Genomic DNA, 57,671 nt, shown 5'->3' on the forward strand with positions numbered 1-57,671 from the left:
TCTTCTCGACACTGGTAAGCAAAAGTGTTAACCTGTCGGAAATTGAATCAGCCTTAACCTGGGAGTTTAACGAAGTTCTTACCCGGGAATCTGCTTACTTAACAAACCCCGTTTTCAATACGCACCATTCCGAGCACGAAATGTTGCGTTATCTGAAATCGCTGGAAAATAAAGACTTATCGCTGGTACACTCCATGATCTCACTGGGATCATGTACCATGAAGCTCAACGCCACAACCGAAATGATTCCGGTAACCTGGCCTGAGTTTGGTAAACTTCACCCCTTTGCTCCTAAAGCTCAGGCGGCGGGTTACCAGCAGTTATTTAAAAACCTCAACGACTGGCTTTGTGAAATCACAGGTTTTGCGGCCATGTCTCTGCAACCTAACTCAGGTGCCCAGGGTGAATACGCGGGTCTGATGGTGATTCGGGCGTATCACGAAGCTCAGGGTAATAGCCATCGCAACATCGCTCTGATTCCCGCTTCGGCTCATGGAACCAACCCTGCCTCAGCCGTTATGGCGGGTATGAAGGTAGTCGTTACCAAAACCGACGAGAATGGGAACATCGACCTGGCTGATTTGAAAGCCAAAGCCGAGCAGTACAGTGAAAACCTGTCCTGTCTGATGGTTACCTACCCTTCGACGCACGGCGTATTCGAAGAGTCGATCATCGAAATTTGTAATCTGATTCACCAGCACGGTGGTCAGGTATATATGGATGGAGCGAACATGAACGCTCAGGTAGGACTTACCTCTCCTGGTACGATTGGAGCAGACGTTTGCCACCTGAACCTGCATAAAACGTTCTGTATTCCTCACGGTGGTGGCGGTCCTGGTATGGGTCCCATCGGTGTAGCGGCTCACCTGGCTCCCTTCCTGCCCGGTCACGCTGTGGTAGAAGGCGTGGGTGGCGAACAGGCTATCTCAGCCGTTTCGGCAGCTCCGTATGGTTCAGCGAGCATCCTGACGATTTCTTACGCTTACATCGCGATGATGGGCGGCGAAGGTCTGACGCACGCGACAGAAACGGCCATTCTGAACGCCAACTACATCAAGGCTCGTCTGGAATCACACTTCCCCGTGCTGTACGTAGGTTCGCAAGGCCGCTGTGCTCACGAGATGATTCTCGACTGTCGTCCGTTCAAGCAATCAGTAGGTATTGAAGCCGAAGACATCGCTAAACGTTTAATGGATTACGGTTTCCACGCTCCTACCCTTTCGTTCCCCGTAGCCGGAACGCTGATGGTGGAGCCTACCGAATCAGAGTCAAAAGCAGAACTGGATCGTTTCTGTGATGCCATGATTGCCATCCGTAACGAAATCAGAGAAATTGAAGAAGGCGAAGCGGATAAAACGGTTAACGTTTTGAAAATGGCTCCTCACACTCAGTTTGTGGTTCTTTCAGATGCCTGGAATCGTCCTTACTCGCGTGAAAAAGCGGTATTCCCGCTGCCTTACGTAAAAGCCAGCAAATTCTGGCCTACGGTAAGCCGCATCGATTCAGCCTACGGAGATCGTAACCTGATCTGTGCCTGTCCTCCTTTGGAAGAATATGCTACGGCTGAATAAGTCATAGCTGGTATTAATAGTAAAGCCCGCCGCAAAGTTTTGCGGCGGGCTTTTTGTTTATTGAATTACTTTCGTTTTCCGTATCTTGTTTTGTCTGGCAGAGTTGGGCAACTGCGGGAAAATCTAAAAAGCTAACGCGTGTATTCCAGCGTACTTGTGAGGGTTGCCAAATTGCCTTTATCAAAGGCAGTCAGTGCTTTTTTATTCCATTCGGCCATATAACCTTCTGCAAATTGGTTTCCCTGTGCAGGATTAGAAAAGAATTCTGGTTTTAGATGACTCACAAGTTCTTTAAGTAAGGCTTTTTGTTCAGCAGTAGCGTCTGAAAGAGATGCATAGTGATTAAACTTCCGAACCCAGAAATAATAGCGTTCTCCCGAGTTCAAGGTATTTATATAGAAGCTCTTTTTAGCAGGAAGGCTTTTCAACGCTAGCATCTGGTCTAGTTTCGATTCGTCAATACTATTTCTCAGCTGATTCAAATACTGCTCTGATGTTTTTTCCTGAAGAGTATTCCTAAATGAGCTTTCATAATTATTTTCAGAGCATCCTGACAATAATAACGTGAGTGAAGCGAGGGTAATATAAAAGCCTTTTTTCATAAGCGTAATTAACATTAATGATGTGATTTGGGATATATAATAATACGAATTTATTTAATAATTTTCCATAGTTGCTTAGCTATTGCCGAATAGCTAACTAAAGTTAAATAAATTTTAACTATTATTAAATTTCAAAATAACCATTCATCAATATTTTAATGTAGACTTTAAATTCTAAATTACCTTTAATGAAAAATCATATAATCTATGCTTTTTCATTGTCTTAATTGCTACCAACCTATATATCGCATTTTATCTACCTCTACTTTTATAAACTGTAAGTACTGTCAACATGTACATATGGTAGTCAACAACAAATTAAAATCCTTCTATCAAAACAAGGTATATAACGTAAACTATAAATCAACTGAGCCTATAGAACCCGGAGAAAACATAATTATCGATAATCAAAATTATTCACTTCTGAATCGAAGTATCTGGGTGTGTAACTATTGGCAACGTCATCATTTGAAGGATGAAGGAATATCTGTTCACTATTTTTATGAATGTGTAAAGACGGAAATATTTGAATTAGTGAATTCTAAAGGCGGAAAAGTATGGATTGAAAAAAAGTATGATAAAATGTATTTAGTAAAAGAATACAATGCATTTTATAAAATTTTGCAAGTTTAGGGGTAAGATATTCTGGATTTGGTTTCCTGAAAAAGAATATGATTATGTAACTATGCAAAATTTCGACAATGATAAAATAATAGTAGCCTTTCAGGACGGAACTTACCATTTTCACTATTTTGAGGGGGAAACCACAAAGGAATGGAGTGATAACTCTTACGTTCGATTTTCAAGTTATGAAAACAATAATTCTTTGTTCTTTATTATCAATCAAGATGGTAAAGAAGATATTGGTAACTCAACAACTTATTGTAAGTTTCTTATTAAGCGTACTAGCAATAAATCATATAAGACTAAAAGCTTTTTATCTAGATTATTTTCTTCAATGAATTAATTGACATTCCCCAATCAATCAACAGAGCTGATTGATTGAGAATTGGGAGCCATAATAACGATTACTTCTTCAAATCTCCAATCTCTCCCAAATGCGTATATCCAAAACCCGTATCAAACTTCAATCCATATCCAAACATCCGATCCATCGAAGAATGACCGAATAAGATAATACCTGCCAATAATACATATTCATTACCAAGATAGAAACCCAGGACTCCGATCAAAATAGCTACTGCTTTGTGATGAAATACATTATAAATAAAAGCTCCTGTTTTACTATTAAAGACGTAACCCACCATACTTACATCAGGAACTAATAGTAAAACCGGAAACAACCACCAGGCAAACGGTAACTGGGCAAATAAGACAAGGGAAAGAATAACTTGAGCAGCTTCTTCAATCTTTATGAGCGTTTTCATAATACCAGTATTTGTTGTGGTTTTTGATTCGCTACAAAGGTCCGATGGAGAACAGGGTAAAATTCTTTACATAAGTTAATAAATCAGGAAGTGGCAATCCGGCGGCGAATGCGACTTAGTGAAACGGGAGTTATCCCCAGGTAAGAAGCGATATACTGCTGAGGAATGCGTTCGAGAATCTTACGTTTAATTGACGTGTTGATGAATTTCAGATAACGTTCTTCTGGAGTTAGGGTTAGTAACTCGGCTAGTCGTATGTCCAGCCCCATGAATAAATACTCCGCCAGCTTACGCCCGAAAATCTGATAGACGGGGAATTGCTCATATAGCTTGGTTAGGGTTTCATACTTAAAATACATCAGCTCGCAATCTTCCAGGGCCTGAATATTGATCGTACTCGGCTGACTTGTTAAGCAACCCAAGTAGTCGCCAACCAGGTTATTTTCAAAAAAGAAGTAAGTCGTTTTTTCGTCACCGTCTTTTTCGTAATAAAGCCGGGCAGAACCACTGATGAGGAAGCAAATCTCTTTAGCCGTTTGTCCCTGCTTAATCAAAAAATGTTTTTTAGGTAACGTTCGTATCGTTAGGTCTTTCTCAAAAGCATCCCACTCCTGATCGGTTAATTCCACAAAACGCTTAAGATATATGCGAAATTGATTAGCAATAGATGACATTATAAAAATGGTTGCGGCAATCGTTACTAGTAGATAGTTTTTCTAAGAACAATACGAAGATATGTGAACTAATTCATTAGCTGTTAAATCGGTTTTTTAATAAAATAGCATTTTATAATTTCATTTATACTAGAATATTGAATATTCCCCTAATAGAAAGACCCTGAATAAATGGCAAAATAAAGTTAATCTAGAGGGGGGAGAATTTGCTCCCTTTTATTGCATTTGTTACCGCTCCCTAATTTTTAAAGCTAGTCAATGCATGAACCTACTTTTCCTTACATGCCTATCAGCTACACATATTGGCTATAGCTCGATTCATATTGTACTCGTTTTTTTGGTCTTGGAGGAGTCTGCCACTATTGAAGCTAGTGTGGCATTTGGTAAAAAAACGCAACGTAGGCCATTAAAATGCTGAATATTCAGAAATTATTACCTAAAAATTAGATTCCCTTAACTGGCGTGACCGTAGATAACAAACAAAGCCTTGACGTTCAGATTATTAGCGATTGGACTCAGAAAAATAGGGTTCTTATGCTCGTTGTTTATTGCTAAGTAAGTCTGCGGCCACCGCTACAATATAACTCATACCTATACTTTCTCTGGAGCTTGAATTCCGTTGGGAACATTCAAACTATCAACAAGTATAAAAGCTACATAAAAATTACCAATGAAAAATCGGATGGAGTTGCAGTAGTGGATGCTGTTCAGTTTAGACAGATCGGCCAGCAGGTATTTTTATACAATAAAAGGATAAAATCTAAAAACAATTAGTCTCAGATTTTATCCTTCCTAGTAATTATCTACTAGTTATTGGCTAGTTACTTCCATTACATTGGGTAGTAATGTTAATAGTTTCTGTTTTACTGGTGCAACCAGATTTAGAAGCCGTTAGCGTATAAGTATAAGTACCATTTGAAACTGGACTTAAAATGTTGACTGTTGCTCCTGTATCATTAGCACCATTTCCTGTCCAAGCATAACTTACCCCACTACAATCATTGCCTACACATGTAGCTTGAAATTGAACTAAAGTATTACAGTTCACAATTGTATTTCCAGAAACGGTGGCTCCAATGTTAAAATTACAGTTACTGGCACTGCTCCCAATAGTGAAGGTGTTATAGCCATGCCGAGAGTTACCCGAATCTCCCGTATCCCCTACGTACAAGCGATACACCGTTCCCGAAACCAGATTATACGAAGCCAGATCCACATCAAACACGCCCGTACTGCTAGAGATGTCCGTGCCGTAACCGATGTACTGCATATCCGAATCACGGTAGATGTACCACAGATACGTCCGATTGCCCGAGTAAGGATTCGATATCGTTACCCGCTTCTTGGTACTAGCCTGACCCGTAATGCCACTAATCGCTACCTGTAACCGATTGCCCACCGTAACGGTCACCCCACTCGAAGCCGGGCTGCTACAACTGCCCACCGTACAGGTCGCTGTATACGTAGTCGTTGCCGTAGGACTCACCTGAATGCTACTCCCACTTTGTCCACTGCTCCAGCTCACCGTCCCCGAACAATTACTCGCCGTCAACGTGGACGACTGCCCTGAGTTGATGCTCGTCGCACTCGCACTCACATTCGGGGCCGCCGGAGTACTACACCCCCCAGGACAGCTTTCACCCGGCTGCTTGAAACAGACCGGAATCTCATCCGATGTCAAAGGTGTCACCCCCGAAGCCCAGCCATTGTTATTGCGAAGCATATATAACCAGTCCAGTGGATAAGCCTCACCGCCTGGTGTATGGGTCACGTACTTGCAGTTGCCCACCACTTTCACATACAGAGCCTGACCAGCATTGACCCCATTGGCATGGCCCAAGAGCTGATTGTTCGTGTAATTACACGTTCCCGTTGCTCCGCAGCTCACCGTCAAGGTTACCTGCTTCTGCTGGGAAGTACACCCACTCTTACTCGCCGTTACCGTGTAGGTGTAGCTGCCCGCTGTGCCAGGGGCCGTCAGACTCACCGAACTGCCCGAGCCCGTGAAGTTATTGGGGCCACTCCAGCTGTAGCTCACCCCCGAACAATCATTGCCCGAACAGCTTGCCGATAAGCTTACCGTTGCCCCACAACTCGCCGAAGCCGTCGAAGGCGTACTCACTGTAAAGGCACAACTGCTCGTTGATGAACAGCCTTCACTCGGCTGCTTGAAACAGACCGGAATCTCATCCGATGTCAAAGGTGTCACCCCCGAAGCCCAGCCATTGTTATTGCGAAGCATGTACAGCCAGTCCAGTGGATAAGCCTCACCGCCTGGTGTATGGGTCACGTACTTGCAGTTGCCCACCACTTTCACATACAGAGCCTGACCAGCATTGACCCCATTGGCATGACCCAAAAGCTGATTATTCGTGTAATTACACGTTCCCGTTGCTCCGCAGCTCACCGTCAAGGTCACCTGCTTCTGCTGAGTAGTACACCCACTCTTACTCGCCGTTACCGTGTAGGTGTAGCTGCCCGCTGTGCCAGGGGCCGTCAGACTCACCGAACTGCCCGAGCCCGTGAAGTTATTGGGGCCACTCCAGCTGTAGCTCACCCCCGAACAATCATTACCCGAGCAGCTTGCCGATAAACTCACCGTTCCCCCACAACTCGCCGAAACCGTCGAAGGCGTACTCACTGTAAAATTGCAGTTACTGGCACTGCTCCCAATAGTGAAGGTGTTATAGCCATGCCGAGAGTTACCCGAATCTCCCGTATCCCCTACGTACAAGCGATACACCGTTCCCGAAACCAGATTATACGAAGCCAGATCCACATCAAACACGCCCGTACTGCTAGAGATGTCCGTGCCGTAACCGATGTACTGCATATCCGAATCACGGTAGATGTACCACAGATACGTCCGATTGCCCGAGTAAGGATTCGATATCGTTACCCGCTTCTTGGTACTAGCCTGACCCGTAATGCCACTAATCGCTACCTGTAACCGATTGCCCACCGTAACGGTCACCCCACTCGAAGCCGGGCTGCTACAACTGCCCACCGTACAGGTCGCTGTATACGTAGTCGTTGCCGTAGGACTCACCTGAATGCTACTCCCACTTTGTCCACTGCTCCAGGTTACCGTCCCCGAACAATTACTCGCCGTCAACGTGGACGACTGCCCTGAGTTGATGCTCGTCGCACTCGCACTCACATTCGGGGCCGCCGGAGTACTACACCCCCCAGGACAGCTTTCACCCGGCTGCTTGAAACAGACCGGAATCTCATCCGATGTCAAAGGTGTCACCCCCGAAGCCCAGCCATTGTTATTGCGAAGCATATATAACCAGTCCAGTGGATAAGCCTCACCGCCTGGTGTATGGGTCACGTACTTGCAGTTACCCACCACTTTCACATACAGAGCCTGACCAGCATTGACCCCATTGGCATGACCCAAGAGCTGATTGTTCGTGTAGTTACACGTTCCCGTTCCTCCTGTCAAGGTAGGATCTGTAATTGGGCTAATAGTAGGATTTACATTAATTAGAACTCCTGAAGTTGTACACCCATTACTTGAAGAACCATATTTATAAGCATAACTTTTCAACAAATTACCCGATGAACTTCCTTCTCTTACCTCTAGCAAACGATTGAAACTATCATAGTTATAAAAGATACTTCGTCCATTAGGATCAGTTTCTCTAGTAAGCCCTACTAACGCTTTATAATCATAACTACTAGCATGAGATATGGTAGACCCATAACCCGTGTTTTTACTTTCTAACAAATCCTTCTTCCCCGCAGAAGTATACCAATTGTATCGAGTTATAATTCCATTACGCTCCCTAACTTGTAAAGGATTACCCCTTCCATCATAATCTTCGATAGTAGATTCTACGTATGGGTTACCCGATCCTAATTTAGTAATTACCTGGGTAGGTAAATACAGGTTATTAATTTTTCCGTATTCTGTTCTTTTAAAATGGGTATTTGCACCACCCACCTTTTCTTGTTGCTCAATAATGGGGTTAATTATATAGGCAGCTAACATTTCATTATAGGGAAATTGATTTGAAAAATCATGAGGATATTTGTAAGATATTTCTACATTTTTATTACGACTGTCTATTGAATTTTTCCTAGTTAATTGGATATTTATTGGGTTTTCATAGTAGAAATTATCAGTTGTTTTAACAAACTTATTAGAGTCATTTTCATCATATTGATAAGTTTCTTTTTTAGACAGATATTGCCAGCGTGAATCAATAGAAAATCCTTGTACATTAAAGAGTCCTGCATAGTCATAATTATAATCACCTGTTATATTATAGTTTCCTGCATATTCCCACATTTTACCTATTGCAAATCCATTATAGCTATAGGAGTTATTAATGTCAATTTGATAGGTATTTACTTCACGCAATAAAAGCTTACCAGTTCCAGAGCTAATCTTTTTTTCTAATAATAACCCTCCTTGCCAACTATTATCAGTTGGAGGCGGGAAAGGGTATGTATAAGTTCCTATGTTAATACCCTCAGAAAAAATATATTCCGTTTTTCCATTTTGATTGATAGAATTATTAAACTCCGTTACATGAGGATAAATAATGTGCTGTCCATCGCCCCTCAAAGATTGATTTTTAGAAGTTCTTACCATGTAATTACAAGTCTCACTTCCTCTTGTCGTAGGATAATAATCTAAGCTAGGTTCATTCATTAAAAATGCCTCATCATATTGATAATCTTTCTGGAAGGAATTATTAGCAACAGGATCAGTATGAATAACTCGCTTAATTCTTATACCTCCTATAGGCCGATCTGAACCGTCATCATTTTTTACTCGATGTGCTTCATATATGAAAGTGGTTTTACCACCCGTAGGATAAGATATAGACTCTAAAGAACCTGCCTGAGAAAGAACGCCGGTAGGGTCTGGGCTTCGATCAGCCCCCTCATAAATCAAACCCCCATAATTTAATTTTGGATATAAATAAGTAGAAGACTTCCCATTATTATAACCCCAATAATCTTGAGAATGCGAATACAGCCCAGGCTCTCCTCCATAGTAATTAAAAATGTGTGCAGGTAAGGCACAATCACTACTGTTTACTTCTGAAAGACTCTCCAACTTTAATCTATCATTTGGACCAGTATATGTTAAATTATACTTTTTAATCAAATTTGATGAGGCATCTCTTACTTCTATCTTATCTAATTTAGACTCCTTATAGGTATTTGTATATCCCATATCATTTACCGTGTATTCATAGGGAGATATGAAGAATTCTACATACCCATTAGATGAACTTATTTTTTTTAATTTTTTAGCATTTTGGATTTGTACGACTGAAAAAAATACACTAATCTCAGGACCATTCATAGAACAGGATTGATACGGTAATGGGTCCTTTCTAGAATGATTAAGTTTAGTATTGTACTTAACTAATTGATCAGGATAATATTCATAAGATATTGTATAGCCATTTTTCGATCGTATAGAACTTAAATACCAGCTAGAAATATATCCTTGAGAATCGCCGCCATTAGGAAAATCAACCGAGGATGTAATTTCTGTCACGTTAAATGTATATAGCGTACCATCGGGGGTAGTGATTGTGAAACCCTGAACAGAGTTAGAAGGCGAATGTAATATTGGAGTTACTTTGATATCTCTGTGCGGCGTAAGTACGACTCCTCCCCCAGGTTTTAAATACATTTTTCCAGAGTACCCCGGAATAGAATAAAAGAACACGTCAGGCTGAGAATCTAAAGAACCATCAGCATAAGTTGTTAGTTTACCATATCCTCCGTTGTTTAAATCTACCTGTTTAAAAGCAATACTTTGAACTTCTTGAAAGCAGCGTAAGAAACCATTACCCTGATCATCTGGCTTGCCTCTCATCGTACGTGTAATTATTCCACCAGTCTCTAGGGCCCAGCTAACTCCAACTAATCCAGGTAAATCATCTACTTTCAGGCCTCCTGAATGATAATTTAAGCTAATTGGAATCTTTAATTCTCGCTCTTGCACTTCAGCAATTGGGATAGAAATCTGTGTCTGTCCACTATAGTACGATACCGGTACATCAATGAATCTTCCCAATGATGAAGCCGTTGGAGAAGGAGGCACAACTCTAGAAGCACGATCTGCAAGCGACTGATTAGAATCTCCATCCGTTTGAGCAAGTCCATTGCTCAATGCTATGGTAAAAAAACCGATGAAAAGGTATATATATTTCATTTAGATACTTAGGTATTGGTAATAATAAAAGGCGTGAGTTATTCTTTAGTAAAGCTGCTCGTACGAATAACTTCTTTTTCCTGGATGCTTAGTAAGTACATACCTTTCGGTAAATGTTGTGGTTTTATTGAAACGTAATAACTGTCATTCTTACTTTGAATTTCTGTTTGCAACAAAACTTGCCCCTGCAGTGACATGACCGTTAACTTAGCTTTCTCACTTCGGGCCTTCAAGCGAACATTGACTTGATCAACAACAGGATTGGGATATACCACAAAATCCTGATCGGATTTAATAGGCTCATATGATCCAATGGCAGGAGTCATAAAAGCCTGCTGTTGATAACAGCCCTTTTCATCCATCACCCGTAGTACATAGGCTTTGTTAGCTGTGGCTCCGTGATTGGTAAAAATGAGGCCATTCTCCGGTACCAGCTTTGCTTGTTCTACATCCCCACTTCCCGTAAACTCCTCTCCTTCACTCCACTCGTAGCGATGAGTACTTTCAAAAGAAGAAAGCAATAGGTGACTCTCTCCACTTTTCTTATCCGCTACCCAGCGGCTGGTAAAACTAGGTTTGCTCGTACACAGAAAGCCTAGATCATAATGGAAACTACTTTCTCCTACGCCTTTGGTCTCTAGCCTGATAACGGCGTATCCATTTTCTTCCACGCCATCGTTATCTAATTCTTCCTGGCTCGTAGCTTTGGTTTTGCTGAGCTTGAGTGATTGCTGAGCTAAAGCCACCCGTATTTCATAAGCCGTCTGAGCTTTCAATCCCGTGAAAGAATACAGCCCTTCAGCATCTGATCTCGTGCTGCTTACCTTCTGCCCTTCGCGGTACAGTTCTACCTCAACATTAGCTAGAGGCATTTCATTGACATCCTGAACACCATCACCATTGGCATCAATCCACAAGCGATCCCCCACCGTAATGGGAGCCGCTTCCCCCACCAAGGCTAATCCCCCCACACCATTGGCTTTACCAAACGTACCTAGCTCCCCATTGCTATATAAATCCCAACCCCGGGTAGCTTTCCCTTCCCGGTTGGAAAGAGCTTTAATGCCACTGGTATTAAACTGTTGAGCCGGCTCGTGAGCAGTCATAAGTACTTCATCAGTGTTGGCCAGAGTAAGCACGGCTCCGGCTCCCGTTTCTTCGTGTAGGGCTTCATCGCCCAAGCCCTTAAAGCCATCTTCAAAATAGAATTCGCCTCCTTTGGGTCCTTGAGCGTTGGCTATTCCCTCACTTTGCCATTGGCCGGCCCGGGCATTGGCTTCAAGCTGATAGTTTACTTTACTCTTTTCAGGATTTTTAGCGTATACTTTTAATACATCACCCGCTGCTACCGCTGAATAGCTAGAAAGTCCTTTGGGATCAGGTTGACCTGTTCCCGACTGGTGACCAAAGCGGTCCATGAACCCTAGAATGAGATTGCCTTCCTGGTCAAAAGCCAGACTTGATAAAATGGGTTGGGGACGAGCAGCGGTAGAAGGAAGTGACGTATGCAAAGCCTTAGAAAAGTCATCAGCCCAGCCATACCATGTTTTTACGTTTAAACCTTTTACAGCTTCGCCCCGCTGGTAATCCAGCGGTAGATTCAATACCTCTTTAAAAGAGCTTTTCCCAATGTCCAGAGCATAGACGAAGGCTTTAAGATTAGAAGTAAGCTGAGAAGTAGAAGCATCGCAGACCACGCCCACGTAAATCTTCCCCTGATGAGCCTTAACGGCAAAGGGGCGGGCGATGCCTCCCGTGCAGCCGGAATTAGGAACGGGATAAGCCGTTACGTCCGAAGCCGTAGGGGCTTGGCTCACATCTTTTGGCAACGTGATGGCGTACAGCGTCTGATTGGACAGATTCATTACGTAGAGCTTGCCTTCAAAAACTTCGATTCCCCCTATGCTCATTGTGCCGACATCGGCCATCAAGCCGGCATCCAGACTCTTGGCTAGTAGATCAGCCGTCAAGCTGTCGTGATGATCATTGCCGACGGGAATGCCTAGACTCGCTAAATCAATAAAGGGAACAGTTTTCCTGGTTTTCCAATCGGTTCGGTAAATGCCACCGGGCCCCAGCGGACCATAGCCCACGTGGCGTTTGGCAAAGGCCGATGAATAGAGCTGCTGGGAGCTGGCCTCAAATGCTACCCCCCAAAGCGATCCGACCTGAGCAGCCGTAGCTAAAGAAATGGGAGAGCCACCTGCTAAGGGCTGAGCTACCAGAGCAGAAGCGGTGGTATTGCCGCTACCCTGAATGTAAATGGGAGAAGCGATATAGGCTGAATCGGGTACGTAGTGCTCGGGATCGCCTACATTAAAGTTCACATTTGACTGGGGACTTTTTACAAAACGGGTAGAAGCACTACTTGCCTGCCTAGACGCATCTCCAATAATAAGGCGGACTTTCTCTCCCGATAATACGCAAGGTGAATAGTTGCCCAAAGCATCTGAACTAATCGCTTTGACGCTAACCCCTGGTTTTCCGTTCAAAGATTTAAGCACATGAGTTGAACTTAATTCTTTAAACACATTCTCATTAAGTCGAAAAAAACCTAAGTAATTGATTAAACTTAGTATTACAACAAAAATATATTTCCCCATGTTAATAATTTTATTACAAAAAAAGAGCATTTAAAGCGAAAAAAATAAAACTTATATATAATACAGTTATATTCATATTAAATTATATGAATATGTTAACTACTACTATTTTAATAGTATTATTTTTTTTTAAATAAATAGTATATCGCCATCCAAAAAACAACCAACACTAATGTTTGTAGTATCCCAATTAATAATAAAGATTTTTCAACCATAACTAGCCCAAATAAGAGTATATTTACTGGAAGAGTAATTATTACTAGAGGTATCCATAAAGGATGATTATAATCAAACCCCATAAATTTATATTTCGGAAAAATAACCATAACGCTTAATGTTCCCAACGCCACGTAAAATAAACTTATTAAAAAAGTAATTAGTAACTTTTTTTTATTTCCCATAGCTTCAAAAGGTTGGAGGAGTAAGTAAGTTGGGTGGAGTGATGGCTTGTTTTATAACGTTTTTTATAGTCGGTATCATTTGCTTAGGCTGTGCAGCCACATTAATAAATTCCCTTAAAAATACTGCTTTTAGCATCATATTTCTTTCTCCTGATTCCTGATATTTTTTCACTAGCTTATCCATACTTTCTACGAATTTCCTATCAGCACTTGCAGTTTTTGCGTCTAAAAAAAGACCCTTAGCTCCTACTGCTTTTAATTCATCATAATCTTTATCATGAACATATGCAGGTTTTTCAATTTCTGTAGGAGGCACTGAATAATCTGATTCACCATTGTATTTTCTTGGATTCCAAGGCCCTGGATAGTTATAGCCAAATGGGTTTTGATTTAATGTTTCAGGATTTAATTGATTTATATTAACTTTCCCATCCTTTTTAGTTGCATATAAAGTTTCAGCTGCAGATTTACTTACATCCGCATCTTTATAATTATCATTCAAATGCTTTCGTAACGTTGCTGCATTATCTCCCGCATCTTCAGCCAGATTACCATTACCATCTTCATGCCATACTGGAACCATTCCATCTGGGTCAATAAACCTTAAAGGATTATCAAAGGCATAATTAAATGGTGACCATCGTCTCATCTTTTCACTTAAAGGATCGATATTAAACCAACGTCCTAGGGCCGGGTCATACTGCCGAACTCCATAATCCAGATAGTTAGTTTCGGGCTGTTTTTTCTTTTTCATTGTAGAGATATTTATTAGGACCCACAGTCTTAGCAATCGATAAGCCAAAGGCAAAATACTCGGTTTCCTGAATTATCGTTCCTCCTTCGTTCATTACCATCCGCACATTACCTAGATGATCCTTGAGGTAATACTGCACCTCATAGGTATTCCCATTGCCGCTAACGTTAATCTGTCCTTCTTCCGTAGCAATCCGGGTCAGATAATTACTTTCATTATATTCAAAAGCTCCGGCGTATTTAGTATTTGAGGTACCATTGTTGAGTCGAAGTTTAGTCCCCGATCCATCATATACATACTGTAAACTTTTGTTATTAACACTAACCTGACGAACCAAATTTAGAATATTGTATTCAATATTATTGACTCCCTTGTTGAGGTCTTTCGTGGCATTGCCATTGCCATCATAAGCATAATCATCCGTGCTATTATTGCCATTGACAAAGCCATCCGTGCTCCAACTATCTTCTACCCTCATCAAGCGATTGCCATTATAGCTGTAGCTAAGATTATCCCAGTTTCCGCCATTGCCAATTCGCTGCAAACCTCTAATGTTGCCATTTTTATCATAGGGAGGATCTTGTCCTACCGCAACGATACTTTCCCGGTAATTATAGTTGTTGATACCTTCGCTACTGAGCAGGCGGTTAACGCCATCATAAGTGAACTTGTAACCCACCCAATTACCGTTGCCCTGTCGCCAGAGCATCTCGGCAATGTTTCCATTATACTGAGCATTGCCGTTGGCCGGATCATTATACTTTAATTCAAACCCAAAATTTACACCTGTACTATTTTGCCCCGTCACCTTCTTGAGCCAGCTTCGAGGTGTAAAGCAATAATCTAGACGTTCTTTGAAGCTACTTCCTCCGTCTACGGAATGAAGATATTTAGCTTTAGCTTGTCCAATACCATCATACCGCTGAGCAGAAAGGAATACATCCTTTTTAGTAGTACCCTCTTTCTTGATTACCAGTCGTGTACTCAGCAGCCGATCGGCGTGATCGTAAGTGAAATATTTTTCAATCTGCTGTATGCCTGTTCCGGTCGCCTGAGTAGTTTGTTGCTTTTCCACCCTGCCGTCAAAACGAACCTGACTAGTTACCCGTTCTCTTGAACTTGATCCAAGATCGTATTTTTCAGATATGGTTTGTAAAGGAATATAACGCTCATTATAATACGTTTTCGCGTATAACCAATCTCCATAACTTCCATCAGTATTAATAATTCGGCTGGTAGTAATGGTCACTTGCCCTTTTACGCTACTCTGATAAGAAGAAGCAAAGCCATTTCCTAAACTAGAAAAATCTAGCGTAGTTCTACCAGCAGGGTTCGCATCAAAAGGAGGAGAGTAATTATCATAATGCGTGCGAACAAGTGCCTGCTCACTTCCGCTTGACTTATCCCCAGTCTCTATAATACGGTTTAAGTCATCGTATTTAATATAGGAGGTTTTCCCTCGTCCATCCACACTTTCGACTAAAAGGTCCTTTCCATTGTAATTCATGGAAATGGTTCCTGCTCCAGGAACATATTTAGTTGATACTAATCCTCGATCATTATACGTATACTTAAACGCATATTTGGTTTGATTGGCTTCATCTTGATACTTAGGCTGCAAAACAAAACAGAGCTGACCGAGATCATTATAAACATAATAAGTATCTAACTGCTCAGATCCGTTGTAAGCCCGCTTTAAAATAGTTTGTCCGGCTTTGTTGGTATATTCTCGGCTACGGTTTCCATTTTCATCTTTTACTTCCTTGTAGGTAAGGGTTCCACCTATATAATAACTATCATGACCTATAAGATTACCATTATTTACATCATACTGCTTAACCTCATTTCCATCATTTACTCCATAATAGAACTCAACTGCCTTATTACTTCCTCCTGCGTACTGCTTTTTAACCCGATTTAAGGGTGATAACTCATATTCTGTCTGACTATATCCTCTTTCATTGTTATTACAAAAGGCACTACTGTTGTAATAGTTATTGGCTGTCGAAGAAGCTCCTGACTGGTAAGCTCCATTACCTAAAGAGGGATAGGGTAAATAATTTTTAAGAGGTCTACCAAATGAATCATATTCTGTATGGGAGATTAAATCATAAGGAGTGCCTTCATTTATCTGGGGACTTTGATGAACCAAAACACTTTGTAATGGTCTACCTAACCCATCTATGTATTGAACTTGTTGGGTTGCATCTTGAATACGCCCACTACCACCAGAGTTTGTCGTCTCTTTTTTGTAAGTCCTAGTAATAACATAATTACGATTGGAGCTCTGTGCAAAAGTATTGAAGTAGGCTGAACACAACAGAAATACAACGTATATAAATATACGCCAATAGGTTTTAAAATCCATGGACGGTGGAATATAAAATCAAATGATAAAATAATTAGACAACTACTACTATTAGAGCGTTACCGCATCTTAACAATACTAGCTAACTAAAATATTGAGAGGGCTAAATCGGAACAGAAAGCAAGAATCAAGTAGTTTATTCATAGGAATTTCAGGATAGGCGATATAGGTTTTACAATTATAAACAATATTCTTTTAAAAAAAGAATATTCATAAAAAATATAAATTTTATAAATACTTACCTAATAGATGCTATGTAATTACATAAAAAAATTAGTAAAAAAATTATAATTTCTAAAATTCAATTTTTCAAATACAAAACCTAGTTTATTTTAAAAAATTGAAGTTATTATATATGGACTAGTCTCATATAAACGTTCAATTCTATCAATAAATTAGTTCAATTCTATCAATAAATTAACACAAGAGTCTTATCAGAGAAAGCCCATTAGGTTTAGCGGCTATTGATACGGTACGGTTATAGGGGTTATATAGATTAATACGAGTATAGTTAAAATAGGTAATCTACCTCCTATTCTTAAGCTAACTCATTAAACGTAAATATTCTATACTACATAATAACCATCCTCTTCTTCATTGACTGTGAGTCTGTAAGCGAAGTATAAGCATAGAGAAATCAACACATCATAAAATACATGACTTATAAGGTCATCAGAAAGCAATAATAAGATTTTTCGTAGTAAAAAGTTTTGAACATATTAAGCTTTTTGATTATATAAAATCCCTTAACAATCGTTTGATATATCCACAAAAACAGCCTGCCCCCATGTAAACAGGAAGCAGGCCGTTTTAAGTAATCCTGATTTCTACTGATTAATAAGCCTATTATTTACAATTTCACTGTTAGAGATTGGCCAGATATAGTTCTCAGCAGCCGGAGATACTGCATTAGCACTTACAGTAGGGCCTGTTTTTGCTGGAATAGTTTGCAATCTACGTAGCAAATCATTGGAGCGGAAGCCTTCTCCCAACAGTTCAATTCTTCTTTCCACAAGAATTGAACTGATTAGAGCGTCTTTCGTAACTGTTGCAGAGGCCGGAAAGGTGTAGGAAGCATCTGAACGAGCATGGACAGCTTTAAGTAAATTCGTGGCCAAGGTTAAATCTCCCGTTTCTGCTGCTGCTTCAGCGTAATTTAGCAGTACCTCGGAATAACGAATCAAAGGCATGTAAATTAGGTAAGGGGCAGTACGGCCAAATTTAGAAAGATAATTAGTAGAGCCACTCGTTCTCAGAAAGCCTCTTCTGGCATCGGTAGTAGGCCACTGAGAAGAACCTAAAATCCCCGTTGGGTTCAGATAGTACTCAGCTACGTTATTATAGATATATCCAATAGCCGACTGACCACTATACATATCAAGTGTGCTAAAGGGAGCTGAAAGGATGGATTCAGTAGTTGTATAATCTGTAGTAATCACAGAAACAATATTAGACTGTAAAGCATGCTTCACTCCAGTAGTAGCGGAGAAAGGAGCTACTGTTTGAGGCACAATTTTCTTAGCTTCTTCTACCACTTTTGCGTAATTCCCCATATTTAAATACACCCGTGTTTTCAGTGCTATGGCTGTATTTCGGTGAGCTCTGGTAACTTTTAGGGTTAGAGCCGTTGAGCCGGTGTAATCTGTCGGTAAACCTGCTTCGGCATCATTCAAATCTTTTAAGACCTGGGCATACACTTCCGCTACCGTACTGCGGGCTAAATCGTTATTCTCCATTGTCGTTTCAGGCTGTAACCGTAAGGGTACTCCCGGCGACGTTCCATTATTTTTATTGTAAGGCTGGCCAAATACCGTTACAATGCTATAATAAGATAAGGCCCGTAAAAACTTAGCTTCAGCGATGTATTGATTCCCTAACTCATCTGAAACAATCCCTGGATTTTTAGGAATACCATCAATGATGATGTTAGCCTGGTTAATGGTAGCATAGGCTGCCGTCCACAGGTTATTAATATCATTTGAGCCCGAGTTATAGCGGTTTGCCCAGCTATCGTAACCCGTAAAACTGTTACCCGTAGTATTAATAAAATCCTCTCCACGGACATCCAGATAGAGCTGAAAACGTCCACCGAAGTAGTTGGCATCCTTCAAAGATTTATAGGTTCCGTTGACTAGCCCAAGTATACGACTCGGGGTGTCAAAGATATCGTTAGCGTTTACCTGAGTAGGAGGAATGGTATCCAGATATTTGGATTCATTACAGGAAGATACCATTAGTAAAAGCCCTCCCGTAATTAAGTAAGTTACGGTAGATAATATTTTATTTTTCATGCCAAGATTGCTTAATCCATTCAGAAGATCATTTCTAGAAGCTAAGATTCACACCAAACGTGATGGTACGGCCATTCCCCAAAGAGTTATATTCAATACCTGGTGAAGTATTAGTATTGCCATTTACAGAAGATTCAGGTTCTACGCCTGAGTACTTCGTAAGAAGAAATACATTAGAGGCCTGGGCATACACACGAAGCGAGCTAATACCCGATTGTCCAAATACAGCAGCAGGTAGTTTGTAGCCTAACACCAGGTTTTGCAACCGAAGGAAATCTCCTTTCTCTACATAAGCTGAAATGTTTGGAATATTAGCCGCAGCAAAGTTGTCTCCATAAACCAGACGAGGTACATCCGTAACTTGACCCGGAGTTGTCCAGCGATTGAGTACTTTTTTGGAGTTATTAAACATCCGTTGATCCAGCCAGGTACCCGTATTCCCGTTTAAAATGTAGTTACCACCAGAGTAGGTAAAGTTTACATTCAGATCAAAGTTCTTATAACGGAACGTATTATTAAATCCACCATACCATTTAGGCAAAGCATTACCCATAGGTTTGTAGTCATTAGCTGTAATAGCAGGGGCAGCTCTCCCATCCAGATATGTCCAGGAATTTCCATCAGTAGGAACTGCCAAACTATACTGCACCCGCTCTCCAGCAGCGTTAATGAAAATACGCTGTCCGTTTTCAGGGTTAATGCCGTCGGTAATAGCACCGTAGAGCGTCCCTACCGACGAACCTACCTGTGTGATATTGAAGATATTAGCTGAACTGGCAGTAGTGCTTAAAATAGGCTTCCCATCACTAGCCAAAGAGGTCACTTTGTTACTCAGACGGGAATAGTTGAAGCTGATATTCCAGGAGAAGTCCGATTTACGAATTACCGTCGAGTTAATGCCTAATTCAAGTCCTTTGTTAGATAAGGATCCTACGTTAGATAAAATAGCGTTATTAGGGATTCCCTTGGATGGGGCTTGTGGAACATTCAGAATCAAGCCATCAACGTTATTATTAAAATACGTTAATTCTACCTGAAGCTTACCATTCCAGAAATCCAGGTCAGCTCCTACGTTGGTCTGTTGCGAAGTCTCCCAACCTAAATTGGCATTGCCCGCCTGATTATAAGCCCAGGTAGGCACCGTTCCGTAAAGCGATGAAGAATATAGGTTTAAAGAAGCATATGGGCTGTTAAGGTTCCCATTTCCTACCCGTCCCCAGCTAGCTCTCAGCTTAGCACTGGTCATGACCTTGCTCAGCGAAGAAGCTTTGTAGAATTCTTCTTCGGACAAAGACCAGCCACCAGAGATACCTCCGAAGTTACCCCACTTCTTATCTGATCCTAAAGAAGAATTACCATCCCTTCTAAAGTTTATCGTAAAAAAGTAACGGTCATTAAAGTCATACGTTACCCGTGAGAACATCGACAGGAAGGATCGATTAAAGAGGCTGTTTCCTGAAGGCGTAATATTACCCCATGTTCCCTGGTAATCATCAAAGTAAGGGTCAGCCGCCTGAGTTACGTTCACTCCCCATATGTTAGTATCAAATACCTGAGCATCATAACCTAGCAATGCAGTCAGGTGGCTTTTTCCAAAACGAGTGTCGTAATTAAGGGTATTCGTAAAGTTCCAGTTGTTGCGAAGACCCGTTATGTTTGTAACCGAACCATTAGTAGTAGAACTACTCCCCCGGACAGCACTTAATGAGGTAATATTCTCATTTCTTAGACGGTCAATAGAGTAATTAGTTGTAAAACTAAGCCCTTTCAGAAGACTAAAAGTCGCACCGATATTAGCCAGGATACGATCATTTTCAGAAGTATAACTCGCCAGCTTAAAAAGTGCGACAGGGTTAAAATAAACACTAACCACTTTGTTCCCATCATTATTGATAGGTCCTCCGTCATTGATAGATCCTGCGTTTACATCCCTGATGTTAGGGGTACCATCCTCTTTATAAGCTGCTACGTTAGGTGCCAACGTATAGGCCATCCGGGCAGCCCCCACGATAAGTTGTGCATTACCCTCCAGTGAGCCAGAATTGGGTGACTTGTTAAAAGAGTTAGTATAATTAATACTTCCTCTTAGCTTCAGCCATTTATTAACCTGATGATCCAGATTCAAACGGATACCTTTACGCTTGAAATTATTGGTTCTCAGGATACCATTCTGATCTGAATAGTTTGTCGAAAAGAAGTAACTCGTTGTTTTACTTCCCCCACTTACATTAACGGCGTGATTCTGTGATACGCCATTCTGAAAGATATAATCATACCAGTTAGTGTTAGTATTAATAATAGAGCCATCTGAGCGACGAGCCTGAAAAAATAATTCCGAGGGTACATTTGGATCATTAGCTCTACCTTCTAAAATCTTCCTGTTGTTAACGGCCTCGTTTTTAATCATCATGTACTCATCAGCGTTGAGCAGTTTAGGCAAACGCACGGGACTCGTAACACCGACCCAGCCGTCGTAACCCACTTTCACCCGTCCTTCTTTCCCTCTTTTTGTGGTGATTAACAACACCCCAGCTGCCGCCCGCGAACCGTAAATGGCCGTGGAAGCAGCATCTTTCAACACATCAATGGACTCAATATCCGAAGGGTTAATATCCCCCAGCGGGTTATTAGGGACGTTACCGTTACCCACACTACCAGTGGTTAAAGGGATACCATCCACTACAATTAATGGATAGGAACTTAGAGAAATCGAGTTGATCCCCCGAATCCGAATTACGGGAGCATTGTTAAGTACGCCATTGGCTACGGCAATATTCACCCCGGCTGCCCGGCCCGCCAGAGCCTGGTCAAAACTTTGCACGGGAATTTCTTTGAGTTTCTCACTATTGATACTTGCTGCCGAACCCGTAAACTCTTTCTTGGTTTGCGTACCGTAGCCCACCACTAATACTTCCGTTAAGTCTTTTGAATTAGTGGCTAATTCAACGTCCAGTGTAGTTTGTGAAGAAATGGGTTGTTCAATTGGCGTGTAGCCCACGAACGAAAACACCACTACACTTTGCTGGTCGGGAACGCTCAGTTTGTATCTTCCCTGAGCATCCGTCGTAGTACCGATGCTGGTTCCTTTGACCTGAACCGACACACCCGGTAACCCTTCTTTTGATTCCTTGTCTGTTACCTTTCCTGTAATCACACGATCAACAGGGGCACTGATAGTCAGACTGGTAGGCACTTTTACTTTTTCGGACAAGTTTACCCCGGAAACAATCGGGCTTAATCCCAGGACCAGTGCGGGGAGAATTAATTTACTCTTAAAATTCCTTTGCCCAGCCACCTCCAGGAGAGTGTGGTACTTTTTTTTCATACTTTTGCTTTGTTTTGGTACATGTAAACAGACACATGGAAATCAAAACCGGAGTTTCGTCGAGTGATTGGCGTTACAGACGAAATTTCCAGTACTTGAAATCGGTGACCCTGGCAGGTCACCGATTTCTGTTATATAAGGATAATGAATGTTTCTATACCGGGCGGAGATTGTAAACGGATAATGGGCAACTATTACTTAAATCCAATTTCTTTATAAGACTACCTTCAACCTCAAAATGGACCTAAACTGACCGTTTACTAAAAATCTGGAATAAAATTAGTCGTTTTTCAATATAGTCAATACACTTACTATGTTTTTTTATAAAACTTAGATTAATAATAAACCTATTTTAATAAACTCAGAATATTACCTAAGTCGGAATATGTCAACTATATTATGTAAATAATTATATTTTTATTTGGTCTTTAAGGTACCACCTGCGAATGGATGTTAACGTAAAATGCAGCTATAAGCCTAGAAATTAAGCTTTTACTTGGCTTTAGTTGATTTTGAATACCTACGGGATAGCAAACAAAAGAGCAGCTTTCTGCTCTAAACAAAAAGCTGCTCTTTTATTTATCAACCTCCATTAAATGGTCCGATAGGAAACGTAGGTTTTGGCCAACATCATGAGTTTTTGAAAATCTGGCACCCGAATGCGTTCTTCCTGAATTCGGGCAAAAGGTACGGCCTTGATTTTGGCAAAAAGTCGCAAATAATAACAATAGGCCAGATATACTCCCATCCGGGCCGAACGAGGCAATCGCCGAATACCTACAAGAGCCGCATCAAAATCCTGTTGAATGTCGTCTTCGATGATGAGTTTGTCTTTGGCTGAAAAACTATTGAAATCTACACCGGGAAAATACACTCGACCCCGGTCGTGAAAATCGGATTTAATATCCCGCAAGAAATTTACTTTCTGAAAAGCCGAACCCAGCCGGCGGGCGGGTTCACTCAGGGAGTTATATTCGTTACAGTCACCTTCACAAAACACCCGAAGACACATCAGTCCAACCACTTCGGCAGAACCGTAGATGTACGTTTCATAGCCATTTTTGGTATAACTGGTTTCGTCCAAGTCCATTTCCATGGAAATCAGAAAGGCTTCAATAAGCTCTCGCTCGATGCCAAATTGATTGACTACTTTCTGAAAGGAATGCAGCACCGGATTCAGGCTGATACCTTCTTCAATGGCCTGATAGGTATCTTTTTTAAAACGCAGCAGTAAGTCTTTTTTATCAAAATCGTGAAAAGTGTCCACGATTTCGTCCGCATATCGAACGAATCCATAGATGGCATAAATGGCCCAGTGGAACTTTCGGTCCAGTGTTTTAATGCCTAAAGTAAACGACGTGCTGTAGCGTTGGGTAATGAGCCGACTGCACTCCAGTGTCGTTTGTTCGTATAATGCCATCATATTTTTCATCAATTTGCCGTAGGTTTAGTAAGGATAAAACCCTAAAAAAACTATACTCTCTTTTTCTGTTCGCGGTCTAATTCCTGAGCTACCACTAGTCCCGAAATCAGGGATGGCGGTACGCCGGGGCCAGGAACCGTTAACTGACCAGTATAATACAAATTTTTTACCTTATAACTTTTAAGCGTAGGTTTTAATAAAGCTGTTTGGCTGAGCGTATTAGCTAATCCGTAAGCATTCCCCTTAAAGGCGTGATAATCCTGTATAAAATCCGAATGGGCGTAACTACGTTTATAAACCACATGACTGCGAATGTCGTGACCTACGTAACGCTCCAGCCGTTCCATAACCATATTATAATAATAGTCACGAGTGGCTTCGGTATCCCCTTCCAGGTCGGGAGCCACAGGAATGAGAACGAATAAATTCTCACAATCCTCAGGAGCCACCGAAGGATCGGTTTTGGAGGGAGCGGATACGTAAAACAAAGGTTTACTGGGCCATTTCGGCTCGGTATAGATTTCGTGCGAATGCAGCCCGAAGTCTTCGTCAAAGAATAAGTTATGATGAATCAGCTTATCTACCCGGCGATTTACCCCTAAGTAATATAGCACACAGGACGGAGCCAGAATTCGCTTTTGCCAGTAGCTTTCGGAATAATTCCGATACTCGGGTTTCAGCAACCGATCTTCTACGTGATGATAATCGGCCCCCGCTACCACTGCATCGGCGTGATAAGTGCCCGTCGTGGTAACAACTTGCCGTACCTTTTCATCCTTGATGACCAATTCCTGCACTTCTTCTTCGTAATTAATCTGAACGCCTTTCTCATGGGCCAGTTGCACCATCGCTTTGACGATTTCGTGCATGCCGCCCATGGGATACCAGGTACCCAGAGCAATTTCCGCATAATTCATCAAACTGTACATGGCCGGTGTGTTTTCAGGAAGGGCTCCTAAAAACAGAATTGGAAATTCCATGAGCTTGAGAATTCGCTCGTGCCTGAAGTATTTCCGAATGTGGGAATGAAACGATTGCAGCACATCCAGACGACTCACGTCCAGCAGTAATTTAAAGCTCAAGAACTCGGTAATGCTTCGGCTGGGTTTCCAGACGAATGTATTCATTCCGACGTCATACTTATAGGCTGCCTGCTTGAGAAACTTTTGAAGGTTTTGGGCGGCACCGGGTTCCAGCTTTTCAAACAAAGCTTCAAGTTTGGGCAAACTGGCGGGAAGATCTACGGCATCGTTAGAGCCAAAAACCACGCAATAGGAAGGATCCAGACGGATGAGCTGGTAGTAGTCGGAAGGCTTTTTACCGAATTGAGCAAAATACTTTTCAAACACATCGGGCATCCAGTACCAACTCGGGCCCATGTCAAAGACAAAACCCTGGGTTTCAAACTTTCGGGCCCGTCCTCCAGCCGACTCATTTTTCTCTAGTATGGTTACTTCATACCCCTGATCCGCCAGAGCGGTGGCGGCGGCTAAGCCCGAAAAACCGGCACCAATAACAATTACTCGTTTGCCCATGAAATTACTTAAAATACTACCAGTCTAACTGGGACGAAGTCAAATTGTTTGGGGGGTAGACACAAAAAAAGCCGGGAGAATCCGGCTTCGTTATTCTAATCAAGATGAAGGTCCTAGTACGCGTATTCGTACATGCTCAACTGATCTTTTAATTCCTTGCGGGCCAAGTGAATTCGGTTCTTCACGGTACCGATGGGAATTTGCAGACGATCAGCAATCTCGTGGTATTTGTAGCCTTGAAAATACATCATAAAGGGCGTTTTGTGAGAATCGTCCAATACGTGAATGGCGGCATTAATGTCTTCCAGAGCAAAGGTTGAATAAGCTTGATTGTCGGTAGAACTCTCCAGCGAGTTTAAGTAATATAAGTCGTCTGATGTATCAATAAACGTGTTCTTACGCACCATCCGCTGATAGTTTGTAATGAACGTGTTTTTCATAATCGTATAAAGCCAGGCTTTGATATTAGTGCCGTCCGCATACTTATCACGATTGGTGAAAGCTTTGAGTAACGTGTCTTGTAATAAATCATTGGCCTCTTCAACATCCTTCGTTAATCGTAGTGCAAAAGGCCGCAGTGATTTCGAGACGTGTCCAACGTGATGAGTAAATTCAAGAGCAGTCATGGGCTGAATAAGGCGACGTTTGTTTAATGAAATTATTTATTAGGTTAAACAATATTATGTTTATGTCCTAGTAATAAAAAATCTTGCGTGAGTTTTTGATTGAACGGTTCAAATCAGGTTTCACCCAGCAAATCAGGTGTTTAACAAAACTGGACTCTAGGTTGAACAATCGGGAATTAATATTAAAAAACCGGGCCACAGCCTTTTGATTAATTGATTTTAATAAATTATTAAACAACCTACCTGGTCATATACACTCAAAATTCATTCCATAATCTGTCTTTTTGCAATACTGTTGCACATACGTTACTTTTGTCGTTACATTCAAGCAATGGAATTCATGATGCGTTGGTTATTGATTGGGGGACTGTTACTAACGGGGTCGGTGCGAGCCCAGAATTGTAACTGTGTACTGAAAGGAGAAGTGAATGAGCATCAAACCGGCAAACCCGTCGCCGGAGCTGTTTTGTTCTTACCGGAAATAAATCGGACGACTCTTACCGACGGTTCCGGTAAATATGTGCTTAGGGGTTTGTGCCAGGGTAAGTATACTCTAATTTGTAAACTCATTGGTTATCAGTCTGATACTCTTTCTGTTAATCTTATTCATGAAGAAGTAGAGCAAAATCTTCATCTGGAAGAAGAAGACATTCACCTGCAAAACGTAACCGTTACGGCTCATAAGCTGGAGAATTCTACGCTGAATCGTTCGGTGTTATCGGGAGAAGCTCTGGATCAGACCCGGGGGCAAAGTCTGGCCGATGCTTTGAAAAACGTTACGGGTGTATCAACCCTTCAAACAGGCAGTAGCATTGGCAAGCCCATTATTCACGGCATGCACTCCAATCGAGTCCTGATTTTGAACAATGGCATTCGTCAGGAAGGACAGCAATGGGGCAGCGAACACGCTCCCGAAATTGACCCTTTTGTTGCCAAACAACTTACGGTGGTAAAAGGAGCCGCTGGCGTTCGCTACGGTCCTGAAGCAATTGCCGGAGTGGTGCTGGTAGAGCCTGCCCCTATTCCACAACATACTGATATACAAGGCGAAGCAAATTTAGTTGGCTTCTCTAATGGGCGTCAGGGCGTAGCTTCTTTACAGGTAGAAGGGGGCTTAAAAGCACTACCCGGATTAGGCTGGCGGGTACAGGGAACGCTCAAAAGGGGCGGTAATATTCAAACTCCTCATTATTTTTTAGATAACACGGGCATTGCCGAAGGTAACTATTCGCTGGCGGTGGGTTACCGTCACGGTAACTGGAATCTGGAAGGATTCGCCAGCCATTTTGATACTAAACTAGGTATTTTCAGTGGTTCGCACATTGGCAGTGTTAGTGACCTAGAAAATGTACTTAAAAATGGAGAACCGTTCGTAAAAAGTGGTTTTAATTATGCCATTGGGCGTCCTTATCAGCAAGTATCCCATAGTCTTGAGAAACTGAAAATCAGTTATTCACCCTCCGAAAAAGGCCTGTGGTCGTTAACGCTGGCTCGTCAACGAAACAAAAGGGCAGAGTACGATCTTCACCGACCCCGAAATGATAGTTTAGCGGCTTTAAACCGACCTGAACTTAACTTTGAAATCTCGACCTATACGGGAGATCTGGTTTACGAGCATCGACCCATTGCCCAAAAAATCACGGGATCAGCAGGATTAAGTCTTCAATACCAAAGAAATCTGGTTTATGGCCGGCCCCTGATTCCTAATTTCAGACAAGGAACAGCGGGGTTATTCTGGCTTGAAAAGTACAGCAGTGAACAATGGGATCTAGAAGCAGGCGTACGATACGACTTTCGTTATCAGCGAATTACTCTTTTTCCTCGTCGCGGAGTTCGGGAATATAAGTATATGCGATTTGGTAACGTATCGGGCAGTTTGGGCCTCGTGCGTCGCTTCGGGAAAGCATGGAATACACGGCTGAATGCTGGGGTGGCCTGGCGGCCTCCTTCCATCAATGAATTATACAGTGCAGGCGTTCACCACGGAGCAGCAGCGTATGAAGAAGGCGACGCCAACCTGCAACCCGAAACGGCTTTTAATCTTGACTGGACGACTCAATACAGTAGTAAACACTTGACGGCTGAAGTTTCTTTCTACCGTAATTACATCCATAATTTTATTTACCTGCAACCCCAGGCTACGCCTATCCTTACCATCCGGGGGGCATTTCCGTATTTTAAATATACACAGGTAGATGCTCTTTTTCAGGGAATTGACTTTTCCTTTAATTACCTAATAACCAATCATTTAACTATACAAAGTAAATATGCGATGGTTCGGGTAATGGACGTTAAAAACGACGTTCGGCTAGTTCAAATTCCTCCTGATCGGCTGGAAAACTCGCTTCGTTATGCATGGACAAAGCCCGGTTGGGGACTGGATAAACTTTACCTTCAGGCGGGCCATTCCTACGTAGCCAAGCAAATCAGGGTCCCCCCAAACAGTGACTTTGCTCCTCCACCAGCAGCCTACTGGCTCTGGAATGCGGCGTTAGGTACTTCCATTCCACTTCATAAAAAGAATCTGGATGTGAGCTTGAGCGTTCAAAATATATTCAACACTGCTTACCGGGATTATCTAGACCGTTTTCGGTATTATGCTGACGAACAGGGAATAAATATCAGCCTTCGAACGAAATTCAACTTTTAAAACCAATACACAGCAAAGCCCCGGCTCGTTGAAGGGCCGGGGCTTTGCTGTGTATATTAACTATTCATTAACCTTTCGAAGCTATGCTATATACCTTTCACTTCTCAACACTTTTCCCCATTAATGGGAATATAATTCCACAAAAATCGGACAAATTGGGAGCTTTTGGTACATTATGTCTTCATTTTATTACCAAACAGCAACTCGACAGAATTATTCTGTAAATTCCTAGTCGACGTTATCTTTCGTAAGCGATTTCTTATCAACTTGAAGCCGACCCGTTTTACATAAGGGCTCTCCTTTTGTTCGAGAGAACAGGCTTAAACGAAAGAATGTATCTGTCTTACCCTCCGATTCCCAATCAGTGTATTGAAGTCTGACAATTATAAATTTTAGCCCATTTCTAAAAATCAAAACAAGCGACGAATCAACCACAAGATTACGTTGAGAATGATGGTTACGAGGATGCAGGTAGCAATGGGCATGTAAATCCGAACGTTTTCCCGCTCTAGACGTAGATCGCCGGGTAATCGTCCTATCCAGTGCAGTTTATCGTGAAAAAAGTAGATCACGATTCCCAGTACCATTACAATCCCACCCAGAATGATCAGTCCTTTGCCCAAGTTTGGATTCATGCCTTTTGCTGATTAATACTCCTCCGCTGCCGAAGGAAAGTCTTTCGTTTTCACATCGTCTACGTAACTCGATACTGCCTGTTGAATCACCTCGGCGACATTGGCATAGCGACGCAGAAAACGCGGTTTAAACTCCTGATTAATTCCTAACATGTCGTGCATGACCAGAATTTGACCATCGCAACCGCCCCCAGCTCCAATTCCAATACTGGGAATGTGCACCGAAGCCGTAACTTCAGCGGCCAACTGAGCCGGAATCTTTTCGAGCACGTAAGCAAAACAGCCTAACTCTTCCAGCAAACGAACATCATCACGCAGTTTTTGAGCTTCCGCTTCTTCCTTCGCTCGCACGGCATAAGTGCCGAATTTGTAAATAGATTGCGGGGTTAATCCCAAATGACCCATTACTGGAATACCCGCACTCAGCACCCGAGCAATGGATTCTTTGATCTCGGCTCCGCCTTCCAGTTTCACGGCATGAGCTCCCGATTCTTTCATAATCCGAATAGCCGAACGCAGGGCTTCTTCGGAGTTTCCCTGGTAATTGCCAAAGGGTAAATCCACTACGACCAGGGCTCGCTTCACGGCCCGAACCACCGACTGAGCGTGGTAAATCATCTGATCCAAGGTAATAGGCAAGGTGGTTTCATGCCCCGCCATTACGTTCGAAGCGGAATCTCCTACGAGAATAACTTCCACGCCAGCCGCATCGATAAGCTTGGCCATGGAGTAATCATAGGCCGTTAAACAACTGATTCGTTCGCCTTTGGATTTTAATTCTTGCAGGGTATGCGTAGTAACCCGCTTAATATCAGGATTATGAACAGACATAGTAGTTTTCTGTTTTCAATTTTCAGTTTGTGATTAATCGTTTTCAGTTTTACCCTGAAGACCCAAGGACTCAACACAGCGTTTCACAAAGTATTACGCCGGGTACGTTTCTGGTTATTGTCAACTGAAAACAGTCCACCGCAAACTGAAAACAAATAAAATAAGCTGCGAATTTAGGTTTTGTAGGGTGTAAACAAAAAATCCCTGCGGGTGAAGGCAGGGACTTTTCCATCAAACGAAACTGATTAGTTATGTTGTTTGAGTTTATCCTTAAAAACTTTCTCAAACTTTTCAACCTTGGGTCTTACCACAAATAAACAGTAAGGCTGACGGCCATTCTGGTTGTAATAATCCTGGTGGTAAGCTTCGGCTTTATAAAAATTAGTAAAAGGCGTAATTTCCGTCACCAGCGGATCGGGGTAAATCTTGGCCTTGTCTACTTCTTTCTTCCAGTGTTCGGCTTCTTCTTTCTGTTTTTCGTTATGATAGAAAATGGCCGAACGATACTGAGGACCTTCGTCATTTCCCTGCCGATCAACTGTGGTTGGGTCGTGTGTCCGCCAGAAAACGGCTAACAGATCAGCAAAGCTGATTTTCTTCGGATCGTAAGTAATGTTCGTTACTTCAGCGTGTCCGGTTCGACCGGTGCAAACGTCTTTGTAGGAAGGATTTTCCACAAAACCACCGGAATAACCTGATTCTACTTTTACTACACCCTCCAACCGTTGAAAGACCGCTTCGGTACACCAGAAACAGCCCGATCCTAAGGTGGCTACTTCGAGTCCAGCGGGTACTTGTACGGTTGTTTTAGGCAGAGGTTTATCCGTTGTCATAGCTTTCTTCTGCTCCTGAGCCGGCGACTGGCACGCAAAGAGCGTGGCCACAGACAGGAGACTTAGTTTGAGCGTTCGAAATATTGTTTTCATTAGATAGATAACAGGAACAGAACCAGGATAGTTTACCTAAGTAAAAGAATATTATTACCTTAATTCAAGCAATTTAGAGCAGTCCAACATTCCCTATCTGTATGAAATTAAATCTCGATACCAAACCGTTTTGCATAACGGGTTCTGACAAATTTAAAATCAAAGACCATTCGACTCAAATCAAGGATCTCTACCAAACGAAGGAAGAGTACGAAAGCCTTTTAGCGGAATACCGCGAAGAGATTGACGAGCTGCAAAGCCGCATGTACGCCCATAACCGCTTTGGTTTATTACTCATCTTTCAGGCCATGGACGCGGCGGGTAAAGATGGCACCATTGGGCACGTCATGAGTGGAGTGAATCCCTTCGGCGTGGAGATTCATAACTTCAAACGCCCTTCTACGCTCGAACTGGAACATGACTTCCTCTGGAGAACCAGCCTCCGGGCTCCACAGCGGGGCACCATTGGCATTTTCAACCGGAGTTATTACGAAGAAGTTCTGGTGACAAAAGTTCATCCCGAGATCATTCTTGATACCCAGCGATTACCCGAAGAGTTGACCAAAGACCTGGACAAACTCTTCAAACATCGTTATAAGGATATTGCCAATTATGAGAAGTATCTGGTGCGGAATGGCATTCACATCATGAAATTCTTCCTCAATGTTTCTAAAGAAGAACAGGGCAAACGCCTCATCAGCCGGATTGAAGACGTTTCTAAAAACTGGAAGTTTGAGGAAAACGACGTAAAAGAACGGGAATATTGGGACGACTATCAAGAGGCCTACGAGGAAGTCATCAACCAGACCTCTACGCCCAAAGCTCCCTGGTACGTTATTCCGGCGGACGATAAGAAAAACATGCGACTCATTGTTAGTCAACTTATTCTGGAAAAGCTCAAAACTTTGCCTATGAGTTATCCCGAATCTAGCCCAGCCCGTCAGGAGGAACTTTCCAAGTTTATCAATATCATCAAAAAACAATCAGCCAGTAACGGCGACTAGTTGCTGCCTGATTTTTTCTTCCAATTGATGCTGCCAAAGGCGAAAGGTGTCTTCAATGGGCTGGTGAGTAGGCAGGTAATCGAGAAATCGATCCATTTCAAGGAAAGAAGTGGCCTGAATTCCTGCTCCCGCCCGAGCGGCATCAATGGCATTAACGGCCTGCTCAAAATGCTGGGGCGTAGGAAAAAGCATCACGGGCTTACCCAGATACATCGCTTCACAAATGGCTTCAAAACCTGAAGTACTCACTAATCCCCGGCAACGACGCATGGCATCCAGAAATAAATGGGCATCCACGCGATGCAGGCTGTAATTGGGTAAGGGCGTTTCAAGTTTTTGAGCTTGCGGATGAGCCCAGAAAGCTACTACGTTCGTTTCTGGATGGCGACGACACCAATCCCGCAGGTCATCTTCCAGCTTATAATGAGTCATATAGGCCAGAATAAAATCCTCTTTTTGCGGGACTAAAACCTTTACCTCTGCTCGCAGTAAAGGAGGGATGACGTAAATATCCTGCTTCGTGTCATCAGGCATTTCGTAAAAGGAAAGAGCCAGTTTACGAGTAGTTCCCAACGCTGAAAGTCGGGTAACCGTATTGACAATGCGGTGATGAAGAAAACTACTGGTAGGAAGTCTAAACTGCGAATGCTGTAATAAATACTGGTGGGCAATGGAAAGCACCGGAATACTGGTTTTATACCGTAATCGCCATAAGCCACAAAGCATTTCGTAAAAATTGATAATCACATCAGGACGTTTTTCCTGAATATAGGCCTCCACTTTACCCGCCTGCTGCATATAAACGCTACCCTGTTTGAGGTTTTCCCAAAAGGTTTTCCAGACGGCTAGTGATTTACTTTTTTCGCTATAGAGCAAAGCCGGGCTGGGGAAAGCCCGCATTTCTACCGATAGGTGTTTTTCGAGTAAGACCGGAATGCCCCGGCCCTGGGTTGTGCCGACAATTGCTCCTACTAATTCATGTCCGGCTTTTTGCAGGATCTCGGCCATGGCAATAGCCTGGGTCTGATGGCCCCGACCTTCGCCCTGAATAAAAAAAAGAATTCGCATACCTTAGCCTTTGACTGAACTCAAAGATATAAGGCTTTTGAGAATGTCATCTTCCTGTTCCTGATCGTCTTCAGATATTTCTTCTTCCAGGGGTAAATTCGAAGAAATGGGCGTATAATAAAGCAGGTTCCAGTTTCCTTCGTGATCTTCCACCAAAGCCGAAAGTGATTCCACCCAATCACCGGAATTCAGATATTGTACAGAACCGATCATGCGGATGGAGGGCTGGTGAATGTGCCCACAGATGATCCCAGTGCATCCTTTGGACTCGGCCAGATCAGCTAGTTTCTCTTCAAAATCGGAGATGTAATTAACCGCTGCTTTGACTTTATGCTTGATTTCCTGCGAAAGGGAGTAATAAGGCAATCCACGCCAGGCCCGCCAGTGATTATAAAACTTATTGATTCCCAGCAGCAGGTTATACCCTACGTCGCCTACGTAAGCCAGCCATTTCAGGTGCGTGGTAATACGGTCAAAAATGTCGCCGTGGGTGACGTAATATTGCTGGTTTTTCTGGGTTTTGAGGATATAATCCCGGCGGATGGAAAAGTACTTTCCAACTTTGATGGGTAACACATGATCCAGAAAATCATCGTGATTACCCCGCAGATAAATGACTTTCGTATCGTAGGCCTCAATCATTTTAAGGACCTGACGAAAGAACGAAGTATGCTTTTTCTTCCAGCTATTGCCGTATTTTTTTAACTGCCAGCCATCAATAATATCGCCGTTGAGAATAAGCTTATCGCAGGTATACTGCTTAAGAAAAGCGGTGACCTCCCGGGCCTTGGCTCCCTTCGAACCCAGGTGAATATCCGACAGGACAATGGTGCGAAAATGCGTGCGTACATCCATGCTGCAAACTACCGCCTATCTGTGACCCACGCTTGAATTTCATTTTACTATATCAATAAAGTTCTAACTCACTGGTTAACAATTACTTCACATTAGATATTCTGATAACTTTTTCACTCAAAATTCTAGTAATTATCCATAAAAAAGCCGCTAAGTTGAGCAACTCAGCGGCTTTTTTCTAAACGTGTATAAGCTTACCACCAGCGGTAAAACAAACCCGCCGAAGCCGATACATTCGCTACATTAGATACATAGCTACTTTTGAAAGGCGAGTAAAAATAAGTAGCCTGAACGTCGGCTCCGAAGTTTCCATTTTTAGCAAACAGGAAACGGGCTCCTACCCCAGCCTGACCACTAAACGCCAGCGTGCTTTTTCCATCTTCCAGGTAGCCGTAATAAGTCAGATTCCGCATACCGGTAGCTCCCAAACCTAACATGGCGTAAGGCCGAACGGGGGCATTCGGTGACGCGAAATGGTACTTCCCAAAAGCATGAAACGAAGTAGCTCCCAACGAGTGCGTTTCAATAGAGGAAATGTCCTGATTACCCGAGGTATAAATCCGGCGGGGCAATCGATCCTTGAAATAGGAATAATTGAACTGCAAACCGAAGGAGTAATTCTTCGGCGTTACGAACTCTCCCGAAAGATTGTAATGGTACTTAGCCATTCCTCCGGCATAATCTTTCAAACTTCCCAGCGGCGATGCTACGCCATAGCGGGCAGTAATCTGATAATGCGTATACCGTTCGAAAGGAGATTTCATTGTACGAGTCGGAACACTGCGATACTCGTAATCCTGTTTATTATAATGTCCTGGGTTTTGCTGAGCACTTACCCCGAAAGACAAGCCAACAAAAGCCAGCAATAATAGGCGTTTCATAAGAAGACTAGATTAATACAATTAATTGGCTTTCAAGTAAGTAGACTGAGCAAATACGCCATCCACCACTGTTCCTACGGATGAAGTATCATAAATTCCGTCCCCGCGAATCTGGGCGTCCCAGACAACCGTAGCCTGATTGTTGCTTACATTTTTAACGTCGGCGATACGAATGTACCAGTAGTTTTCGCTGTACGAGTAATAGCTGTAATACGGAGCGTAGCCGTAACCATACCAATAGCCATTCCCATAGCCCCAATAGGGATCATAATACCAGGGGTTATACGTAGGCACATACCCCGACTGCGAGTAGCTGATTTGAGCGGGAGTTACCTCCAGATCGGGCTTGGCGTTACGAGCCACGCGGGTAAAGCCCCGATTAGTCAAATTAGTAATAATGCGGTCAATGAAAATCAGATCCTGGGTACGTACCATTTTCGTTGATTTTTCATTTTCTACTACCAACACCGAATCGGGGATCGAAAAGGTTTTATAACCCGTAAAATTGGTAGTCGTGTGGTTGGTAATAAATACCTGAGAGTCCTTAGGGTCCAGGTCATTGACGGGATCACGCTCGCAGGCTGCCAAAAGTCCAACGCTGCATACCAAAAGCAGGAGCGATTTTGAGATACGTTTCATGTCTTTTATATAATTCAAATACTAACTACTTTAACGAAAAAAACGCTGATAAATTTTACTTTCATAGCAGACACCAATAGGATGGTCCAGGTTTAAAAGAAACTTCTTTATTAATACCTCAAAGTATTGTTTCTGGTTTGAGAATTGCCTCAATTTCTCGAATCGCTTGCCTGAAACGTTGCTCATAATCGCCTGAAATGATGACGTAAGGCCGTTGTTGCTCTTCGAGTAAGGCTTTCAGCCGATCAAAATGCCATTGCCGCCGATCTGCAAATAAACGAATACTGTCGTTGATCCAGGGCACATCCGTATTCAACAATAGATACAAATCATAAAACTGACTGGCCGCCCATTTTTGAATCAGCTCCGGCGACTGCCCCAGGTATAGTTCTGCAAAAGTTTGGGTAACCAACAAATCTGTATCACAAATGAGAAGACCATGCCGGGCATTAGGCAACGCCTGCTCTTCGAGAAAAAGTTGGCCGGCGGCAATATGGCAGTGATCCATGGCATCACAGTCATTCCCAAATTTTTCGCAGTAAATCCGGCCATATTCCTCCACCAGAACGGTATTAAAATGCTCTGCCAGGCGGCGGGCCAGCGTGCTTTTACCCGTAGATTCCGGGCCCACTAACACTACTTTTTTAATCATCCGAAGAAGAATACGCTTACACTAATGACGGTTCAGGAGTTCACTAATACGTGATTTCGACGCAGGGAAGGCTGCTCAACGTTGAACAAAGCTACGAAATCTGCTCCCAGTTTTTGTCTGGAAAATTGAGTTTCGGCCAGTCGCCGGGCATTTTCACTGGCCTGATGAAGAAATTCGGGTTGCTGCAGGTAAGGTTTCAGTTTATCGTAAAACTGCTGAGGATTCTTCTGATCGGCGTAAAACCCGCATCCTTCGCTTTCAATCATGTCGCAGTGCCAGCCTCGAATGTTAATAACGCATAGCTTTCCCGCCGCCAGGGCTTCAAAAAGTTTATTGGGAGAGTTGGTACCCAACGCCGGCACATCCAGGTAGGACAAATACGCTACATCAGTGATGCTAAGGATGTCCCGAAGTTGCCCTTTATTGACATGACCCAGAAACTGAACATGATCCAAGCCCACGGCTTTCTGCTTGAGGTGAGCCAACTCCGAACCCGTACCAACGATAAGAAAACTCAAATCGGTACGGTTCTGACCCAGCCGGGCAATGTCAAGGAGAGCATCCAGAGCTACGACCTTTCCAATGGAACCAAAGTAAGTAATAACCGTTTTTCCAGCGGCATTCCAGCGATTTTCCAAAGCCGGATCTTTTGAACGAGGCTGGTAAAATTCGCAGTCGGCTATGTTAGAAATATAAGCTACAGGGCGGTTAATCCGCTCTTCAATATCACTCTGAATCGCCGGAGAAAGCCCAATGACTTTTTCGGCCTGTTCGTAAAACAGGTGCTCTAAGCCGTATAAAAATTTTTGCAGGAAACGATTTTTGAAATACCCCATTTCAATAGGCGTGCGGGGCCAAAGATCGCCCACTTCAAAGTAGTAAGGAACGCCTTTGAACCACTTCATAGCCAATCCGATAAAACCTACACTCAGCGGCACCGAAGCAATGTAACAGCGATACACATTCCTGATGCGTAGAGCACAACCAATGGCCTTTAATACAAAAGCCAGATACACATAAAGCCGGCGAAGCGTGCCATAACGCTGCTCATAGTGTAACGGTAGGTAATGTACGGTAAGGCCTTCGATTTGCTTGCAGGCGTATTTTTTTTCGTTATGACTCGTAATCACTTCTACTTCGTAATCTGCATCAGCCAGAGACCGCGAGAGGTAATACGAGCGAATAATGCCGCCCTCTTCGGGTGTTCTGAAAAACTGATAAACGTATACGATCTTTTTGGGGAGCATTGAGTATTTACCTCTGTATATCTAACACGAAACTAACAAATAATAAACAAAACTTTAGATTATCACAGGGAATTAATAAGACCAGCTAAAAATTAGGCATTACTGACTAGGGAAACAAAATAAAATGAGAAAAATGGATTTTGTTTTCTCTTTGAGGCCATCATTTGGAAATGAATCATTGAATTTAGCTGATAGTCACTGTACCTTTGCCTGCAAACACCACGAATATGCCAATTACCCGCGAGCCTATCTCCCGAAAACCGGGCACTACGACCATCAAAGCAGCCATCGACGAGATGCTCCGGGCTTATGAACTGAAAAATAAGTACAGTGAAACGTATCTGGTGGCGTTTTGGGAAAAACTGGTGGGCAAGTCTATCGCCAGCCGAACCGGACGTTTGTACGTTTCTGAAGGTACGCTTTACGTGCAGATTGTTTCGGCTCCTTTGCGGCAGGAACTAGTACTGGCTAAAACGAAGCTCATCGAACTATTAAACCGCGAAATGGGCGAAGAAGTCGTACGTGAAGTCATTTTTATTTAAGCTATCCGTCAGGGTTACACATAAAAAAGGGCGATTGAATTAATCAATCGCCCTTTACTTTTTATACCAGATATTTCAATCGAATTACTTCTTTTTCAGTCAGGTATCTCCACTGTCCCCGGGGTAACTCTTTTTTATTGAGGCCCGCGATAACCGTGCGATCCAGTTTGGTTACATCATAACCGAATTTCTCAAAAATCCGGCGAACAATGCGGTTCCGACCCGAGTGAATCCGAATGCCTATCACCTGAGCATCTGGCGTAATGATGCTTACTTCATCGGGCTTGATGAAACCGTCTTCCAACTCCACCCCATTTTTAATGGCCTCGAAATCTTCCGTGGTGATGGGTTTATTAATCTCTACCTGATAGATTTTCTCAATCTGGTTAGAAGGGTGCGTCAGCTTTTCGGCTAGCTCTCCGTCGTTCGTCAACAGTAATAAACCCGTTGTGTTGCGGTCCAGACGGCCTACAGGATAAATGCGTTCGCCAGCGGCGGCTTTTACCAGTTCCATCACGGTGCGACGATCCATGTCGTCTTCCACCGTAGTAATGAAATCTTTCGGTTTGTTGAGTAACACGTACACCATTTTCTCAGGATTGAGCGTGCGACGACCGTAACGAACCACTTCGCCAGCTTTCACCTGATAGCCGAGTTCTTTGACTACTTTACCGTTTACTGAAATTTCTCCGGCTTCAATCAAAGCATCTGCATCGCGACGCGAACAAACTCCCGAAAGAGCGATGTATCGGTTCAGACGCGTAGTATTTCTTCCTTCTTTCTCCGTCTTATCAATTTTCTTACGGATTTTCTCGGGAGCGTTTTCTTTGTATTTGTCTAAATTATACGTAGGCGTTTTGATGTTCTCGGCGTCATCCGAACGCTGAAAACGGCCTTTCTTGCGAGTAGGATCATGATCGGCCCGCTTGCCATAACGATTGGGCGTTTCGCGATCCTTGTTTTCATCCCGGCGGGGCTTGTCAAAGCTACGCTCTGGTTTAGCATCGAAGTTACGTTCGCCACGTGGTTTGTCGAAGGAACGCTCCCCTCGTGGTGCATCTGATCGGCGATCGCCACGGGAAAAACCGGGCTTCGAGTCGAAATTGCGTTCGCTACGGGGTTTATCAAACGAACGTTCACCCCGAGGTGCGTCTGCATTACGATCATTGGAGCGATCAAACGAACGGCCTCCACTGCGGGATTTGTCAAACGAACGCTCCCCACGAGCATTATCCGAATTCCGATCACTGGAGCGGTCGAAAGAACGCCCCCCTACACGAGGCTTATCGAAACTACGCTCACTACGGGGTGAATCCGCGTTACGATCTCCACGGGAAAAGTTACGTTCAGGACGAGAATCGGAGTTACGATCATTGGAACGACCACTACTGCGGGGCTTGTCAAACGAACGTTCGCCCTGAGGTTTATCAAATGAGCGGCGGGGTCTGTTTTCTGAGTCTCCTTCGCTGCTGCGACGAGGACGGAATTCGTCAGTACGACGTTCGGGGCGGCTACCTGAAAAAGTGCGGCCTTCTGAATTGGTTTTGCGGGGTCTACGTGAAGACTCCTCTTGCTGTGCCATAACTATGGTTAAATTTGAAGAAAGTATGGGTTAAAGGGTCTCCCTTCGAATATGGCCTGAAAGCTTTTTCTTGCGAAAACCTTCTCGGGTTTCAGCCGTTTTTATAGCTATATTCTCTGGTAATGGACCCGGGCAGCCAAATGCTGAAAACCCAAAACTTCGTGTTGCAACATCCCTGCTGTAACTGACTGATTTTTAAATAATTAACAAAAACCAGTAAATAGGGGCGGCAAAGATAAAATAAATTCTTTGCTTCATTAGATGATTGGGCAGGAATTATCCGTTTCTAGTAACGAAAAATATACCGAAACATTCCCGGAGGTCTGAATTTTATCTGGTAATTTTTTCAGAGAAGAAAAGCCTTCCTTTCAGGCATAAGCACTGATCGTCGGATTTTACCTAACTTGAACCCGCAAACTACCGCAGCCACTATGAAGTTGATTACTACTTCCCGTATTTTTCTACTCCTGTTAAGCGTCTGTCTGGCCGCTTGTAATTCGGCGATGCAGGCTTTTAAAAAGGGCGAAAGTCACTATGAAAACGGTGAATATGAATTAGCCATCAAGCAATTTCAAAAAGCGGTTCCTCAGGATGCCGCTAAAGCGAATCTATACATTGCCGAAAGTTACCGCCGTTCCAATCGCATTGCTCAATCGGCTGATTATTATCAGAAGGCTCTGGAAGCGGGCAGTAAAGAACCAACGTTACGTTTATACTATGGCTACGCCCTGAAAGCTCAGGGAAATTACAATGGAGCCGCCGATCAATTACGGGGATTTACCAAGCAAAAGGGTAATAACCGCAACCTGCTTTCGCTGGCTCGCCGGGAGCTGGATAACTTAACCCTGCTTGATTCCATCAGTCAGAAAGTAAGTCCTTTCAAGATTACTAACGTTTCGAACCTAAACTCGGCTTCTTCAGAATTTGCTCCGGTATTGGTACAAAACGAGCTGGTATTCACTGCCTCCCGAAAAGACCGTATCTATAAAGCCAACGGTCAACCCATGTTAGGTCTTTACAAGGCTAAGTTAACCTCCCCTACCGAAGTGAGTACACCAGAACTATTCAGTCAGAGCATTTTTGGCGAGAACATGAACGAAGGTACTCCCGTGTTTTCAGCCGATGGAAAAATGATGGTATTTGCCCGGGGCAATACGGGCCGTAGCAAAGGCGAGGGGAACACATCTGCCGACGTGGATCTTTACATCAGCCGTAATGCGGGCACGGGCTGGGCTGAACCCGAGCGGCTGGCCTTTAGTGATTCGGCTTCCTGGGATGGCTCGCCCGCGTTTTCAGCCGATGGCAAAACGCTTTACTTTAGCTCCAATCGGGCTGGTGGTTCGGGCGGACTGGATTTATGGCGAGTAAACATTGATAAATCGGGCCGTTTTGGTCGTCCGGCTAACATGGGACGTGAGCTCAACACCCCCGGTAATGAGATTTTCCCCTACGTTTCGCCCGATGCCAAATTATATTTTGCCTCTGATGGGCACCCCGGTTTTGGCGGACTTGATTTATTTGAAGCCACCCGTAACGAAGGGGTAATTCAGGTGCAGAACCTGGGACAGCCTTTTAACTCCAAAGCCGATGACTTTGGTCTGGTTTGGGCCGACTCCACCCGGGGTTACTTTGCTTCGAACCGTGACGGTGGTAAGGGCGACGATGATATTTATTACTTCGAGTCCAGTAATGAGCCCGTTCAGATTGCTCAGCAACCGCCTTTAACACCCAAAAACCCGGATAATAAACCGGGTAAATCCGTTCGTTACTTTATTGCCGGAACCATTATTGATGCCAAAACCCAGCAACCGCTGGACGGAGCGAAAGTGGTGGTGGTTGATGAAAATGAAACAACCATTGGTGAAGCGGTAACCAACACCGATGGTAAATTTGGCGTTTATCCCATCCGCATTGGTCGAGATTATAACATCGTAGTTGAACGCTCAGAATACATCAAAAAGCAGGAGTTATTCGAGACGGAAGGGAAAGCCATTCCTGCGGATCGACTTACGAAGGCCATTACCGACACCACACTGTATGCGACGGTAGATATGCTCAAGAAAGAAGTGGGAACGGAACTTTCCAAAGCCTTTAAAATTGAAACGATCTATTACGATTTCGATAAATTTAACATCCGGGCCGATGCTTCGATTGAGCTGGATAAAGTGGTTCGGATTTTGCAGGATAACCCTGATATTAAACTGGAGTTAGGTTCGCACACGGATGCTCAGGGTTCAAACGCTTACAATGAACGCTTGTCTCAGCAACGGGCCGAATCAGCCGTTAACTACATTATTTCAAAAGGTATTTCTCCTGATCGTATTACGGCTAAAGGATACGGAGAACGTCAGTTAGTAATCCCTAATGCGAAAAACGACGAAGAACATCAGCTAAACCGTCGTACCGAATTCAAAATTATCAGCCTGGATTAAAACTGATTCAGGTAATCGAATGCCGACGGATCCCGCCGGCATTTTTCGTTTCCATTCAATAACTATTTATCAATCAATTAAGTTAAATTACTCAAATTGGTCGATTATTTTTTCGACCCATGAAATGGCTATTTGTTTTTCTGTTATTACCCTGCATTAGCCGGGCCCAGGAACCTGTTCGGCCAGAGGTAGATCCTGGCATCCTCGTACAGCAACTATTACCGAATCAATCCGAAAATGTATCCGAAGAGGTGCTGGATAATCTCTATCAGCTTTATCAACAGCCGCTCAATCTGAATGACGTCACGCTCGAAGAACTCACGGGATTATATATTCTCTCCGAACAGCAGCTTACCCACTTCTTTCAGTACCGTCAACAGGCCGGGCCATTTGTGTCACTTTACGAACTTCAGTCCATTCCTTATTTTGATTTAGTTACCATCCAACGCCTACTCCCTTTTGTTTACGTCGATGCTCAACGGCTTTCTGGTAACCCTAATCATACGTTAATCCTGCGGTATGATCGTTCCCTCGAACTTCGCAAAGGCTTTACCTCCGATGCCAAGGGTAACCCCCGATACCTCGGAAGCCCTTACCGGCTATTCATGCGGTATAAAGGGTACGCTGCCCGAAATTTTAGCCTTGGCGTTACCACCAAGCAGGATGCCGGAGAACCCTTTCGTTGGAACCCGGCAACACGGAGTTACGGCACGGATTATCTTTCTTTTCAGGCCCATCTACAAAACCGGGGCCGACTCAAGAGTCTCTCTGTGGGTGATTACCAGTTACAAGTCGGTCAGGGGTTAGTGTTGGCGGGAGGGTTTTATCTGAGTAAAGGCTCAGAAGCTGTGCTTACCGTTCGTCGTAGCCAACTGGGCATTCGACCCTATACTTCTTCAACGGAATACGGTTTTTTTCGCGGGCTGGCGGCAACAGTTCAGCTAAGTGCCCGGTTGGAGTTCACAGGTTTTTATTCCCGAATTCGCCGGGATGCGAACTTGGTTGACGAATACACCGTCAGCAGTTTACAAACGTCGGGATTGCACCGGACAGACGCAGAAATCAGTGATAAGGCCAGTCTGCAAACGCAGGATTATGGGGGTCATCTTCGCTGGCAAAACAGCCGGGTGAGTTTGGGGTTTACGTATCTCCAAACGAATTATGACAAAACCCTGCAAAAAGCGAATCGGGCCTATAATCAGTACGAGTTTTCGGGAAAAACGAATACGCTTCTTTCACTGAATTATAGTTACCTCTGGCGAAATTTAAACGGTTTCGGAGAAATAGCCCGCTCAGCTTCCGGCGGAATTGGACTGGTAAGCGGTGTGTTGAGCAGCCTCAGTAAACGCTGGGACGCCAGCCTAATTTTTCGGCACTATGATCGAAATTTTCACACGTTTTACGGTAATTCCTTCAGTGAAAATTCACGCCCCATCAACGAAACGGGTTTATACGCAGGACTGAAATACACGCCAAATAAACGCTGGCAGGTGGGTGGTTACCTGGACTATTTCCGCTTTCCTTCCCTAAAATATTTGGTTGATCAACCTTCGCAGGGATATGGGTACCTGCTTCGTGGCACGTATCGTCCCAGTAAAACCAGAGCCTGGACGCTACAGGCTTTTTTTGAGCGTAAAGAAAAGAATATTCCCTCGCGACTTTCCAAAACCTCTTTTGTTACCCCTACTGAAAGAAGCGGGGTCTGGGCTGGCTACAGCCGGGATGTTACGGCCCGTTGGTCGCTTCATAGTCGAATCTATTATGCCCGATTCAGTTACCGAAACTATGCTCCTTCGCAGGGTTTCGCGTTGATTCAGGATGCTCGCCTGAAGATGAAAAAGGTAACCCTCACAGGCCGTTTGGCCTATTTCCACACCAACGATTACGACAGCCGTATCTACGTCTACGAAGACGATGTACTGGCGGCGTTTTCCATTCCTGCCTACGCCGACGTAGGGATTCGTACGTATGCTTTGTTTCGGTATTCGTTTTCCAAACACCTCGAAGCCTGGTGCCGGATTTCCCGAACGCAGTTATTTAATCAGCCCACGGTAGGTTCAGGCTTAGACGAGATCCCGCATCCGCACCGTACGGATGTGAAAGTTCAATTGCGTTACCAATGGTAATTTTCTGTAAAAGCATTTTATAAACTCGTCAGGAAAGCTCAAATTAGTGGTTTACCACCTTATTAATCGAAGCCATGACTCTTCCCATTTATCAGGTAGATGCCTTTACCGCTCAACTTTTCAAAGGTAACCCCGCCGCTGTCGTTCCGCTGGAAAGCTGGCTGAGTAAAGAAGAAATGTTACACATCGCCGCTGAAAATAATCTGGCCGAAACGGCCTTTTTCGTAAAGTCTGGCGTGGATTATGAATTGAAGTGGTTCACGCCACTGGTAGAGATTGATCTTTGCGGACACGCCACCGTCGCTACGGCAAAAGTCCTTTACGACCATCTGGGATACAGCGAAAGCGAGATCCGCTTTCAGACGAATTCGGGTTTATTAACCGTTCGTAAAGACGGGAAAAAATACACGCTCAACTTCCCCGCTAACGTCCCTTACGCCGAATCGACTCCAGAAGGATTACTGGAATATCTGGGGATTGGGAAAGCCCTGGAGGTACTAAAAGGCCGCACGAATGATTACCTGGTAGTACTGGAAAGCGAAGCCGAAGTAGCCGCGTTAACGCCCGATTTTAGAGCTCTTAAATCAGTGAATGCCCGTGGCATCATTGTAACCGCCAGAGGCGATGAAGCTGATTTCGTTAGCCGGTTTTTTGGTCCTGCCGTTGGCGTAGATGAAGATCCCGTAACGGGTTCGGCACATACGGTATTAGTGCCTTACTGGGCTGAAAAACTCGGCAAATCCGAACTATTCGCCCGGCAAATTTCCAAGCGGGGTGGTGAGTTATGGGTGAAACTCCTAGGCAATCGCGTGGAGATGTCAGGCGAAGCCGTGATGTATTTAAAAGGAGAGATTTTCTTACCTTAATACGAACCAACCCTATGCCTTAAAACCACCGGGAGTTACTGCTCAGGTGGTTTTAATGACGTATATTAATAACGAGACAATGGTCAGGAAAAGCAAGGCCGTTAACAGTTGATTCAGTAAAGAGGAATGGTAATACTCGCCCTGATCAAGCTGTTTTACGAGTAAAATTCCAATTAGGGGAAAGTAGCTTGTCATCCAGAGCCAAGCAAAGGAACTTGTTGGTTATGCGAACGGACTTCGTTTCGGGAAGCCACCGCAGTTACTCGGCTAGAGCCAAGCGACTGCGGTAGCCAAATACCATAAATTGCTAGTGCTTTCCTCAAAGAACTATTATCAATCAGAAGCTAAATGAAATTCACCTCAGCCGAGAGCTGAATGCCGTATTTTTCCAGCACCGAAGCCTGTACCTTTTCGGATAAAGCTTTGATTTCAGGACCCGTTCCCTGACCGTAATTGACTAGTACCAGAGCCTGTTTGGCGTGTACCCCCACAGAGCCTTCCCGATACCCTTTCCAGCCCGCCTGTTCAATGAGCCAGCCCGCCGGCACCTTGATTTGTCCGGGCGTAGTTAGATAACCGGGTATATTGGGAAAACGGCTTTTGAGGGCTTCGTACTGCCCTGCAGGAATTTCCGGGTTCTTAAAGAAACTCCCCGCATTACCCAACTCCGCCGGATCAGGCAGTTTCGAGCGACGGATTTCAATCACTGCTTCGCTAATGGCCTTGCTGCTTAGTTCGGTAACACCCCTGGCCTCCAGCGTTTTTTGAATATCTCCGTAACTAATCTGATAATGCGGTGTTTTTGAAAGCTTGAAGGTAACCGCAACGATAACAAACTGATTTTTGAGTTCATGCTTAAAGACGCTTTCCCGATATCCGAACTGACATTCCTGGTGACTAAAAATTCGAATCTCACCAGTTTGACGGTCAATGGCTTCCAGCGAATGAAACACATCCTTGATCTCGACGCCATACGCTCCAATGTTTTGCATGGGCGAAGCCCCTACCGAACCGGGAATGAGAGATAGATTTTCCAGTCCTGACAGGCCTTTTTCCAGACTTTCCAGAACTAACTCGTGCCAAACCACTCCGGCTCCGGCTCTTACATACGTGTACAGTTCGTCCTCCGCCGAAACGCTGATCCCAGTAATAGCCATGCGAATGACTAATCCGTCAAAATCTTTCGTTAATAACACGTTACTTCCGCCACCCAGAATCAATTTTTCGGTAGCAGCGAAAGCGGGCTCTGCCAGCACTTGTCGTAAGCTTTCCAGTGAGTCGACTTCTACGAAGTAACGGGCCGTAGCTTCAATTCCAAACGTGGTATAAGGCTTTAGAGAGATATATTCCTGAATATGCATAAGCTGATTATTAACTAAAGAGAAAGCAAACTTTGGTAAAGATGACGCACAAATGCATTTGAATTCTGGGATTTTACCTGAAAATTTGTAGTCCTGTTCAAAAATGCGATGTATTTTTTCTTCCAATCATCGCGAATCTATGATTGCGTATGAAATCAAGCGTGAAGTACCTGTGTTTTTTGTTAGTGATTACTCTGTCAGGCTGTGCTTCTAAAGTATTGCCCAGCAGCTCTTCCAAGGCCTACACTCTGGATTTGAATACGTATCGCCCCACTTATAACCTGAGCGATGTCAAGGAAATAGAAAAGACGGCGGCCCAGGAAAAAAATACGCCTGTTACGCCAGCGATTCCAGTCAGTACGCAGCCCCTGAATATTAATAAAAAGCTTGATACGATCCTCGATACGATGGCTCAGCGGAATAAAGCAGCCAAGTACATCGCAGGTTACCGGATTCAACTCTACACCGGAACCAAACGCAACGAGCTCGAAGCAGCTAAACTCTTTATCTATCAGCGATTCGCTGATCTCAATACGTATATTGCCTACAATCATCCAACGTATCGCCTCCGCGTAGGTGATTTTGCTACCCGACTGGATGTAGAACGCTACTTTAATAAAATCAAGGATGATTACCCAACAGCTACCATTATTACAGATCGGGTAACACTTCGGGATGCTTTAAAGATCATGGACAATCGGGCAGCGGATAAAGACGAGCTGTATGAGCCTTAATCCTTTCTTATCATTGATCATTTTTGATTTCATATTGTGGTATCTTTGTAATGATTATTATCAAAAGGCAACTTTTTATTCCCCCTAAAGGTATAGAAAGAGCGACCAGGCCAATCATTATTCTTATACAACCACATGAAAAAAGCCCTTATCACCGGCATTACCGGTCAGGATGGTGCCTATCTGGCAGAATTATTACTGGAAAAAGGATACGAAGTTCACGGCGTGAAAAGACGCAGCTCGCTGATTAATACTGAACGTATCGACCACCTGTATCAGGACCCGCATGAGCAGGATGTTCGCTTTCACTTGCATTACGGTGATTTAACGGATTCTACTAACGTCATTCGCCTGATTCAGGAAGTTCAACCCGACGAAATTTACAACCTGGGAGCTCAGTCCCACGTTCGGGTGAGTTTTGATGAACCTGAGTATACCGCACAAGTAGACGGTTTAGGTACCCTTCGCATTCTGGAAGCCGTACGTTTGTTAGGGTTGACGAAAAAAACCAAAATTTATCAAGCTTCTACTTCAGAGTTATACGGCTTGGTTCAGGCCGTTCCCCAATCGGAAACGACGCCTTTCTACCCCCGCTCTCCTTATGCTGTGGCTAAGTTATATGGGTACTGGATTACGGTTAACTACCGTGAAGCTTACGATATGTTTGCCGTTAACGGTATTCTCTTTAATCACGAATCTCCCCTTCGCGGAGAAACCTTCGTAACTCGTAAAATTACCCGTGGCGTCTCGCGTATTGCCTTAGGTCTGCTCGATAGAATTCACATGGGGAATCTGGATTCCCTGCGGGATTGGGGTCATGCCAAGGACTATGTAGAGGCCATGTGGCTAATCCTTCAGCAGGATAAAGCCGAAGATTTTGTTATTGCTACGGGCGTAACTACCAAAGTGCGTGACTTTATCCGCATGTCCTTCAATGAGGTAGGCATTGAGCTGGAATTCAAAGGTGAAGGCGTGGATGAAAAAGGATATGTGAAGGCTTGTCACAATGCAGAGTATCAATTAGAAATTGGCAAAGAAGTGGTTGCCATTGATCCCCGTTATTTCCGTCCGACGGAAGTAGATTTACTGCACGGCGATCCTACTAAGGCAAAAACCGTTCTGGGCTGGGAGCCTAAGTACGACTTACCCGCTCTGGTAAACGATATGATGACTTCAGATTTAGCTCTCTTTAAAAAGGATCTTCACCTCAACCAGGGTGGTTTCCGGACACTTAATTATTTCGAGTCGTAAAAATTGGTACGAAAATCCGTACTCTTTTTTTCAAAGCAGCGATGATCCCATCGCTGCTTTGTTATTTTGTAGGGTAATTGAGAAGAACGCTAAGGGTGATCCGAGGCAGAATCTAAGGCTTATGTTTATTGAACGTACGAGTGGTCTGCGGGCTGGTGATGAGAAACACGCGGGCTGGATGGAAGTGGTCTGTGGCTCTATGTTTTCAGGGAAAACGGAAGAACTTATCCGCCGAATCAACCGGGCTCTGATTGCCCGGCAAAAAGTGGAAATTTTCAAACCCGCGATTGATACCCGTTATCACATTGAAGACGTAGTTTCTCATAATTCGGCTTCCGTTCGCTCCCGCCCCGTTACCTATGCTCGCGATATTTTAGAGCTAGTGGGTAAGTGCGACATTGTAGCTATCGACGAAGCTCAGTTTTTTGATGCGGAAATTGTTGAAGTGTGTAATGAACTAGCCAACAGAGGCAAGCGGGTTATTATTGCGGGACTGGATATGGACTCGGACGGTAACCCCTTTGGCCCCATGCCCGCCCTAATGGCCGTAGCAGAATATGTAACCAAAGTGCAGGCCATTTGCGTGGTTTGTGGAGAACTGGCTAATTACTCATTTCGTAAAGTAGCTACTCCAGGACAAGTATTACTCGGGGAAACGGATAGCTACGAAGCCCGGTGCCGGAAGCATTTTCTGGAGGGGAGAAAGTTACAGTAGAACTCTAGCTAAAATTATATATGTTTTATACCCTTGATAGGCAAATAGCCTATCAAGGGTATTTTTATTTTCTCCTAGTAGCATCAGAACTTCCATATATATATCAAACAATAACCCTAAATAGGCACATATACTTACTATAACACATATAATCCAATTATACTACTAATGAAATTATAACAAAGTTCTGTAACCATTTTTGATAAATTTCATTATAGCCGCTTTACACATAATGAAATATTCAAAAAAATACAAAGCATTATTATATAAAGTTTTAATATATAGTATAATCAGTCATTCCATATAATCATTAACTATTTCTATTTTATACTAATAGATATACCCACTTACGTGGATTTACGCGAAATTTTTTAAAAAAAATTTTATAACATACAGCATTTCATGAAATAAATAATAATTATTGTGTATTATTTTACAATAATTTAAAGAACCCGTTATTTTTATGGGCAAAATGTTCACCTAACTTAATTTATGATCAAAAAATGGAATATATATACATTAATCAATACCGCTCTCTCTTTAATAGACCTCTGTTATTGCAGGGAATATTTCTTCCAATGTCTTCATTAGCAATTCTCCATTAGCTTTAAATAAGGTCAGTTCTTTAGTTTTTCCTCTTCTACACGCCTATTTTTTCCATAAGTCTAATGACTTCGCATTGTTCTTAGCAACGCATGCCTACAAGCAACTTGCAGGATGGAATTTCTAGATAAGCGTTGATTTTTAATCTTATCAAATCCTAACATTCATCACTTTATGAAAAATTGTTTACCTAAACTCATGCTACTAGGGCTGATGTTTTTGAGTATTCCAGTTCTTGCCCAAAGAGTTTCGGGCCGAGTAAGTTCTGCGGATGGTCAAAATCTTCCGGGTGTTTCTATCCGAGTCCAGGGTTCAACTTCAGGTATCAGGTACCGTGACAAGTGCAGATGGTCTTTATTCACTTGCGGTAAAAAGTCTTCAGGATTCTCTAGTCGTTTCTTTCGTAGGCTACACTAGCCAAGTTGTAGCCATAAATGGAAAAAGTTTTGTTGATATCACTTTACAGGAAGACAATAGAGAGCTTAATGAAGTAGTGGTCACAGCAATGGGAATTCAGAAAGAGCAGCGTAAACTGGGCTATGCGACTACTCAAATTTCCGGAAAGGACGTAGTAGCTACTGCACCTACAAACTTTGCTTCTGCTTTATATGGAAAAGCTCCAGGGGTTACCATTAATACCAACACTGGTGGAGCAACCAGTGCCGTAGGTATTCAAATTCGAGGAGTCAACTCTATTGGTTATCAACGCCAGCCTTTGATTGTTGTGGATGGAGTAATCATCCGAAACGGTGAGGCCAATAACGATGGTTATTGGAACAATCAAAAGATTAATGGAAACGGTTTGCTTGATATTAACCCTGAAAATATTCAGGATATCAACATCTTAAAAGGAGCTGCTGCTTCTGCTCTTTACGGATCTGATGCTAACTTCGGAGTAGTGGTTATTACGACAAAGAATGGTAGCGGACGAGCAAGAAAAGGCATAGGAGTAGATATAAACTTGTCAGCTAACTCAGAAAAAGTATCCTCTGCCCCAGATTTACAAACCGAATACGGACCAGGCTACGAACGCTCAGTAAATAAAGCAAATTTTGGTGCTGGAGATGATGGCTTTATCCGTACTACAATAAACGGCCAGGCAGTGAAGTATCCCGTCTTTAGATCTTATGCACAGTTCGGACCTAAAATGGATGGTAGTGATGTGTATTGGTGGGACGGAAAAATTCGCCCTTACATTTCTCATGCAAACAACTGGAAAGAATTTTACCGCCCAGGAAGCAGTACTATTGCTAACATCGCTTTGAGTAATGCTAATGATAAAGGTAGCTACCGTATTTCCTACACGCGTAATGATTATAAAGGAATTCAGATTGGAGGTAAGCAGGAAAAAAATACTTTCAATTTTAACTCTAAGTATGCGATCACGCCTCGATTAACTTTAGACTTGGTCATGAATTTTGTTCATGAAAAGGTACATAACCGCCCTCGTCAGATTTATTACCTGACCAATAACTTCGGTGGATTCTTTAGTCCAGCTGATTACATGAGCGTATACTTTGATAAATATCAGACGAGTAAGGGTTATAAATGGGTAGATTATACTTCAACTTTAGACTTAGAAGAGAGGCTTAAATATAATATCCGGGCTAAAGACTTCCTTGATTTCTTGTGGAATCAATTGGCCAATAGTTATGATGAAACCTCAAGTCGGTTCATGCCCGCTGCTACTCTTAATTATAATATAGCTAAGGGCCTTAACGTGCGAGGCCGCATGGGTGTAGATTATACAAGCTACTTCATGGAAACTAAAGAAAAAAGTACACAACCGATTTCTTATGGTGCTACAGGAGCGTATAGAACCAACTCGAATATTTATAACATTACTTACGGAGATGTTTTATTAACTTATGAGAGAAAGCTTTCTGATAAGTTCAATGCTACACTTTCGGCAGGTTATCAAGGTAGAAGAGAACGACTAAGTTACAATTATGCAGGCACACGGGATGGCTTAACTTCAGAAAACTGGTTTAGCTTAAGTGCCAGCAAAACCAATCCACCCGAGGGTTCATACAGCGTTACTAACTTAGTAAAAGATGGGATTTTCGGTATTCTGGATTTAGAATACAATAACTTCCTTTTCGTGTCTGGTACACTCCGTAGAGAACGTTCTTCTACGCTGGCTCCTGGTAATAACACTTTCGTTTACCCAGGATTAAGTGCATCTTTCGAACTAAGCAATGCCGTACAATTACCTTCCTTCTTTTCTTACAGCAAGATCAGAAGTGCATGGGGGAAGGTGGGGAACCCTCCCAATGCTTATGTTTCGAACGTATTATACAATTCTGGAAGTCTGGACGGCGTTCCTTATCTCTATCCTTCATCATCAGGCTATGGCAACAAGTCGCTTAGAAATGAGATGAAGACAGAAATTGAATTTGGCTGGGAAAACCGCTTTTTGAAAAATCGATTAGGTTTTGATATCACCTATTATAACAACCTGATTAAAGATCAGATCACCAGTTTAGGAACTCCATCTACCATTGGCTCTACCAGTGTTCTTCGAAATGTAGGTAACATGCGTAACTATGGGATTGAACTATCCCTCTATGGCACGCCTGTAAAAACGAATAATTTCTCTTGGGATGCACGCTTTAACTTTGCAATGAACCGAGGTAAAGTAGTATCACTTGCTCAGGGGCTGGAACAGATTACTCTTGATAATAAAGATAACGGATCGCTTTATGTCTATGCTAAGCCAGGCGAAGCGGCTGGTAGCATCTGGGGTTATGATCATAAGAAGGATGCAGCTGGTAACTACATTGTTGGTGATGACGGTTTTTACGTTATTGACTACGACAAACTAGTGAAATTTGGAAATATCCAGTCCAAATTCTCTGGTGGCCTAATGAATACGCTTTCTTACAAGAACTTCTCGTTTAGTGTATTAACCGATTTTGTTTGGGGTGGCCAAATTATCTCTCTTTCCCGGTTGTATGGAACAGGTTCAGGTATGTATAAAAACTCCTTATTTGGACGTGATACAGAGCATGGAGGCTTATCTTATTATGCAGATGCTTCTGGTAACTTTATCCAAGTTGCGACAGGAACAACTGCAGGACCTAAGGGGGAAACCGTCTATACTGATGGTATCATTGCTAAAGGGGTAACTGAAGGAGGCGAAGTAAATAAAAAGATTGTTGAGGCACCTCAATATTATCGATACCACTACAACTGGGGTGGCTATCCTGGTTCGGGGTCAAACATTACTTATAAGGATGCCGTATTTGACAATAACTACATTAAGGTACGGGAAGTAACCCTCTCCTACCGCCTGCCGTCCCAATTTACCTCCAAACTGGGCATTCAAAACCTCACGCTTTCAGCGTACGGTAGAAACCTATTCTACATCTACAAATCACTCCCAGGTCTTGATCCAGAAGAGGGTGTAGGAACTAGTTGGATTTCAAGAGCAACTTCAGTAGGTGGAGCTAACGCAGCAACTCGATCTATTGGGGGTAGTTTACGATTCTCATTCTAATTTGACATTATTAACTGGATCATATTGATAGTTATGAAACGAATTATTCTTTCTGCCTTAGGGCTATTAACAAGCTTGGGCTTTTTCCTTTCGAGTTGTACGACAAAAGATATCGAAGATGCATACCCAAACCCAAGTGGTGCATCTACAGCCGACGTTCAACGTTTGTGGGCGGGTTTATTAATGAATGAAACCATCCTGCCTCGCTACTGGAACTTATACACTTTTTTAATTCCAGAAATTGGAACGTATAGCCAATTGAACGGAGTAACAGTGTCGAATGGAGTTTATGAGCAGGTTACCGCATATAACGCTACGCGGTGGGATATCTACTATACTAAAACCATTGCACGTTATCGTGAAATGGAAAAAGTATATTCCACTTTAAGTGAGGAGGAAAAAGCAGGCCTACAGCTTTTCATGGAAACCGCACGCATCCACCTTTATGATCAAACGGCACAGATGATTGATTATTGGGGAGATATTCCTTTCACTAAAGCCGGACAGCTAAACGCAACGGGAGAGATTTCGATGGCGAGCTATGATGACGCGAAAACCACATACGTAAATATGCTTACCGATCTCAAGCGTATTTCCGATTATTTATCTACGGCTAACACCCCTAGCTTCTTCGCTAGTCAATTTACTAGCTACGATTATGTTAATAAAGGAAGTGTTTCAAAGTGGAGAAAATACTGCAATTCGTTAATACTACGCTTAGCTATGCGTATCTCGTATTCAGATGAAGCAACGGCAAAGGCTTTAGTAACGACTATTCTAAGCGATCCTTCAAAATATCCATTGATTGAATCAGCCAGCGAAAATATTGTTATTCAGCCCTCCGCTACTAGTAGTAATTTTGTGTCTATTAACGATATGCGTAAAGGTTTTGAAGTGAATCCTTTTGCTCCAGCCGCCTTACTAGATAAAGCTATGGCTCCGGCAAATGACCCCCGTATTCCTGTCTTTTTTACTAAATCGGCTAAAGGAACTTATACGGGAGTAGTGAATACATGGACAGCTGCTCAGCTAACGGATGCTCAGACTGCTAATGCCATTTCTCGCTGGGATTCCACCACCTTCACAGAAAATAACTTATTCCCAGGCCTCATCATGACTTCCGCAGAAAGCTGGTTTAATGTTGCTGAAGCTTATGAACGCTGGGGATTAGGAACAGCGAAGACAGCTTATGAGAACGGAATTCGCCAATCCATTGCTTTTTGGTATAGCATTAATAACAAAAGCAGTTACACGGGCACCAAGGATACCCCTCCTACCGAGACTCAGATAGCAACATTCCTGGCTCAACCCAGCATCGCTTATGGAACAAGTAATCTCACCAAGATTGCTACCCAAAAATGGATTGATTTTACGCTTATGCAGGCTAACCAAGCCTGGGCTGAATACCGTCGTACGAAGCTTACACCTATCAGCTTTCCTACTGATAATGGGTCTGCTACAACCAAGACACCTCCAAGTCGGTTATTATACCCTACGAGCGAAAGCTCCCTTAACACAACTAATTACAATGCTGTTCGATCTAAAGACACACAGTCAACGAAAGTTTTCTGGGATGTTAAATAATTAGCAGTATCATTAAAAAAACAAGAAGGGTGGATATCCACCCTTCTTGTTTTTTTAATGATACTGTAGACTTTAGAAAAGCAGGTTCAAATATTAGTTACACTCACTATTAAAACCCGGGCCAATTATATATAATACTTACCCGGGTTTTCAAATGATTCTGAGAAGTTTATCTCTTAGTTGAACTAGAGCTAATAGGAGCTACTACCCGCATAACACCATTCATGATTCGCCAGTGGCCGGGGAAGGTACATACAAATGGATAATCACCAGCTTCTTTGGGAGCAACAAACTTTAGATGGACGTTTTCGTCGGGATTGATGAGCTTAGTCGCAATGATTACCTGCGGAATTTCAGGCACGTAACTCTTATACACGGCATCAGGGCGAGTAATCATGGCATCGGCGGCTTTGCCGATGATTTCCAATGATTTAGGTTTACCAATCACGAAGTTATGCTGCATCTGATCGGGGTTATCAATGATGATTTCTACGGGCTGACCAGCTTTCACGCTAAACTCTTTCAAATTGAATTGCAGTTTTTCAGTCACCGTTTTCAACTTGATTACCTGAAGATTCGGATCATCCGATACCTCGTCTGATTTTTTCAAACCTGCCGCTTCGGCCCAAAGGATTAAGCTTTTCTTATTATCGGTCGAAAATTCCTTTTCAAGACTGGCCAGTAATTGCTGTGAAGAAGCCACTGGATCCATTTTTCGCTTGGGATCCCAGCCGCGTCTCAAACCTGCTAGTACTGCTCTGGTATCTGCGTCATCAACTTCTTTCAACTCGCTTACCAGAGATAGAATTTCCTCATCTGTTGCCGTGGCCGCATAGGCCCGGCTGGCATTCTCAACCACAAATCCAGTCAGATTACTCAGAGGCTGGTATTTGAGCACATGGCGATAAGCATTGTTATTTTCGTTATTCTCTGGAATTTTATTATCTGGATCCACGGTAACGGCAATGGTGAAATTGCCAGGAACGTCCGAGTTCATGCTCATATTCCCTACCCAGGGGCCGTTATTTACTTCTGAAATCAGGGCTTTTTCGCCAGCGGCAAGACCTTTCACGAACGTATAGCTTACCCAGTCCCGGGTCATATTAGGCCCGGCAACGTTAATTTTCAGGGTAATAGGTGTTCCTTCGGGAATGGCTTTAGAGCCCCGGTTTTCAACTTCTACGGATAATGTTACCCCTTCCCTTATGGTAGGAATAGCCGTCGAAGACTTTACCTGAGTCACCACCAAATCTGCCTTAGGTCCAGTTGATTCCGTCTTTTTAGCTTCGCCGTGGTTCATTCCGTGATGATCATGATTCATCCCAGTTGAAGCATTCGCAGTAGAAGTCGTTGACGACTTAAGGGGAGCTTTGGCCAGATACGTTTTCAGTAACTCTGAACCACGGGCATTAAATACGGTGGTAAAGGCGTCCGGCATCCAGCGATCCGAAACAAAATTAGGATTAGACAAAGCCGCTAATACTGCCTTTTCAACAGCCGGGCTGAGCGGAATCTGCGTAAACGCTAATAACGTGTGCAAAGCCACTAGTGGCTCGGAGTCGTTGAGTGAATTAGCAGCCAGTAGAGCTTCGGCTGTTTGAGCAGAAGCTGGTAATACCTGAACAGCCGTCTTACGAACACTTGCCGCCGGATGTTTCAAGGCAGCCTGTGCTACTTTTAAAGCTTCCGCATTCGACCCATCCAAAACACCCAGTCCGTGTAAAGTCCAGAGGGCATGAATCGCTCCGGGGTTTGATCCGATTTCATCCAGCGATGGATTCTGAATTAATCCTAGTAGCTTACTTACGACGTCTTTATTACCCCGTTCAACTAGTAATCGCTGAGCGGTTTGTCGCCAGAACATATTGTTATTACTTAAGGCTGCTACTAGCTCATCAGGCCGATCTTTCGATAAAGCTAGGGGCTGATACGCAGGAGCCTTTTTGTAAGCGACGCGGTAGATTCTTCCGTGTGAGTTATCGCGAAGATCCGTTACGTAGGCATTACCTTCGCCAGTTTCGAAACCTCTGGGCGTTGGATTATGCTGAATAATGAAGCTATACCAGTCGGCAAACCAAACCGCTCCATCGGGACCCACTTCGGAAAAAACGGGCGAAAACCATTCATCTGCTCCAGCTACTAAATTAAAGTCATTAATATCATGGAAGTCAGTACCTTCTTTTTCTAGGGTATTCTGGTGGATGATGTGCCCCGTAGGTTCGTTTACAAAAGCAACGCGATTCCAGTATGATTTTGGAAAGCTGCGGGCCGTATAGAAGTTATGACCCGCCGCAGATGTATATCCGCCAAACACGTCTACCTGACGAATGCGGGTAAGTACTTTCATATCCTTGTGCGTATCCGTGCTACGACCGCCGCGAATGCGAAGTTTATCCCAACCCAGTATATAGCGGTTAGGAATAGCCATGTACCAGCCGTGATCGTTATTAGCCGTCGAACCGAACAGGTTACCCGTTTCATCAAAAGCCAATCCCCAAGTGTTATTCGACGTATTGGTTAGGTATTCCATCTCGGAACCATCCGGCTTAAATCGGAAAAAGCCCTGACCAAATTGATGCTTCTTGCCGCCCACGGTACCGTTAAAGCCCGCATAACCAATGGCACCGTAAATCCAGTTATCAAAGCCGTAGTGCAGGTTACTAGGCCCGGCATGGGTATCCGTCGTACCAAATCCTTTGATCAATACCTTACGAACATCCGCTTTTCCATCACCATCGGTATCTTTCAAAAAGAGCATATCCGGTGCCTGAGACACAATAAATCCGCCATCGTATGCCACTAAACTAGTGGGAATGCTCAGATCTTCAGCAAACTTGGTAAACTTGTCGGCCTTGCCATCTTTGTCGGTATCTTCCAGCATAAGGATGTAATCCCGACCGCCGGTCTCCTTACGTTCGTTGGGATAATCCAGCGTTACGATCACAAACATGCGGCCTTTTTCATCCCAGCTCAGAGCAATGGGGTGTTGCACGTTAGGTTCATGGGCGAATAATCCCAGCGTAAAATCAGGATTAACCTGTAAAAATTTCATCGACTCTTCCGGCGAAAGCGGATCAGGCTTCAATTGAGGTCCCGGACGTTCTTCATAGTTAGGCAAATTGGCTTCCTTATACACTAGCGTGGGAACATTAAGTTTTTTAAGCTCCTCAACGACTTTATCTCCCACAGCCCATTTGATTCCCTTTTCCATTAAGGTATGGAAATCGGGCTGTTTCCAGG

At 43.3% G+C, this 57,671-nt stretch carries 38 protein-coding genes (2 of these 38 running past the window's edge); 13 read left to right on the forward strand and 25 right to left on the reverse strand.

Annotated elements, in window-relative coordinates; genetic code table 11:
• Window positions 1–1,571: the 3' portion of an aminomethyl-transferring glycine dehydrogenase gene (gcvP, locus tag QE390_RS05225; protein WP_307141349.1), read on the forward strand. It extends 1,315 nt beyond the left edge of the window; the window shows 1,571 of its 2,886 coding nt (coding positions 1,316–2,886); its start codon lies off the left edge, out of view; the stop codon is at window positions 1,569–1,571.
• A 131-nt stretch (window positions 1,572–1,702) separates the two neighbouring features.
• On the opposite strand, the gene QE390_RS05230 is transcribed toward gcvP, so the two are convergent.
• From QE390_RS05230 to QE390_RS05240, 3 genes are all read right to left on the reverse strand, one after another.
• Entirely contained in the window at window positions 1,703–2,188 is a 486-nt protein-coding gene (locus tag QE390_RS05230; RefSeq protein WP_307141350.1) for a bacteriocin fulvocin C-related protein, read from the reverse strand.
• A gap of 1,013 nt (window positions 2,189–3,201) precedes the next feature.
• The gene (locus tag QE390_RS05235; protein ID WP_307141351.1) at window positions 3,202–3,561 is read right to left on the reverse strand and encodes a DUF4260 domain-containing protein; all 360 of its coding nucleotides are present in this window, start codon (window positions 3,559–3,561) and stop codon (window positions 3,202–3,204) included.
• Window positions 3,562–3,644: 83 nt separating this feature from the next.
• Complete coding sequence (locus tag QE390_RS05240) at window positions 3,645–4,235, reverse strand: Crp/Fnr family transcriptional regulator (protein ID WP_307141352.1); 591 nt, start codon at window positions 4,233–4,235, stop codon at window positions 3,645–3,647.
• A 163-nt stretch (window positions 4,236–4,398) separates the two neighbouring features.
• Between QE390_RS05240 and QE390_RS24740 the strand changes: the two genes are divergently transcribed.
• A complete protein-coding gene (locus QE390_RS24740; RefSeq protein ID WP_373424556.1) occupies window positions 4,399–4,653 on the forward strand; it encodes a hypothetical protein in 255 nt (84 codons plus the stop codon).
• Window positions 4,654–5,052: 399 nt separating this feature from the next.
• On the opposite strand, the gene QE390_RS05245 is transcribed toward QE390_RS24740, so the two are convergent.
• From QE390_RS05245 to QE390_RS05290, 10 genes are all read right to left on the reverse strand, one after another.
• Window positions 5,053–8,232, reverse strand: coding sequence for a hypothetical protein (locus QE390_RS05245; protein ID WP_307141353.1), 3,180 nt, complete (start codon window positions 8,230–8,232; stop codon window positions 5,053–5,055).
• 2,228 nt (window positions 8,233–10,460) lie between these two features.
• On the reverse strand, window positions 10,461–12,914 hold the full coding sequence (locus QE390_RS05250) for an SdrD B-like domain-containing protein (RefSeq protein ID WP_307141354.1): 2,454 nt from the start codon (window positions 12,912–12,914) through the stop codon (window positions 10,461–10,463).
• Between the two features lie 230 nt (window positions 12,915–13,144).
• Complete coding sequence (locus QE390_RS05255) at window positions 13,145–13,426, reverse strand: hypothetical protein (RefSeq protein ID WP_307141355.1); 282 nt, start codon at window positions 13,424–13,426, stop codon at window positions 13,145–13,147.
• A gap of 4 nt (window positions 13,427–13,430) precedes the next feature.
• A complete protein-coding gene (locus QE390_RS05260; RefSeq protein WP_307141356.1) occupies window positions 13,431–14,180 on the reverse strand; it encodes an RHS repeat domain-containing protein in 750 nt (249 codons plus the stop codon).
• Entirely contained in the window at window positions 14,152–16,548 is a 2,397-nt protein-coding gene (locus tag QE390_RS05265) for a DUF6443 domain-containing protein (RefSeq protein WP_307141357.1), read from the reverse strand. The genes QE390_RS05260 and QE390_RS05265 overlap by 29 nt, the downstream gene beginning before the upstream one ends.
• Window positions 16,549–17,375: 827 nt before the next feature.
• Window positions 17,376–18,839, reverse strand: coding sequence for a RagB/SusD family nutrient uptake outer membrane protein (locus QE390_RS05270; RefSeq protein ID WP_307141358.1), 1,464 nt, complete (start codon window positions 18,837–18,839; stop codon window positions 17,376–17,378).
• Window positions 18,840–18,873: 34 nt separating this feature from the next.
• Window positions 18,874–22,164 carry a TonB-dependent receptor gene (locus tag QE390_RS05275; protein WP_106637154.1) on the reverse strand — a complete coding sequence of 1,097 codons (3,291 nt, stop codon included), beginning with the start codon at window positions 22,162–22,164 and terminating at the stop codon, window positions 18,874–18,876.
• Between the two features lie 592 nt (window positions 22,165–22,756).
• The gene (locus QE390_RS05280) at window positions 22,757–23,587 is read right to left on the reverse strand and encodes a phytoene/squalene synthase family protein (RefSeq protein ID WP_307141359.1); all 831 of its coding nucleotides are present in this window, start codon (window positions 23,585–23,587) and stop codon (window positions 22,757–22,759) included.
• Window positions 23,588–23,637: 50 nt separating this feature from the next.
• Window positions 23,638–25,122, reverse strand: a complete 1,485-nt coding sequence (locus QE390_RS05285; protein ID WP_307141360.1) for an NAD(P)/FAD-dependent oxidoreductase — start codon at window positions 25,120–25,122, stop codon at window positions 23,638–23,640.
• 113 nt (window positions 25,123–25,235) lie between these two features.
• Window positions 25,236–25,748 carry an RNA polymerase sigma factor gene (locus QE390_RS05290; protein WP_106637152.1) on the reverse strand — a complete coding sequence of 171 codons (513 nt, stop codon included), beginning with the start codon at window positions 25,746–25,748 and terminating at the stop codon, window positions 25,236–25,238.
• A 340-nt stretch (window positions 25,749–26,088) separates the two neighbouring features.
• Between QE390_RS05290 and QE390_RS05295 the strand changes: the two genes are divergently transcribed.
• Entirely contained in the window at window positions 26,089–28,398 is a 2,310-nt protein-coding gene (locus tag QE390_RS05295; protein ID WP_307141361.1) for a TonB-dependent receptor, read from the forward strand.
• A 410-nt stretch (window positions 28,399–28,808) separates the two neighbouring features.
• On the opposite strand, the gene QE390_RS05300 is transcribed toward QE390_RS05295, so the two are convergent.
• The 3 genes from QE390_RS05300 to msrA form a co-directional block, all read right to left on the reverse strand.
• Complete coding sequence (locus tag QE390_RS05300; RefSeq protein ID WP_106637150.1) at window positions 28,809–29,033, reverse strand: DUF2905 domain-containing protein; 225 nt, start codon at window positions 29,031–29,033, stop codon at window positions 28,809–28,811.
• Between the two features lie 12 nt (window positions 29,034–29,045).
• Window positions 29,046–29,864 carry a 3-methyl-2-oxobutanoate hydroxymethyltransferase gene (panB, locus tag QE390_RS05305; protein WP_307141362.1) on the reverse strand — a complete coding sequence of 273 codons (819 nt, stop codon included), beginning with the start codon at window positions 29,862–29,864 and terminating at the stop codon, window positions 29,046–29,048.
• Between the two features lie 245 nt (window positions 29,865–30,109).
• Window positions 30,110–30,790 (reverse strand): peptide-methionine (S)-S-oxide reductase MsrA, encoded by a 681-nt coding sequence (gene msrA / locus QE390_RS05310; protein ID WP_373424532.1) that lies wholly within the window; start codon window positions 30,788–30,790, stop codon window positions 30,110–30,112.
• Between the two features lie 101 nt (window positions 30,791–30,891).
• On the opposite strand from msrA, the gene QE390_RS05315 reads away from it, so the two are divergent.
• Window positions 30,892–31,794, forward strand: a complete 903-nt coding sequence (locus QE390_RS05315; RefSeq protein ID WP_307141363.1) for a polyphosphate kinase 2 family protein — start codon at window positions 30,892–30,894, stop codon at window positions 31,792–31,794.
• Here QE390_RS05315 and QE390_RS05320 read toward each other — a convergent pair.
• From QE390_RS05320 to QE390_RS05345, 6 genes are all read right to left on the reverse strand, one after another.
• Complete coding sequence (locus QE390_RS05320) at window positions 31,774–32,862, reverse strand: glycosyltransferase family protein (RefSeq protein WP_307141364.1); 1,089 nt, start codon at window positions 32,860–32,862, stop codon at window positions 31,774–31,776. The genes QE390_RS05315 and QE390_RS05320 overlap by 21 nt on opposite strands.
• Before the next feature lie 3 nt (window positions 32,863–32,865).
• Window positions 32,866–33,717, reverse strand: a complete 852-nt coding sequence (locus QE390_RS05325) for a UDP-2,3-diacylglucosamine diphosphatase (protein ID WP_106637146.1) — start codon at window positions 33,715–33,717, stop codon at window positions 32,866–32,868.
• Window positions 33,718–33,911: 194 nt separating this feature from the next.
• The gene (locus tag QE390_RS05330; RefSeq protein ID WP_106637145.1) at window positions 33,912–34,598 is read right to left on the reverse strand and encodes an OmpA family protein; all 687 of its coding nucleotides are present in this window, start codon (window positions 34,596–34,598) and stop codon (window positions 33,912–33,914) included.
• A gap of 21 nt (window positions 34,599–34,619) precedes the next feature.
• The gene (locus QE390_RS05335; protein ID WP_307141365.1) at window positions 34,620–35,237 is read right to left on the reverse strand and encodes a DUF4136 domain-containing protein; all 618 of its coding nucleotides are present in this window, start codon (window positions 35,235–35,237) and stop codon (window positions 34,620–34,622) included.
• Window positions 35,238–35,355: 118 nt separating this feature from the next.
• A complete protein-coding gene (locus tag QE390_RS05340; RefSeq protein WP_106637143.1) occupies window positions 35,356–35,889 on the reverse strand; it encodes an AAA family ATPase in 534 nt (177 codons plus the stop codon).
• 32 nt (window positions 35,890–35,921) lie between these two features.
• Window positions 35,922–37,136: a glycosyltransferase family 4 protein gene (locus tag QE390_RS05345; protein WP_307141367.1), complete on the reverse strand. Its 1,215-nt coding sequence runs from the start codon at window positions 37,134–37,136 to the stop codon at window positions 35,922–35,924.
• Between the two features lie 227 nt (window positions 37,137–37,363).
• Here QE390_RS05345 and QE390_RS05350 point away from each other — a divergent pair, with 227 nt between their 5' ends.
• The gene (locus tag QE390_RS05350) at window positions 37,364–37,678 is read left to right on the forward strand and encodes a DUF721 domain-containing protein (RefSeq protein WP_106637141.1); all 315 of its coding nucleotides are present in this window, start codon (window positions 37,364–37,366) and stop codon (window positions 37,676–37,678) included.
• A gap of 61 nt (window positions 37,679–37,739) precedes the next feature.
• Here QE390_RS05350 and QE390_RS05355 read toward each other — a convergent pair whose 3' ends face one another.
• A complete protein-coding gene (locus QE390_RS05355) occupies window positions 37,740–39,260 on the reverse strand; it encodes a pseudouridine synthase (protein ID WP_307141368.1) in 1,521 nt (506 codons plus the stop codon).
• A gap of 431 nt (window positions 39,261–39,691) precedes the next feature.
• On the opposite strand from QE390_RS05355, the gene QE390_RS05360 reads away from it, so the two are divergent.
• From QE390_RS05360 to QE390_RS05370, 3 genes are all read left to right on the forward strand, one after another.
• Entirely contained in the window at window positions 39,692–41,692 is a 2,001-nt protein-coding gene (locus tag QE390_RS05360) for an OmpA family protein (RefSeq protein ID WP_307141369.1), read from the forward strand.
• 119 nt (window positions 41,693–41,811) lie between these two features.
• Window positions 41,812–43,818, forward strand: coding sequence for a helix-hairpin-helix domain-containing protein (locus QE390_RS05365; RefSeq protein ID WP_307141370.1), 2,007 nt, complete (start codon window positions 41,812–41,814; stop codon window positions 43,816–43,818).
• Window positions 43,819–43,892: 74 nt separating this feature from the next.
• Window positions 43,893–44,684 carry a PhzF family phenazine biosynthesis protein gene (locus tag QE390_RS05370; RefSeq protein ID WP_307141371.1) on the forward strand — a complete coding sequence of 264 codons (792 nt, stop codon included), beginning with the start codon at window positions 43,893–43,895 and terminating at the stop codon, window positions 44,682–44,684.
• Window positions 44,685–45,028: 344 nt separating this feature from the next.
• Here the strand turns inward: QE390_RS05370 and murB are convergent, their stop codons facing one another.
• The gene (gene murB, locus QE390_RS05375; RefSeq protein ID WP_307141372.1) at window positions 45,029–46,045 is read right to left on the reverse strand and encodes a UDP-N-acetylmuramate dehydrogenase; all 1,017 of its coding nucleotides are present in this window, start codon (window positions 46,043–46,045) and stop codon (window positions 45,029–45,031) included.
• A 149-nt stretch (window positions 46,046–46,194) separates the two neighbouring features.
• Here murB and QE390_RS05380 point away from each other — a divergent pair, with 149 nt between their 5' ends.
• The 5 genes from QE390_RS05380 to QE390_RS05400 all read left to right on the forward strand — a co-directional run bounded on the left by QE390_RS05380 (window position 46,195) and on the right by QE390_RS05400 (window position 54,431).
• The gene (locus QE390_RS05380; RefSeq protein ID WP_307141373.1) at window positions 46,195–46,779 is read left to right on the forward strand and encodes an SPOR domain-containing protein; all 585 of its coding nucleotides are present in this window, start codon (window positions 46,195–46,197) and stop codon (window positions 46,777–46,779) included.
• A gap of 135 nt (window positions 46,780–46,914) precedes the next feature.
• A complete protein-coding gene (gene gmd, locus QE390_RS05385) occupies window positions 46,915–48,030 on the forward strand; it encodes a GDP-mannose 4,6-dehydratase (protein ID WP_307141374.1) in 1,116 nt (371 codons plus the stop codon).
• Window positions 48,031–48,151: 121 nt separating this feature from the next.
• Window positions 48,152–48,745 carry a thymidine kinase gene (locus QE390_RS05390; protein ID WP_307141375.1) on the forward strand — a complete coding sequence of 198 codons (594 nt, stop codon included), beginning with the start codon at window positions 48,152–48,154 and terminating at the stop codon, window positions 48,743–48,745.
• A gap of 937 nt (window positions 48,746–49,682) precedes the next feature.
• Window positions 49,683–52,847 (forward strand): SusC/RagA family TonB-linked outer membrane protein, encoded by a 3,165-nt coding sequence (locus tag QE390_RS05395; protein ID WP_307141376.1) that lies wholly within the window; start codon window positions 49,683–49,685, stop codon window positions 52,845–52,847.
• Between the two features lie 33 nt (window positions 52,848–52,880).
• On the forward strand, window positions 52,881–54,431 hold the full coding sequence (locus QE390_RS05400) for a SusD/RagB family nutrient-binding outer membrane lipoprotein (protein WP_307141377.1): 1,551 nt from the start codon (window positions 52,881–52,883) through the stop codon (window positions 54,429–54,431).
• A 169-nt stretch (window positions 54,432–54,600) separates the two neighbouring features.
• Here the strand turns inward: QE390_RS05400 and QE390_RS05405 are convergent, their stop codons facing one another.
• On the reverse strand, window positions 54,601–57,671 hold the 3' portion of the coding sequence (locus QE390_RS05405; protein ID WP_307141378.1) for a PVC-type heme-binding CxxCH protein. It continues 679 nt past the right edge of the window; the window shows 3,071 of its 3,750 coding nt (coding positions 680–3,750); the start codon falls outside the window, past its right edge — the gene reads right to left on this strand; it ends in the stop codon at window positions 54,601–54,603.

Origin of the sequence: Siphonobacter sp. SORGH_AS_1065 (assembly GCF_030818595.1) — a bacterium.
Lineage (GTDB): Bacteria > Bacteroidota > Bacteroidia > Cytophagales > Spirosomataceae > Siphonobacter.

What these genes read in the sequence shown, in the direction of transcription:
- QE390_RS05315 (WP_307141363.1), top strand. Translation starts at nt 30,892, where the DNA reads ATGAAATTAAATCTCGATACCAAACCGTTTTGCATAACGGGTTCTGAC.
- QE390_RS05300 (WP_106637150.1), bottom strand. Translation starts at nt 29,033, where the DNA reads ATGAATCCAAACTTGGGCAAAGGACTGATCATTCTGGGTGGGATTGTA.
- QE390_RS05295 (WP_307141361.1), top strand. Translation starts at nt 26,089, where the DNA reads ATGATGCGTTGGTTATTGATTGGGGGACTGTTACTAACGGGGTCGGTG.
- QE390_RS05390 (WP_307141375.1), top strand. Translation starts at nt 48,152, where the DNA reads ATGTTTATTGAACGTACGAGTGGTCTGCGGGCTGGTGATGAGAAACAC.
- QE390_RS05350 (WP_106637141.1), top strand. Translation starts at nt 37,364, where the DNA reads ATGCCAATTACCCGCGAGCCTATCTCCCGAAAACCGGGCACTACGACC.
- QE390_RS05245 (WP_307141353.1), bottom strand. Translation starts at nt 8,232, where the DNA reads ATGTTAGCTGCCTATATAATTAACCCCATTATTGAGCAACAAGAAAAG.
- QE390_RS05330 (WP_106637145.1), bottom strand. Translation starts at nt 34,598, where the DNA reads ATGAAACGCCTATTATTGCTGGCTTTTGTTGGCTTGTCTTTCGGGGTA.
- QE390_RS05380 (WP_307141373.1), top strand. Translation starts at nt 46,195, where the DNA reads ATGAAATCAAGCGTGAAGTACCTGTGTTTTTTGTTAGTGATTACTCTG.
- gmd (WP_307141374.1), top strand. Translation starts at nt 46,915, where the DNA reads ATGAAAAAAGCCCTTATCACCGGCATTACCGGTCAGGATGGTGCCTAT.
- QE390_RS05320 (WP_307141364.1), bottom strand. Translation starts at nt 32,862, where the DNA reads ATGCGAATTCTTTTTTTTATTCAGGGCGAAGGTCGGGGCCATCAGACC.
- QE390_RS05275 (WP_106637154.1), bottom strand. Translation starts at nt 22,164, where the DNA reads ATGAAAAAAAAGTACCACACTCTCCTGGAGGTGGCTGGGCAAAGGAAT.
- QE390_RS05235 (WP_307141351.1), bottom strand. Translation starts at nt 3,561, where the DNA reads ATGAAAACGCTCATAAAGATTGAAGAAGCTGCTCAAGTTATTCTTTCC.
- QE390_RS05280 (WP_307141359.1), bottom strand. Translation starts at nt 23,587, where the DNA reads ATGATGGCATTATACGAACAAACGACACTGGAGTGCAGTCGGCTCATT.
- QE390_RS05360 (WP_307141369.1), top strand. Translation starts at nt 39,692, where the DNA reads ATGAAGTTGATTACTACTTCCCGTATTTTTCTACTCCTGTTAAGCGTC.
- QE390_RS05290 (WP_106637152.1), bottom strand. Translation starts at nt 25,748, where the DNA reads ATGACTGCTCTTGAATTTACTCATCACGTTGGACACGTCTCGAAATCA.
- QE390_RS05325 (WP_106637146.1), bottom strand. Translation starts at nt 33,717, where the DNA reads ATGGATGTACGCACGCATTTTCGCACCATTGTCCTGTCGGATATTCAC.
- QE390_RS05335 (WP_307141365.1), bottom strand. Translation starts at nt 35,237, where the DNA reads ATGAAACGTATCTCAAAATCGCTCCTGCTTTTGGTATGCAGCGTTGGA.
- QE390_RS05355 (WP_307141368.1), bottom strand. Translation starts at nt 39,260, where the DNA reads ATGGCACAGCAAGAGGAGTCTTCACGTAGACCCCGCAAAACCAATTCA.
- panB (WP_307141362.1), bottom strand. Translation starts at nt 29,864, where the DNA reads ATGTCTGTTCATAATCCTGATATTAAGCGGGTTACTACGCATACCCTG.
- QE390_RS05370 (WP_307141371.1), top strand. Translation starts at nt 43,893, where the DNA reads ATGACTCTTCCCATTTATCAGGTAGATGCCTTTACCGCTCAACTTTTC.
- QE390_RS05400 (WP_307141377.1), top strand. Translation starts at nt 52,881, where the DNA reads ATGAAACGAATTATTCTTTCTGCCTTAGGGCTATTAACAAGCTTGGGC.
- QE390_RS05240 (WP_307141352.1), bottom strand. Translation starts at nt 4,235, where the DNA reads ATGTCATCTATTGCTAATCAATTTCGCATATATCTTAAGCGTTTTGTG.
- QE390_RS05265 (WP_307141357.1), bottom strand. Translation starts at nt 16,548, where the DNA reads ATGGATTTTAAAACCTATTGGCGTATATTTATATACGTTGTATTTCTG.
- QE390_RS05270 (WP_307141358.1), bottom strand. Translation starts at nt 18,839, where the DNA reads ATGAAAAATAAAATATTATCTACCGTAACTTACTTAATTACGGGAGGG.
- msrA (WP_373424532.1), bottom strand. Translation starts at nt 30,790, where the DNA reads ATGAAAACAATATTTCGAACGCTCAAACTAAGTCTCCTGTCTGTGGCC.
- QE390_RS05345 (WP_307141367.1), bottom strand. Translation starts at nt 37,136, where the DNA reads ATGCTCCCCAAAAAGATCGTATACGTTTATCAGTTTTTCAGAACACCC.
- QE390_RS05285 (WP_307141360.1), bottom strand. Translation starts at nt 25,122, where the DNA reads ATGGGCAAACGAGTAATTGTTATTGGTGCCGGTTTTTCGGGCTTAGCC.
- QE390_RS05230 (WP_307141350.1), bottom strand. Translation starts at nt 2,188, where the DNA reads ATGTTAATTACGCTTATGAAAAAAGGCTTTTATATTACCCTCGCTTCA.
- murB (WP_307141372.1), bottom strand. Translation starts at nt 46,045, where the DNA reads ATGCATATTCAGGAATATATCTCTCTAAAGCCTTATACCACGTTTGGA.
- QE390_RS05340 (WP_106637143.1), bottom strand. Translation starts at nt 35,889, where the DNA reads ATGATTAAAAAAGTAGTGTTAGTGGGCCCGGAATCTACGGGTAAAAGC.
- QE390_RS05255 (WP_307141355.1), bottom strand. Translation starts at nt 13,426, where the DNA reads ATGGGAAATAAAAAAAAGTTACTAATTACTTTTTTAATAAGTTTATTT.
- QE390_RS05365 (WP_307141370.1), top strand. Translation starts at nt 41,812, where the DNA reads ATGAAATGGCTATTTGTTTTTCTGTTATTACCCTGCATTAGCCGGGCC.
- QE390_RS05260 (WP_307141356.1), bottom strand. Translation starts at nt 14,180, where the DNA reads ATGAAAAAGAAAAAACAGCCCGAAACTAACTATCTGGATTATGGAGTT.